At 61.4% G+C, this 56,312-nt stretch carries 37 protein-coding genes; 19 read left to right on the forward strand and 18 right to left on the reverse strand.

The features are described 5' to 3' along the window. Positions 1-157 precede the first annotated feature (157 nt). A complete protein-coding gene (locus JKL48_RS18800; protein ID WP_201985972.1) occupies positions 158-697 on the forward strand; it encodes a hypothetical protein in 540 nt (179 codons plus the stop codon). 6 nt (positions 698-703) lie between these two features. On the opposite strand, the gene JKL48_RS18805 is transcribed toward JKL48_RS18800, so the two are convergent. After that, a complete protein-coding gene (locus JKL48_RS18805) occupies positions 704-1,213 on the reverse strand; it encodes a hypothetical protein (RefSeq protein WP_201985973.1) in 510 nt (169 codons plus the stop codon). A gap of 157 nt (positions 1,214-1,370) precedes the next feature. Between JKL48_RS18805 and JKL48_RS18810 the strand changes: the two genes are divergently transcribed. Continuing rightward, on the forward strand, positions 1,371-2,861 hold the full coding sequence (locus JKL48_RS18810) for an APC family permease (protein WP_201985974.1): 1,491 nt from the start codon (positions 1,371-1,373) through the stop codon (positions 2,859-2,861). A 640-nt stretch (positions 2,862-3,501) separates the two neighbouring features. On the opposite strand, the gene JKL48_RS18815 is transcribed toward JKL48_RS18810, so the two are convergent. Together JKL48_RS18815 and JKL48_RS18820 are read right to left on the reverse strand one after the other, a co-directional pair. Further along, the gene (locus tag JKL48_RS18815) at positions 3,502-4,236 is read right to left on the reverse strand and encodes a carboxypeptidase-like regulatory domain-containing protein (RefSeq protein ID WP_201985975.1); all 735 of its coding nucleotides are present in this window, start codon (positions 4,234-4,236) and stop codon (positions 3,502-3,504) included. Positions 4,237-4,536: 300 nt separating this feature from the next. Beyond that, entirely contained in the window at positions 4,537-4,968 is a 432-nt protein-coding gene (locus JKL48_RS18820) for a hypothetical protein (protein WP_201985976.1), read from the reverse strand. A 335-nt stretch (positions 4,969-5,303) separates the two neighbouring features. Between JKL48_RS18820 and JKL48_RS18825 the strand changes: the two genes are divergently transcribed. The 3 genes from JKL48_RS18825 to JKL48_RS18835 all read left to right on the forward strand — a co-directional run bounded on the left by JKL48_RS18825 (position 5,304) and on the right by JKL48_RS18835 (position 8,370). Then, positions 5,304-6,638 (forward strand): NAD(P)/FAD-dependent oxidoreductase, encoded by a 1,335-nt coding sequence (locus JKL48_RS18825; protein ID WP_201985977.1) that lies wholly within the window; start codon positions 5,304-5,306, stop codon positions 6,636-6,638. 73 nt (positions 6,639-6,711) lie between these two features. Further along, positions 6,712-6,933: a hypothetical protein gene (locus JKL48_RS18830; protein ID WP_201985978.1), complete on the forward strand. Its 222-nt coding sequence runs from the start codon at positions 6,712-6,714 to the stop codon at positions 6,931-6,933. 75 nt (positions 6,934-7,008) lie between these two features. Further along, the gene (locus JKL48_RS18835) at positions 7,009-8,370 is read left to right on the forward strand and encodes a 4Fe-4S binding protein (protein ID WP_201985979.1); all 1,362 of its coding nucleotides are present in this window, start codon (positions 7,009-7,011) and stop codon (positions 8,368-8,370) included. Between the two features lie 11 nt (positions 8,371-8,381). Here the strand turns inward: JKL48_RS18835 and JKL48_RS18840 are convergent, their stop codons facing one another. The 4 genes from JKL48_RS18840 to JKL48_RS18855 all read right to left on the reverse strand — a co-directional run bounded on the left by JKL48_RS18840 (position 8,382) and on the right by JKL48_RS18855 (position 11,068). Then, entirely contained in the window at positions 8,382-8,945 is a 564-nt protein-coding gene (locus JKL48_RS18840; protein ID WP_201985980.1) for a hypothetical protein, read from the reverse strand. Positions 8,946-9,061: 116 nt separating this feature from the next. Next, positions 9,062-10,054 carry an alpha/beta fold hydrolase gene (locus JKL48_RS18845; protein ID WP_201985981.1) on the reverse strand — a complete coding sequence of 331 codons (993 nt, stop codon included), beginning with the start codon at positions 10,052-10,054 and terminating at the stop codon, positions 9,062-9,064. 250 nt (positions 10,055-10,304) lie between these two features. Then, positions 10,305-10,763: a peroxiredoxin gene (locus JKL48_RS18850; RefSeq protein WP_201985982.1), complete on the reverse strand. Its 459-nt coding sequence runs from the start codon at positions 10,761-10,763 to the stop codon at positions 10,305-10,307. 113 nt (positions 10,764-10,876) lie between these two features. Next, positions 10,877-11,068: a hypothetical protein gene (locus JKL48_RS18855; protein WP_201985983.1), complete on the reverse strand. Its 192-nt coding sequence runs from the start codon at positions 11,066-11,068 to the stop codon at positions 10,877-10,879. A gap of 4 nt (positions 11,069-11,072) precedes the next feature. Here JKL48_RS18855 and JKL48_RS18860 point away from each other — a divergent pair, with 4 nt between their 5' ends. From JKL48_RS18860 to JKL48_RS18930, 14 genes are all read left to right on the forward strand, one after another. Next, positions 11,073-13,889: a family 78 glycoside hydrolase catalytic domain gene (locus JKL48_RS18860; protein WP_449555697.1), complete on the forward strand. Its 2,817-nt coding sequence runs from the start codon at positions 11,073-11,075 to the stop codon at positions 13,887-13,889. Positions 13,890-13,893: 4 nt separating this feature from the next. Continuing rightward, a complete protein-coding gene (locus JKL48_RS18865; RefSeq protein WP_201985985.1) occupies positions 13,894-15,027 on the forward strand; it encodes a glycosylase in 1,134 nt (377 codons plus the stop codon). 117 nt (positions 15,028-15,144) lie between these two features. Continuing rightward, positions 15,145-17,556: a beta-galactosidase GalB gene (gene galB / locus JKL48_RS18870; RefSeq protein ID WP_236668910.1), complete on the forward strand. Its 2,412-nt coding sequence runs from the start codon at positions 15,145-15,147 to the stop codon at positions 17,554-17,556. Between the two features lie 245 nt (positions 17,557-17,801). Next, the gene (locus JKL48_RS18875; RefSeq protein ID WP_317191970.1) at positions 17,802-21,053 is read left to right on the forward strand and encodes a glycoside hydrolase family 2 TIM barrel-domain containing protein; all 3,252 of its coding nucleotides are present in this window, start codon (positions 17,802-17,804) and stop codon (positions 21,051-21,053) included. A 183-nt stretch (positions 21,054-21,236) separates the two neighbouring features. Beyond that, positions 21,237-22,397: an ABC transporter substrate-binding protein gene (locus JKL48_RS18880; protein WP_201985988.1), complete on the forward strand. Its 1,161-nt coding sequence runs from the start codon at positions 21,237-21,239 to the stop codon at positions 22,395-22,397. Between the two features lie 204 nt (positions 22,398-22,601). Further along, on the forward strand, positions 22,602-25,109 hold the full coding sequence (locus JKL48_RS23265) for a CaiB/BaiF CoA transferase family protein (RefSeq protein WP_236668911.1): 2,508 nt from the start codon (positions 22,602-22,604) through the stop codon (positions 25,107-25,109). After that, a complete protein-coding gene (locus JKL48_RS18895) occupies positions 25,102-26,340 on the forward strand; it encodes an ABC transporter substrate-binding protein (RefSeq protein WP_201985989.1) in 1,239 nt (412 codons plus the stop codon). Before JKL48_RS23265 ends, JKL48_RS18895 begins: the two co-directional genes overlap by 8 nt. Then, entirely contained in the window at positions 26,333-27,406 is a 1,074-nt protein-coding gene (locus tag JKL48_RS18900; RefSeq protein WP_201985990.1) for a Gfo/Idh/MocA family protein, read from the forward strand. The genes JKL48_RS18895 and JKL48_RS18900 overlap by 8 nt, the downstream gene beginning before the upstream one ends. A gap of 167 nt (positions 27,407-27,573) precedes the next feature. Beyond that, the gene (locus JKL48_RS18905) at positions 27,574-28,017 is read left to right on the forward strand and encodes a MaoC family dehydratase (RefSeq protein ID WP_201985991.1); all 444 of its coding nucleotides are present in this window, start codon (positions 27,574-27,576) and stop codon (positions 28,015-28,017) included. A 32-nt stretch (positions 28,018-28,049) separates the two neighbouring features. Continuing rightward, positions 28,050-29,354, forward strand: a complete 1,305-nt coding sequence (gene fucP / locus JKL48_RS18910; protein WP_201985992.1) for an L-fucose:H+ symporter permease — start codon at positions 28,050-28,052, stop codon at positions 29,352-29,354. Positions 29,355-29,512: 158 nt separating this feature from the next. Then, positions 29,513-32,971, forward strand: coding sequence for a glycosyl hydrolase (locus JKL48_RS18915; protein WP_201985993.1), 3,459 nt, complete (start codon positions 29,513-29,515; stop codon positions 32,969-32,971). 9 nt (positions 32,972-32,980) lie between these two features. Continuing rightward, positions 32,981-35,020 carry an aceric acid hydrolase gene (locus JKL48_RS18920; RefSeq protein ID WP_201985994.1) on the forward strand — a complete coding sequence of 680 codons (2,040 nt, stop codon included), beginning with the start codon at positions 32,981-32,983 and terminating at the stop codon, positions 35,018-35,020. Between the two features lie 162 nt (positions 35,021-35,182). Continuing rightward, complete coding sequence (locus JKL48_RS18925; RefSeq protein WP_201985995.1) at positions 35,183-36,619, forward strand: sialate O-acetylesterase; 1,437 nt, start codon at positions 35,183-35,185, stop codon at positions 36,617-36,619. Between the two features lie 137 nt (positions 36,620-36,756). After that, complete coding sequence (locus JKL48_RS18930; RefSeq protein ID WP_262896012.1) at positions 36,757-39,036, forward strand: DUF5703 domain-containing protein; 2,280 nt, start codon at positions 36,757-36,759, stop codon at positions 39,034-39,036. A gap of 111 nt (positions 39,037-39,147) precedes the next feature. Here the strand turns inward: JKL48_RS18930 and JKL48_RS18935 are convergent, their stop codons facing one another. The 11 genes from JKL48_RS18935 to JKL48_RS18985 form a co-directional block, all read right to left on the reverse strand. Continuing rightward, positions 39,148-40,737 carry a sodium:solute symporter family transporter gene (locus tag JKL48_RS18935; RefSeq protein WP_201985997.1) on the reverse strand — a complete coding sequence of 530 codons (1,590 nt, stop codon included), beginning with the start codon at positions 40,735-40,737 and terminating at the stop codon, positions 39,148-39,150. 165 nt (positions 40,738-40,902) lie between these two features. Then, positions 40,903-41,973 (reverse strand): Gfo/Idh/MocA family protein, encoded by a 1,071-nt coding sequence (locus JKL48_RS18940; RefSeq protein WP_201985998.1) that lies wholly within the window; start codon positions 41,971-41,973, stop codon positions 40,903-40,905. A 59-nt stretch (positions 41,974-42,032) separates the two neighbouring features. Continuing rightward, positions 42,033-42,794 carry an L-rhamnose mutarotase gene (locus tag JKL48_RS18945; RefSeq protein ID WP_201985999.1) on the reverse strand — a complete coding sequence of 254 codons (762 nt, stop codon included), beginning with the start codon at positions 42,792-42,794 and terminating at the stop codon, positions 42,033-42,035. Next, positions 42,794-44,923, reverse strand: a complete 2,130-nt coding sequence (locus JKL48_RS18950; protein ID WP_236668912.1) for an alpha-L-rhamnosidase-related protein — start codon at positions 44,921-44,923, stop codon at positions 42,794-42,796. The genes JKL48_RS18945 and JKL48_RS18950 overlap by 1 nt, the downstream gene beginning before the upstream one ends. A 187-nt stretch (positions 44,924-45,110) precedes the next feature. Next, positions 45,111-46,976, reverse strand: coding sequence for a right-handed parallel beta-helix repeat-containing protein (locus JKL48_RS18955; protein ID WP_201986001.1), 1,866 nt, complete (start codon positions 46,974-46,976; stop codon positions 45,111-45,113). A gap of 143 nt (positions 46,977-47,119) precedes the next feature. After that, on the reverse strand, positions 47,120-48,514 hold the full coding sequence (locus JKL48_RS18960) for an alpha/beta hydrolase family protein (protein WP_201986002.1): 1,395 nt from the start codon (positions 48,512-48,514) through the stop codon (positions 47,120-47,122). Between the two features lie 174 nt (positions 48,515-48,688). After that, entirely contained in the window at positions 48,689-49,819 is a 1,131-nt protein-coding gene (locus tag JKL48_RS18965) for a sialidase family protein (RefSeq protein ID WP_201986003.1), read from the reverse strand. Between the two features lie 26 nt (positions 49,820-49,845). Then, complete coding sequence (locus JKL48_RS18970; protein WP_201986004.1) at positions 49,846-51,075, reverse strand: glycoside hydrolase family 88/105 protein; 1,230 nt, start codon at positions 51,073-51,075, stop codon at positions 49,846-49,848. A gap of 49 nt (positions 51,076-51,124) precedes the next feature. After that, the gene (locus JKL48_RS18975; protein ID WP_236668913.1) at positions 51,125-53,845 is read right to left on the reverse strand and encodes an alpha-L-rhamnosidase; all 2,721 of its coding nucleotides are present in this window, start codon (positions 53,843-53,845) and stop codon (positions 51,125-51,127) included. A 284-nt stretch (positions 53,846-54,129) separates the two neighbouring features. Beyond that, complete coding sequence (locus JKL48_RS18980) at positions 54,130-55,008, reverse strand: hypothetical protein (RefSeq protein WP_201986006.1); 879 nt, start codon at positions 55,006-55,008, stop codon at positions 54,130-54,132. An 87-nt stretch (positions 55,009-55,095) separates the two neighbouring features. Then, positions 55,096-56,199: an acyltransferase family protein gene (locus JKL48_RS18985; RefSeq protein ID WP_201986007.1), complete on the reverse strand. Its 1,104-nt coding sequence runs from the start codon at positions 56,197-56,199 to the stop codon at positions 55,096-55,098. Positions 56,200-56,312 lie beyond the last annotated feature (113 nt).

The raw sequence follows: 56,312 nt of genomic DNA on the forward strand, positions 1-56,312 counted from the left end.
TGAGGAATGAGGAATGAGGAATGAGGAATGAGGAATGAGGAATGAGGAATGAGGAATGAGGAATGAGGAATGAGGAATGAGGAAGTTCCGACCCATCCGCCCACTTTCCAATTCTTCATTCCTCATTCCTCATTCAGCGCAGCGTATATTTCGCCTTATGAACCTGCCGTGGCGTCCATCTTTTCCAACCTTGCTGCTTTCAGGCATTGTGCTGGTTTTGATGGTGCCCGCCTGCAACCCCTTTGCGCCGGCGTTGGATGAAGTACCCGCCGACCAGAATGCGCTGCTGGGCAACCCCGTGACGGTGCGGGGCTTTTTCGACCGGTTTCGGGCGTCTTATCAGTTGCGCGACTCCACGCTCTACGGCCAGCTGCTGCACCCGAAGTTCCGCTTCACCTACCACGATTTCGCCGCCAACGTGGACCGTTCCTGGACGCGCGACGTGGACGCTAATACCACTTACCGGCTGTTTAAAGCTGCGCGCTCCACCAATTTGCAGTGGACGCAGTACCTGCCCAGCTCCGACACGCTGGCCTCCGACACGCTGGTGAACGTGGAACGCTCGTTCCTGCTCACCATTGTGCAGCGCGACGACGAGCGGTTTTCGGGCTCCGGCACGGCCCGGCTGGTGCTGGTGCGCAAAAACCGCAACGACCCCTGGCGCATGCGCAGTTGGTACGACCGCAGCGAGTTTTAGCTGCTGCTAGGGCCGCTTCCGTACGACTTCTACGCTCCCACAGCCGCTACACGAGAAATTTGCGCCATTCCAACTCCCCCCAAAGCCGTAGCGCCCATTGAGCCGACCGTTATAGCGCAGCTCCAGGCCCTTTAACTCGTGGTAAGCGTTGCAATCGGTGTTTACCAGAGGTCCAAACTGCGCTTTCGCCTCCACAGTATCCGTATCGGTTGGCGACAGGTGCAACAGGAGGGTGTGAGTGAGTTCGCCACCGGTAGCAGGCAGGTAATACGCGCCGTCGCTGAGCGAAATTCCCCACAGTACCGGGGTACCCACCGGCTGCTGGCCTCTAGGTGGATTCAACCGACTCAACGAGTCCAGCCCGGCCTGACTGAGCTGCTTAAACCAGTCGGCTCCGGTCCGGTCGTTCACAATTTTGAAGGTGAGATAAAAAGTGGTGAGCCCGTGCCCACAGTTTACTTTCTCCTTCGCGCAGCCGCTTGCGCCTAACCCCAGAACAAACGCGAAGAAGGGCATCGCCCAGCTTGGAAAACGGCAGGCAGATGGATAGCGCATGGCGGTGTTACGGAGAGTCGACTGGAAGAAAACGAACCAATTGGGCCGACTCGAATGTAAGCGGCCGCCTGCACATTCCGGTCATCGCTCTATCTTGTCGGCTTCATAAGCTGAATCTATGACCGAACCTCAACCCGACCAGCCGCAATTCAAGCGCGCCATCAATCTTTTCGACGCCATTATGCTGGTCACGGGCAGCATGATTGGCTCGGGCATCTTCATCGTTTCGGCCAATATTGCCCGGCAAGTGGGCAGCGCGGGCTGGCTGCTGGTGGTGTGGCTGCTCACCGGCTTCATCACCATGGCCGGGGCCATCAGCTACGGCGAGCTGGCCAGCATGTTCCCCAAAGTAGGCGGGCAGTACGTGTACCTGCGCGAGGCCTTTGGCCGGCTCACGGCCTTCCTCTACGGCTGGACGCTGTTTCTCGTCATCCAAACCGGGGTGATTGCGGCCGTGGCCGTGGCGTTTGCCAAGTTCACGGGCGTGCTGCTGCCCTGGTTCAGCGTGAAAAATGTCCTGTTTGAAACCAACTTGTTGGGCTGGAATTTCACTTTCTCATCGGTGCAGCTGCTGGCCATTTTCCTCATCATCGGCATCACGGCGCTCAATGCGCAGGGCGTGCGTACCGGCAAGCTCATCCAGAACGTGCTGGGCAGCACCAAGCTGATTGCGCTGGCGCTGCTCATCGTGCTGGGCGTGGCGCTGGGCATCAACCACGAGGCCATTGCGGCCAATTTTCATAACATCTGGGCGGCCACTCGCTCGGCCGCGCCGGGCACCAGCGCGCCCGAACTGCCCATCAGCGGCGGCACCCTGCTCATTGCCATTGGCATGGCCATGTCGGGCTCGCTGTTTTCGTCCGATTCGTGGAACAACATCGGCTTCGCGGGCGAAGAAATCCAGAACCCGGAGCGGACGCTGGTGCGCAGCATGGCCATCGGCACGGCCATCGTCACGGCGCTCTACATCCTCATCAACGTGGTGTACCTGCTGGTGCTGCCCCTGCACGGCTCGCCCGATGCCACTACGCTAGCCGGCCGGGGCATTCAGTACGCCACCGACGACCGGGTGGCCACCGCCGTAGCCGAATCGGTGCTGGGCAAGGCCGGCGCCTACGTCATGGCCGTGCTCATCATGCTCAGCACGTTCGGGGCCAACAACGGCATCATTCTGAGTGGGGCCCGCGCCTATTTCGCCATGGCCAAAGACGGGCTGTTCTTCCCCGGCCTGGCGCGCCTGAACGGCGCCGGCGTGCCGGCCCGCGCCCTGTGGGCCCAGTGCCTGTGGGCCTGCCTGCTTTGCCTGAGCGGCTCCTACGGCCAGCTGCTCGACTATGTGATGTTTGCGGTGATACTGTTCTACGTCGTCACCATCATCGGCATTTTCGTGCTGCGGCGCACCCGCCCCGATGCGCCCCGCCCCTACCGCGCCTGGGGCTACCCGGTGTTGCCGGGCCTGTATGTTGTGCTGGCCAGCGCGTTTTGCATCATCCTGCTCATTGCCCCCGACACGGCTGAATTCTCGCGCCGGGGCCTGGGCCTGGTGGCGCTGGGGCTGCCGGTGTATTTCCTCTTTGGCCGGCGCTTCGAGAAACATATTCCAGGTTGAGGAATCAAGTAGTCACGCAGAAGTAACCGTACCGTAAAAGGTGGTCCTTCTGAGCTTGTCGAAGCATCTCTACCGCAGCAGTAAATCAAATTACTATTGCAGTAGAGATGCTTCGACTCCGCTCAGCAGGACGGTTAAGCGAATGCGGCTACTGCTGCTCGAGTACTTTACAAATTTTTCTGTCTTACTACTTTAGGACTCACGCAGTTGAAGCCCCAGCGGGGCGGCACATTGGTAGTAAGTTATTCATTATGAAATGGTAAAGCCCCGGCGGGGCGACACTCGCCAAGCACTCAACCGAGTGTCGCCCCGCTGGGGCTTTCTACCCAACATCAGCCAGTTACTATCGAGATGGCGCCCCGCTGGGGCTGCAACTGCGTAAGTCCTATACTTATAACTCAGTTCTGAAAACTTGGAAGTTGTTTAGGCAGTGGGTTCCGCTCGGTCCGACGGCGTAGGCGTCCGACCGGTTGCTGCCTGAACGAGGCACCAATGGCCGTTGGCCGACGACTGGTCGGACGCCTAAGCCGTCGGACCGGCAAGCGAGACCCTTCCGAAACCGCTTCTTGCTTAGGACGGGCAAGGCATAAAAAAGCGACTCCCTCTAGAGAGTCGCTTTTTTATGCCTTACCACGGCAGTTTAGCGCCGACGTTTGCCGGCCTTGGCACGCGGGGTTAGCGTCACATTCAGGGGTTGGCTGCCTTTGGCCCGCACTATTTCGTCGTCGTAGCCACCATAGCCATAAATCAGGGTGTTGTCGTTGTCGTTGGGCACTTCGAGCGAATAATTGCCGTTTGCGTCGGTGCTGGTGCCTTTGCTGCTGCCTTTCAGCAGCACGGTGGCGCCCACCAGGGGCCGCCCGTTCTCGTCCTCTATCTTACCCGAAACGGTCACATTGGCCGGGGCGGCCGCTTCGGGGGCCGGTGCCGGGGCGGGGGCCGGAGCCACTTCTGTAGCTGCCGGGGCGGCCACTGGAGCTGCGGTGCCAGCGGCATCGGCCCCGGTTGCGGCGGCCGGAGCCGGGGCAGTGGTGCGCGTGGCGGCAGGGGCTTTGGCGGGGGCGATATCCTCTTTGGCGTCCGTCGTCTCGGTGGTGGCCGGGGTTGCCTTCAGGCCCGCGGCCATGCTGTCGGCCGCCGTGGGCGCGGTGGCCGTCACGGCAGCGTCGTCGAGCATGAAGGAAGGCGTGACCGAAGCCAACCCATCGCCGTGGCCTTTGGGCAGGGCCACGTAGCCCACCACCAGCGCCACCATTACCCCTCCCAGTAGGTACAAAAGCCGGTTGTTGCCTCCCGATGCTACTTCCTCGTCCTGCGCGTCCAGGTTGGGGTCGTACTGCTCGTTCTGAGGCTTGGGTAAATTGTCGGGACTCATGGATTGAAACGGTTAGCTTAGAAAGTGGGAAAGTGGCTGAGAAGTAGTTGCTTTTAAAAGCCGCTACTCAGGATATACCGCGCAAGTTAAGCGTTTGCCTGTTATCCAACTTCACCTTCCTTTTTTCTATTTATTCGACCCATCCCACCTTTTTTCAATCAAATGGCGCCGCCTGTTCTGCCTGAACCACTTCGCCTTATTGCTTCATCCGTTTCGGCAAAAGGGTGGGCCCGCCAGCAGCCACTGGCTACCGGCGGGCCCACCCCGCTCACAGCAAAAAACAGCACGGGCCGAAGCCGCTTATTGGTCGCTGATGGTCTCGCTGCCACCGGCGGGCGTGGCGGGGCCACCGGGGGCCTTTTCGCCAAAATCCTGGTCGCGGGTGCGCAGGTTGTGGTCCAACTCGTAGCTGCCTTCGGCTTCAAAGCCGGGGCCCTGGGCCTGCTCGCCGGCATTGGTGTGGTCGTTGCCGCCCTGGGGGCTGGTTTCGGAGCCGCCGATGTGGAGGTTTTCCAGCTGGTCCTTTTGGTTGCTACGCTCGGTGTAGCCGTTGGCGCCTACGTAGCGGGCAGCGGTGGGGTCGCCACTGGCCTTGTTGTTGCTTTGGTCCTGCTGGTATTTTTTTTGTTTTTCGAGCTCTTCGTTTTTTGCAAAGTTTTTATTTTCAGTGATGTCGGCGTGTTCGCCTTCATCGGCGTCGGTGCCGTCGCCGGAGAAATTATCGGGAATCATGCGGTCTGGAATATTAAGTGAAGCGGTAACCAAGCTTACGCATCCGCAGGCATTCCGTTACGAAGCAGGGCAGGCAGCGGTAACGGAGGCCCGGGCCGCGACATCAGCCAAAGCAGCCAAAACTTTTGGCGGGCTAAAGCGGATTGTAGGGTCGCAGGCAGGAGCCAGGCTGAAGAAGCGGTATAGAAAGTCGACGGACCTTCATTGCAGCGCCGAAGCATGACGCGCAAGCGAATGATTCCCGCGGCTGAACCTGCACCTGGCCCAACCGTTCTTTTCCCTCCTTCCGCCGGGCTTGCGCTTACATTTGGCCCGGCACTTCTTTTTCCCGCACTATGCACCTGGTAATTATCGGCAATGGCATCACCGGGGTATCGTGCGCGCTGGCCGTTCGCCGCCTGCGGCCCGGTGCGCGCATCACGCTGGTATCGGCCGAAAGTGCGCACCATTACTCGCGCACGGCGCTGATGTACGTGTACATGGGCCATATGCGGCTTTCCGACATCAAGCCCTACGAAGACTGGTTCTGGGATGAAAACCGGCTGGGCCTGGTGTACGCCACCGCCACAGCCCTGAACACCGCCGAGCAGCTCGTCGTCCTCAACAACGGCACCACGCTCCGCTACGATGCCCTGCTGCTGGCCACCGGCTCGGAGAGCAAGCTGGGCGGCTGGCCCGGCCAGCACCTGGCCGGCGTGCAGGGCCTCTACGGCCTGCCCGATTTGGAGGCCATGGCCCGCGACACGCACGGCATCAGCCGCGGGGTGGTGGTGGGCGGCGGCCTCATTGGCGTGGAACTGGCCGAGATGCTGCACAGCCGCGGCATCGAGCCCGTGGTGCTGGTGCGCGAGGCCCGGTACTGGGCCTCGGTGCTGCCCCCGGAAGAAGCCCACCTGGTGGACCGCCAGTTTCAGGAGAACCGCGTGCCGGTGCGCTACCACACCGAATTGCGCGAGGTACTGGGCGACGCCCAGGGCCGGGTGCGCGCCGTGCTCACCACGGCGGGCGAAGAAATTGCGTGCCAGTGGGTGGGCCTGGCCATCGGGGTTACTCCCAACCTCTCGCTGGCCCGCATGGGGGGCATTGATACCGACCGGGGCATTCTGGTTGATGAATTGCTGCGCACCAGCGCCGCCCAGGTGTATGCGGCCGGCGACTGCGCCCAGCACCGCCAGCCCGCCGCGGGCGAGGTCCCCATCGAGCAGCTTTGGTACACCGGAAGGCTGCAGGGCGAAACCGTGGCCCACACCATTTGCGGGCAGCCCACGCGGTACCGGCGCGGCATCTGGTTCAACTCGGCCAAATTCTTCAACCTCGAATACCAGACGTATGGCCGGGCCCCGGCCGGGCCAGTGGCTGGCATGGACCATTTCTACTGGGAACATCCGTCGGGCCGCGCGGCGTTGCGCGTCTACTTCCAGGCCGCCCCCCCCCACGCCGTGGCCGGGTTCAACGCGCTGGGCCTGCGCCTGCGCCAGGATGTGTGCCAGCAGTGGATTCGGAACCACACGCCGGTGGCCGCGGTGATGGCGGAGCTGGGCGCGGCTAATTTTGACCCCGAGTTTTTTCCGCAGCACGAGCAGGCGCTGGTGGCCGCTTTCAATCGGCAGTTTCCGCAGCAGCCCGTGGTGCTGAAACGCCGTAAAGGCCTGCGCGCCCTGTTTGGCTAGCGTTGCACGAGCTGAGCGCCGGCTTGGCAAGTCGTTTCCAATCCAGCGCCGCTGGCGCTTAACCTTTGTTCTCGTGGATTTTTCTAAACTATACCGCCCCTCGGCCCTCAACAGCTTCCAGTTCATTGCCCTCACCGGCTTGCTGATGAGCGCCGGGGCGCATTTGATTCTGCATTTTTTTGTTGGTCGTATGCCAGCCGGCTTCAACTGGCTCTACGCGTGCTGGACCGGCTTCTACTGCGTGGGGACGCTCATTAACCTGTTTGGCAAGCCCGACGAGCCTCATCACCATTAGAAAAAAAGCAATGGAGGCGGGTCGTTCTTTTGCTCGCTGCTCGTTATTAACCCCTCATTGTTCATTGCTATTAAGATGTCCTCAACGCGTACTACGCCTCCATTGCCGGCTTCCTCGCCCGCCGAAAAGCTTGCGCTGAGCGTCGTTGCCGGAGGACTGCTGACGCTGCTCCTTGCGCTGGCTGACGCCGACCCGGCCCGCCAGCAACGCTGGTTTTATTTGGCCCTGGGCCTGCTCGGTAGCGGCATGCTGGCCTGGAGTTGGCTGAAATATGGCCGGCACCCGGCCGGCGTGCAGCAGCACAGCCTGTGGCTGCGGGCCAGCACCAGCCGCGGGGCCGTGGCCTGGGTCACGGGCCTGGTGCTCACGGGCTTCTACGTGGTGCTCTACTGGTTCAGCAACGACGACGGCCACGGCCATTTCGGCCCGCTCAACAACCTGGTACACGCCCTCGACGGGTTCAGCCGCGCCTTGCGCGCCCGGCCGGCCGACCAATGGTTTCTCTACGGCACCTTCTACACCCTGGCCGTGCTGCTGATGGGCGTCCGGGCGCTGTGGAAATACCGCCACTCGCGCTACCAGCTTATCCGCACCGCGTCGGTGATGTTTTTTCAGCTGGGGTTTGCGTTTTTGCTGCCGGGGCTGCTCCAGTTTTTTCAACAGCCGGAGTTTTACTTCACGTATTTCTGGCCGCTGAAGTACGACTACCTGTTTCCGGGCACCGTCACGTCTTTGCTGCAAAAGGGCGGGCTGGGCGTGTTCATGGTATTTTGGGGGGCGGCAATGTCGCTGCTGGCCACCCCGGTGCTCACCTATTTTTTTGGCAAGCGCTGGTACTGCTCCTGGGTGTGCGGCTGCGGCGGCCTGGCCGAAACCGCCGGCGACCCCTACCGCCAGCTGGCCGACAAAAGCCGTGCCGCCTGGCGCTGGGAAGTGCGCATCATCTACCCCGTACTGGTCCTGATTGTCGTTATTACGGTGCTGCTATGGGTGCATTTTGCCACCGGCAGCACCTTGCTGGGCGCAGCCGGCGGCGTGGCCGCCAAATGGTACGGCTTCGTTATCGGCTCGGTGTTTTCGGGCGTCATTGGCGTGGGTTTCTACCCCATCATGGGGGCGCGGGTGTGGTGCCGTTTTGGCTGCCCCATGGCGGCTTACCTGGGCCTGCTGCAAAAGCATTTTTCGCGCTTCCGCATCAGCACCAACGGCGCCCAGTGCATCTCGTGCGGCAACTGCTCCAACGTGTGCGAAATGGGTATCGACGTGAAGCAGTACGCCCAGCGCGGCGAGCCCATCATCCGGGCCTCGTGCGTGGGCTGCGGCATGTGCAGCACGGCCTGCCCCCGCGGCGTGCTCAACCTGGAAAATGGCCCACGCGAGGGCCGCTACCAAGGGTCGCAGCTGATTCACGCGGACTCGCTGCGGATATTAAGCTAGATTTTAGTCAATTACCCGCGTTGTTCCCTACGCTTTAAATGAAGCTCAATCATTCTCGTGTCTTCATCACTCCAAATAAAGCTCTGAATATTTTCCACCTGAATTACTGTCAACCCATCATCCTCGCCGTATTCTGTGTAGCACTCCACAAGTATCTCCTGCTCTGTAAACTGCCGGATGTAGCCATATAAGTCATGCCCAATTTTGGTAGTGAGAAACACTAATTGCTGTGCTTCCTTGGCCCGGCCCAACAATAATGGAATACTCAGGTACTCCTGCTCCATGAAGGATGGCGATTTTAACCCTGCGTATACTTTGTCAAGGTTGTCTTCCTTGAGTTCGATGTTCCGAATGTACCGGTCATCAAAATCAAGTTGGTAGATATCTACCATATCATACGATTGAATGCCCGTTTGCATTCCGTCACGATTTATGACTCGGAGCATCAAGAGCTCATCGCTGAAACTAATAATATAACCTACTGAGAATCTGTCACCAGTTCGGCTAGTACGCACACCAAGCATGCGTTTCTCCTTCTGTGCACGCGTTATGATACCTGAAAACAAATCAGCCATTGAGAGTAGAATCGGTGTTAAGTGATGGATTTGAAATCAATTGCTCATTCTAAATAATTGACAGTCAATAAACCGACTCGCCAAAAGTAAGGATTCTGCCAGTATAGTGTTCCGCTTTACTCCAAAAACCCTAGCAGCGCTTTATAAAACTGCGCCGGCGCTTCCAAATGCGGAATGTGGCCCACGTTCGGAATTTCTACCAGCTTCGCGCCATTTATCTGGGCGGCGATGCGGCGGCCCAGCGCCGGGTACTGGCCCATTTGGGCCAGTGTTTTCGGGTCTTTGATGAGGGCCTTGCCCACCACCGTGCGGTCGGCCTGACCGATGATGAGCAGCGCGGGCACGGCGAGGCGGCCAAATTCATAGCACACCGGCTGCTGGTAAATCATGTCGAAGGTGAGGGCATTGGCGCGGGCTACTTTGGGAAAATCGGGGCTGCGGGTTTGGCCGGCCAGGGGCAGCAGCCACTGGTCGTGGGCCGCCGGGTAGCCATTGGGATAGTAGGTGGCGTGGTATTTCCGCATGCTGGCTTCGGTGCTTTTTAGCTCGGTGGCCTCGGCTTGGTCGACGGATTGGAAGGGCACGCCCACGCGGTAGTCTTCCAGCCCGATGGGGTTTTCGAGCACCAGCTTTTCGGTGGTTTCGGGGTAGAGCAGGGCGAAGCGAGTAGCCAGCATGCCGCCCATACTGTGGCCCACGATGACGGCTTTTTTCATGCCGAGCGTATCGAGCAGCTGCTTGGTATTGCGCGCCAGCTGATGAAACGAGTAATGAATGTCGGCTTTGCCGGACTTGCCAAAGCCAATCTGGTCGGGCACCACCACCCGAAACCCGGCCGCCGTGAGCACCTTAACGGTTTCGCGCCAATACGCGCCGAAGAAATTCTTGCCGTGCAGCAGCACCACTGTGCGGCCGTTGGCTTTGGCAGCAGAAGCCGGGATGTCCATGTAGGCCATGCGCAGCGCCTGCCCTTCCAACTTCAGCGGCAGGTATTTTACTGGAAATGGGTACTCATAGCCATCCAGCGTGGCGTTGAGAACGGTGGGCTGGGCCGAGGCCACGCGGGTGGCCAGCAGCAAAACAAAGAACAACAGCAGGAAACGAAACATTCGGCAACGACTTGGTGCGGTTAGCGCGGTGTCGGGGTTGGTGTAGCGTAGCGCGAACGTTGTCGTTCGCGTCCCCGCGCCGCCAGCTCGTTCTGGCACGCGAACGACAACGTTCGCGCTACTGACCGCACGGACACTGACTTCGAAACGGCTGTAGCTGCTACGCATCCTAACCCCATTCTGCCCACAGCCCACCAGAATTCATGACGTAATTGCCGGTTGAGTGCTAGCCAGCGCTTTCTAGGTGAAGCTACATCGGCAGTCCTTTCAGCACTTCTTTGGCATTGCTCACATGGTCGGTAGCCCCGCTCAACGAGTTGAAGATGTATTGGATAACACCGTTCTTATCAATGACAAACGTAACGCGGCCGGGCAGCAAACCCAGCAGGGCGCGGGGCACTTCGTAAAGCTTGCGCACGTTGCCGTCGGTATCGGCCAGCAGCTCGAAGGGCAGGCGGTGTTTCTGGGCAAATTTCTGGTGCGACTTTTCACTGTCGGAGCTGATGCCGATGACTTCGGCGCCGAGTTCTTTGAAGTCTTCGTATTGGTCGCGAAACGAACAGGCTTCGGCGGTGCAACCAGGGGTATCGTCCTTGGGGTAGAAGTATAGCACGATGGCTTTCTGACCTTTATAGCGGGAAAGGGTAAACGTTTCGCCGTTGGTTGCAACCAACGAAAAGTCCGGGGCCGGCGCTCCAATTTTCAGCATGAGTAGTGGGGGTGATAATTCAAAAAGACGGATATACGCCAAAACGTCTTGTGCAACCACCAACCTCCGCCGTAGTTTCAGCCCCGCCGCCGGCCCAGCCCCATGCTAACATCCTACAACAAGATGCGAAAGGCCCGTACGAGTTCGATGAAGGGCATTTCTACATTTGTCAACAGCCCTGCGCCATGAATAAATACATTGGGACGGGGAATGCACGCATCAGCAGAAATATCGAACATTTTTGCCGCTTTATTCAGCAAAAATCCTGATTCAGAGACCCTAAAAAGGGCAAAGTTGAAATTCAAGGCAATGCAGATACGTCGTTCCCTTTCTTTCAATACCTCCCCATTTTTAGGCTTCTTACTTGTCCATTTTGTACTGATTTATCATCCGGGGGCTGCCCAGAAGCTCGCCGTTGCGGCGCTGAAATGCGAGTACCAACCCCATCCGCTGGGCGTGCAAACCGCCCAGCCAACGCTAAGCTGGGAACTGCGCGCCGACCGCCGCAACGTGCGGCAAACCGCCTACCAGATTTTGGTAGCCGACAGCCGCCAGAGCCTGGACAAGAACGTGGGCAATGCGTGGGATACGGGCAAAATCGCCTCAAATTCCTCCATCCAGGTGCCTTACGCGGGCAAGGCCCTGCAGCCGGCCAAAACCTACTTCTGGAAGGTCAAAACCTGGGACAATCAAGGCACTGCCTCCGAATGGTCGGCCCCGGCCGAGTGGCAGATGGGCCTGCTCGCCCCCGCCGACTGGAAAGGCGCCGCCTGGATAGCCTACGACCAGCTGCCCGCCGACCGGGTAACGGTGCTGCCCGTTGATGGCAAGAAGGATACCTACAACGGCAACAACACGCTGCCGCTGCTGCGCAAGCGCTTTACCGCCAAAAAGCAGCCGTTCAGGGCCACGCTGTTCATCAGCGGCCTGGGACACTTCGAAACCCTGTTGAATGGCCAAAAAATCGGCAACCACTTCCTCGACCCCGGCTGGACGAAGTACGACCAGCAGGCGCAGTACGTCACGTTTGACGTGACCAGCCTAATAAAAACCGGCCCCAATGCGCTGGGCGTCATGCTCGGCAACGGCTTCTACTACGTGCCGCCGGTGAAGGAGCGGTACCGCAAGCTCAAGGCGGCGTTCGGCTACCCGAAGCTGATTTGCCGGCTGGCGCTGGACTACGCCGACGGCTCGCACCAGAACGTGGTGAGCGACCCGACCTGGCGCACCGCTGCCGGCCCCATTGCCTTCAGCAGCATCTACGGCGGCGAGGACTACAATGCCGCGCTGGAGCAAGCCGGCTGGGCCACCACCACTTTTCAGGACAAAGCCTGGCGGCCCGTTGTGGCCGTGGACGGCCCGCCGCAGCTGGTAGCGCAGGAGCAGGAGCCGCTGCAGGTTTTCGATACCTTCAAGGCACAAAGCATCATGCAGGCCCAGCCCGGCAAATGGGTGTACGACTTCGGGCAAAATGCTTCGGGCATCATCGAAATCCAGGTGAAAGGCCAGCGCGGCGACACCGTGCGCATTACACCGGCCGAACTGCTGGGGCCCGATAAAACGGTGACCCAGAAGAATACCGGGCGCGGCTTTTATTTCACATACATCCTGAAAGGCAGCGGTGAGGAAACCTGGCGCCCCCGCTTCACTTACTATGGCTTCCGCTACGCGCAGGTAGAGGGCGGAGTGCCGAAGGGCCAGCCCAATCCGAAGAACAGGCCCGAAATCCTGCGTCTGACGGCGCTGCACACCCGCAATGCGGCGGCCGGCGTAGGCGATTTTTCGTGCTCCAACGACTTGCTTAACCGCACCCATACGCTGATTGACTGGGCCATCAAAAGCAACCTGGCCAGCGTGATGACCGACTGTCCGCACCGCGAAAAGCTGGGCTGGCTGGAACAAACTCACCTCATGGGCGGCTCGCTGCGCTACGGCTACGACATCGCCACGCTCTGCCGCAAGACCCTGGCCGACATGCGCGCTTCGCAAACAGCCGACGGGCTGGTACCTGAAATCGCGCCGGAGTACGTGAAGTTTGAGTGGGGCGGCGACATGTTCCGCGACTCGCCGGAGTGGGGCAGCGCCAGCATCATCCTGCCCTGGTACGTGTACCAATGGTACGGCGACCGCCGGGTGCTGGCCGAGAACTACGACATGATGCGGCGCTACGTGGCCTATCTCGGCACCAAGGCGCAGGACCACATTCTCACGCAGGGCCTGGGCGATTGGTACGACCTCGGCCCCAAGCCGCCGGGCGTGTCGCAGCTCACGCCCATGGGCGTAACCGGCACGGCGACTTATTATTACGACCTCACCATCCTGGCCAGCGTCGCCCGGCTGCTAGGCAAAACCGATGAGGCGGCTGGCTACGAGCAGCTGGGCACGGACGTGAAAGCGGCCTTCAACGCGAAGTTTTTCGACCCCGCCACCCGGCAGTATGCCACCGGCAGCCAGACGACCAACGCCCTGGCCGTGTACATGGGCCTGGTGGCGCCGGCCGATAAAGCGGCCGTGGTGGAAAACATCGTGCAGGAGCTGCGCACCCACGATAACCGCCTCACCGCCGGCGACATCGGCTACCGCTACCTGCTGCGCGTGCTGGAAGACGCGGGCCGCTCCGACGTGATTTTTGCGATGAACAACCGCGCCGACGTGCCCGGCTACGGCTACCAGCTGGCCCACGGCGCCACGGCCCTCACCGAATCGTGGGCCGCGTTGCCCACAGTGTCGAACAACCACCTCATGCTGGGGCATTTGATAGAGTGGCTTTACAGCGGCTTGGGCGGCATCAGGCCAGCCGAGGGGTCGGTGGCGTTCGATAAAATTGACATCCGGCCCGAGCCGGTGGGCGACGTGACCAGCGCCAAGGCCAGCCACCTCTCGCCCTACGGCCTGATTGCGACGAGTTGGAAAAAGTCGGCCAGTGGCTTCGAGCTGACGGTGACCATTCCGGCCAACACCGTGGCTACCATTTATCTGCCCGCCACCGCTTCGGCGCGCATTACCGAAGGCGGACAGCCGCTGGAGAAGCACCCGGAGCTAGAACCGTTGGGCATTGCGGAGGGGCGCGCGCGCATCAAGGCCGGTTCGGGGACTTACCATTTTGAGGTTGGCTCAACCTTGTAATCGCATGAAAATCAAACTCGCTTCTCTTCTGCTACTTGGTGGCCTTTGCCAATCGGCTTGGGGGCAAAAACCGCTGCCTACTACCGTGCCTGCTGCCGAGATGCAGAAGGTGTACGAGGAGGTGAAAACGCCTTACAAATACGGCCTGGTGCTCGTCACCGACGACAACCGAAAGAAGATGGATTGCCCCAGCGTATTCCGCAAAAACGGGCAGTGGTGGATGACCTACATCATCTACGACGGGCGGGGCTACGAAACCTGGCTGGCCCAGAGCAAGGACTTGCTGAAGTGGGAGACGAAAGGTAAAATCCTGCCTTTCAGCGATACGACCGACTGGGACACCAACCAGAAAGCCGGCTACGTGGCCCTGCAGGACCCCAAGTGGGGTGGCAGCTACGAGTGGCAGCCCTACCAGGGCCGGTACTGGCTGTCGTACTTCGGCGGCAACTCGCGGGGCTACGAAAAGGGCCTGCTGTCCATCAGCCTGGCCTCGACGGACAAGGACCCCACCACCCTGCCCACCTGGCAGCGCCTGCCCAAGCCCGTGCTGCGCCCCGACGACAAAGACGTGCGCTGGTGGGAAAACCACACCATCTACAAAAGCTCGGTGGTGTGGGACAAGAGCAAGCTCACCGGCCACCCGTTCGTGATGTACTACAATGCCAACGGCGACAGCCTCAACGCCAAGCGCGGCGCCGAACGCATCGGCATGGCCGTGAGCGACGACATGACGCACTGGCAGCGCTACCTGCGCAACCCTGTGCTGAACCACCACACCGGCATCACCGGCGACGCCTACCTGCAGAAAATGGACAACGGCCTGTGGGTCATGTTCTACTTCGGCGCCTTCTACCCCGGCGTGAAGGGCGCCGTGAACCGCTTCGCCTGCTCCTACGACCTCACCCACTGGACTGACTGGACCGGCGCGAATTTGATTGAGCCCTCCGAGCCTTATGATGAGCTGTTTGCCCACAAGTCCTTCGTGCTGAAATACAAAGGTGTGGTGTACCACTACTACTGCGCCGTGAACAAGGCCGACCAGCGCGGCATCGCCGTGGCCACGTCGACGGATATGGGCAAGAGTACGGTAGCCTTCATTGCGCCGCCGGTGAAGAAACCGAAAGAAGCTAAAAAATGAACGATGTAGAGACGCGACACTTCGCGTCTCCCACCAGAACAACGCCATCAGGCTAAACAACATCAGCAACGACGAGACGCGAAGTGTCGCGTCTCTACATTCCACCCAATGCCTCGCTTGATTCTTCCCCTGCTCCTACTATTACTCGGCTCCCGAAGCATTCTTGGGGCACAGCCGGGCACGCGGGTAGTGGCGGATTTCAATAAAGGCTGGAAATTCTACCTGGGCGACGAGGCCGGCGCGAAAGATGCCACGTTCAACGATGCAGCTTGGCGTAAGCTGACTCTGCCACACGACTGGAGCATCGAGGGCCAGTTTGACGAGAAGAACCCCGCCAAGCCCGAGGGCGGCGGCCTGCCCACCGGCATTGGCTGGTACCGCAAGACGTTTACGATGCCGGCCGCGAAGGGCCGCAACGTATTTGTCGAATTCGATGGTGTGTACAAGCGCAGTGAGGTATGGCTGAACGGGCATTCGCTGGGGCAGCGGCCCAACGGCTACATCTCCTTTCGCTACGAGCTGACACGCTACCTGCAGCCGGCGGGCCAGCCCAACGTGCTGGCCGTGCGGGTCGATAATTCGGCCCAGCCGGATTCGCGCTGGTACACGGGCTCGGGCATCTACCGCAACGTGCGGCTGGTGACCACCCACGCGGTGGCGGTGGATGAGTGGGGCACCTTCGTGAGTACGCCCGCCGTGAGCGCGCAGGCCGCCACGGTGGCCGTGCAAACCCAGTTGCGCAACGCCACCGGCACATCGCGCACTGTGAACCTGCAAACGGTGGTGCTGGACAAAACCGGCCGGGAAGTGGCGCGGCAACTAACCAGCGGCGTGAAACTGAGCAGCGCGGCGACTACGGTATCGCAGAAGCTTATCCTGAAGAACCCGCAGCTTTGGTCGGTAGCCAAAACCTATTTGTATCGAGTGAAAACCACGGTATTGGCTGGCCAGGCAATCGAGGACGAGTACGAAACGCCGCTGGGCGTGCGCACCTGCGTTTTCGACGGCCAGCGGGGCTTTTTGCTGAACGGTCAGCCGCTGCGCATCCAGGGCGTGTGCCAGCACCATGACTTGGGCGCGCTGGGCGCGGCGGTGAACGTGCGCGCCATGGAGCGGCAGCTGGAAATCCTGAAGGCAGTGGGCTGCAACGCCATCCGCACGGCCCACAACCCGCCCGCGCCGGAGCTGCTGGACTTATGCGACCAGATGGGCTTTCTGGTGCTGGACGAGGCGTTTGATATGTGGCAAAAAAAGAAGAACTCGCAGGATTACCACCTCGATTTCAAACAGTGGCACCAGCGCGATTTGGAAGACCAAATCCGGCGCGACCGCAACCACCCGAGCGTGTTTCTGTGGAGCATTGGCAACGAAATTCGGGAGCAGTTCGACAGCACCGGCACCCGCCTCACCCGCGAGCTGACGGCCACTGTGAAGCGCCTCGACCCCACCCGGCCTGTGACCTCGGCCCTCACTGAGCAGGAGCCGGCGAAGAACTTCATCAGCCAGGCCGGTGTGCTGGATGTGCTGAGCTTCAACTACAAGCACGCCGAATATCCCAAGCTGCCCACTAGCTTTCCCGGCCAGAAATTTCTGGCGACTGAAATCGCGGCGGCCTACGAAACGCGGGGCCACTACGACCTGCCATCCGACAGCCTGCGCATCTGGCCTAAGGACGGCAAAACCAAGCTCACCACCGGCAACCCCGATTTCACGGCCTCCAGCTACGACAACGCCGCGCCCTACTGGGGCGCCAGGCACGAAGCCGCTTGGCGCGCCGTCCGCAACAGCCCTTTTATCAGCGGGGCCTTCGTGTGGAGCGGCTTCGACTACCTGGGCGAGCCCCTGCCCTACCCCTGGCCGGCGCGCAGCTCCTATTTCGGCCTCATCGACTTGGCCGGCTTCCCTAAAGACGCCTACTACCTCTACCAAAGCGAGTGGACCAGCCAGCCCGTGCTACACCTGCTGCCCCACTGGAACTGGCGCCCCGGCCAAACCGTGGACGTGTGGGCCTACTACAGCCAGGCCGACGAAGTGGAGCTATTCCTAAACGGCAAGTCACTGGGCATTAAAAAGAAAGGCCCCGACGACCTGCACGTGATGTGGCGCGTGCCCTACGCCCCTGGCACCCTGCAAGCCATCTCGCGCCGCGCCGGCCAAACCGTGCTCACCAGCACCATCAAAACCGCCGGCCCACCTGCCAAAATCGAACTCACCGCCGACCGCAGCAAGCTGCGCGCTGATGCCAAAGACCTGTCCTTCATCACCGTGCGTGTGCTGGACGCCGCCGGCAACCTAGTGCCCGACGCGGCCAATCTGGTGAAGTTTTCGGTGAGCGGGCCGGGCTTTGTGGCGGGTGTTGACAACGGGTATCAGGCTAGCATGGAGTCGTTTAAAAAGCCGGAGCGCAAGGCTTACAATGGCATGGCGCTGGCGATTATTCAGACGACGCAGAAGGCGGGGACTATTACGCTACGGGCAGAAGCGGAGGGACTTGAAGCGACTTCGGTAACGCTAAATAGCAAGCCCTGACGTGGGCGCCTCATGGGCCCCCTATGGGGCCGGCCCCCTCTCCGAAAAGGAGAAGGGGAGCCTGACGATTACAGAATTGATATGACTTTCAAATGAGCAGTTTTCCTCTTCAATTTTCTCTAACTGGCAGAAGCCGCCGTGGCTCCCCCTCTCCTTTTCGGAGAGGGGGCCGGGGGGTGAGGCGCCACGTCTGGGCCATCCTGCTACTCCTGTTACCCTTCGCAGCAAGCGCCCAAGAAGCCAGCGTGTACTTCTTCCCCGGCGTCTCCAACCCACCCAAAATCTACGCCGGTCCCGAAGGCGACGCCTGGGAAATCCCCCAAATCACGGAGCTAAACCGCGACAAATCCCGCGCCACGGCCTATTCCTTCCCCACCGAGAAAGACGCTTTGCTCGGCGACCGCGACAAGACCCCGCGGCTTCTGTCACTCAACGGCTTGTGGGATTTCAACTTTGCGATAAAGCCCGCCGACGCGCCCAGGGATTTCTACAAGAGCCGCGTGAGCGGCTGGAAGCAGCTGGCCGTGCCGTCGAACTGGGAGATGAACGGCTACGACCTGCCCATTTACAAGAGCGCCAAGTACCCGTTCCGGCCCGTAAACCCGCCCTTTGTGCCGCAGGATTACAACGGCGTGGGCTCGTACCAGCGCACATTTACGGTGCCGGCGGGCTGGCAGAATCAGAACGTGACGCTGCATTTTGGCGGCGTCAGTTCGGCGTTTAAGGTGTGGGTGAACGGGAAGTTTCTGGGGTACGGCGAGGACAGCTGCCTGCCCTCGGAGTTCAACGTGACGCCGTATGTGCAGGCGGGCGAAAACGTGGTATCGGTGCAGGTAATGCGCTGGTCGGACGGCAGCTACCTCGAAGACCAGGACCACTGGCGGCTGAGCGGCATCTTCCGCGAGGTGCTACTGCTGGCCGAGCCCAAGCTGCGCATTGCCGACTTCCACTGGCAGGCCAAGCTCGATAAGCAGTACCGGGACGCCGTGCTAAGCATCCGCCCGCGCCTCGAAAACCTGACCGGCAACAACGACATTTCCGGCTACCAGGTGAAAGCGCAGCTTTTCGACAAAACGGGCGCGCCGGTGCTGGAGAAGCCTTTGCAGCGCACCGCCGAAAGCATCATCAACGAGCCCTATCCGCGCCTCGACAACGCCAAATTCGGCCTGCTCGAAACCACCATCCGCAACCCGCTGAAGTGGAGCGACGAGGCCCCCAACCTCTACACGCTGGTGCTCACCCTGACCGACAAAACCGGCGCGGTGCTGGAAGCCAAAAGCTGCCGCGTGGGCTTCCGCAGCATCGAGTTTTCGAAGGACAACGGCAAGATGCTCATCAACGGCAAGCTCACCTACCTCTACGGCGTGAACCGCCACGACCACCACCCCACCAAGGGCATGGCCGTGAGCCGCGACGACATCCGACAGGACGTGCGCACGCTCAAACAGTTCAATTTCAATTGCATCCGCACCAGCCACTACCCGAACGACCCGTACTTCTACGAGCTCTGCGACGAGTACGGCATCCTCGTCATCGACGAAGCCAACCTTGAAACCCACGGCCTGGGCTCGAAATTGAGCAACGACCCGGCCTGGACGGCCGCCTACCAGGAGCGTAGCATGCGCATGGCCCTGCGCGACAAAAACCACCCCAGCATCATCTTCTGGAGCCTCGGCAACGAGAGCGGCCGCGGGCCCAACCACGCCGCGATGGCCGCCTGGCTGCACGATTTCGACATCACCCGGCCCATCCACTACGAGCCCGCCATGGGCGACCCGCACGTGGAAGGCTACATCGACCCCAACGACCCCAACTACCCCAAAAACCACGCCTACCGCATCCAGACGCCCCGCGACCAGGCCTACGTGGACATGGTGAGCCGTATGTACCCCGGCCTGTTCACGGGCGAGCTGTTGGCCAACCAGCCAAACGGCGACAACCGCCCCATTTTCTTCTGCGAATACGCCCACTCCATGGGCAACGCCACCGGCAACATGAAGGAATTCTGGGACGGCTGGCGGGCCACCAGGCGCGTTATCGGCGGCTGCATCTGGGAGTTTAAGGACCAGGGCCTATTGAAGAAAGACTCCACGGGCACTGCGTTTTACGCCTACGGCGGCGACTTTCAGGAGAAGTATTACGATGACTTCACCATCAAGGGCATCGTGGCCTCGGATGGACGGCCGCACGCGGCCATTTACGAGTGCAAGCGCGTGTACCAGCCCGCCGAATGCACGCTCACCGATGCCGGCCGGGGCCTGCTGAAGGTAGAAAACCGCCACGCCGGCAAGTCGCTGGCCGACTACGCCGCAACGCTGGTGGTGCGCGAGGACGGCCGCGTTATTTCGACCAAGCTCCTGCCGCGCCTGCGGCTGGCCGCCGGGCGCGACACGGTTATTTCGCTCAAGCCCTACCTGCCCAACATGAAGGCGGGCGCGGAGTATCTGGCCACCATTTCCTTCACCCTGCCGCAGGCCACGGCCTGGGCCGCGCAGGGCCACGAAGTAGCCAGCAACCAGTTTGCCCTTACCGGCTTGGCTGAAGCGCCGAAAGTGGCCAAAGCCTACCCGGCCGTGGTCGTGCGTGACGACGCCACGGCTTACGTGCTCAGCGGCAAGGACTTTCAGGTGAGTATTGCCAAAGCCACCGGCGCGCTCACCTCCTACCGCAACCAGGGCACCGAGCAGCTGGCCGCTCCGCTCCTGCCCCATTTTACCCGCCCCCTCACCGACAACGACCGCCGCGGCTGGAAGGCCGACAAGAAGCTAAAGGAGTGGTTTACGGCCACGCCCAAGCTCCAAAGCCTGACGCTGGATAAGTCGCAGCCCGGCCGGCCCAGCCTCACGAGTACCTACTCGCTCATCGAGGACAAAACCACCGTGCGCGTGACCTACACCCTGAACGGCGACGGCACCCTGCACGTGGCCTACGCTCTCACACCCGCCGCCGGCCTGCCCAACATCCCGCGGGTGGGCATGCAAATGGGCATTCGGCAGGCCGATACCCGCATCAGCTACTACGGCCGCGGGCCGCTGGAAAACTACATCGACCGCCGCTACGGCTTCGACGTGGGCATTTACACTCAGCCGCTCAGCGAGTTTGCCGATTCATACGTGGTGCCCATGGAGTACGCCAACCGCACCGACGTGCGCTGGATGCAGCTCGCGGATAAGCAAAACGCCGGCCTGCTTGTCGTAGCCGACAGCCTGCTGAGCATGAGCGCCTGGCCCTACACCGAGCAGAACATTCAGACGGCCCGCCACACCAACAAGCTCAAAGCCGCCGGCTTCATCACCCTCAACATCGACCTCGCCCAGATGGGCGTCGGCGGCAACACCAGTTGGGACGCCCAGGCCGCCCCCATCGACAAGTACCAGCTGCCTTCGAAGCCTTATAGTTACAGCTTCTACCTATTACCCGTGAGCGGAAAAAAGGACGCGGCGGCGCTGGCGCGGAGCGTTCGATTTGACAGCCAACCCAAACGCAATGCCCAGTAAAAAGCACGTCATGCTGAACGAAGCCGAAGCGCAGTCGAAGCATCTCTACCGCTTCGTTCGGCACCCCTCTCCGCGGGAGAGGGGCCGGGGGTGAGGTGACCCGTCAGGCGAAGCGGTAGAGATGCTTCGACCACGCTGCGCTTCGCTCAGCATGACGATTATAAATTCAGAAATATCAATAAAATGCCCACCGAACCCATCCACCTCAAAGGCATCACCTGGAACCACAGCCGCGGCTTCGTGCCGATGGCCGCTACCGCCCAGCGCTTTTCGGAATTAAACCCCACCGTGAACATCACTTGGGAAAAACGCTCGTTGCAACAGTTTGCTGATGAGTCGATTCAGCAGCTGGCCGAGCGGTTCGATTTGCTGGTGATTGACCATCCGTGGGCCGGCTTCGCGGCGCGCACCGGCTCCATTTTGCCTTTGGATGAGTACCTGCCGGCCAGTTTCCTGGCCGACCAGCAGGCCAACACCGTGGGCCATTCCTTCGAGAGCTACTCCTTCAACGGCCACCAGTGGGCCCTGCCCATCGATGCCGCCACGCCCGTTGCCGCCAGCCGCCCCGACCTGCTGGCTCAGCACGGCCTCACCCTCCCCGAAACCTTTGCCGACCTACTGGCCCTGGCCGACCGCGGCCTCGTAGCCTTCTCGCTCATCCCCATCGACACGCTGATGAGCTTCTACATGTACTGCTGCTCGCTGGGCGAAGACCCCTGCCAGCGCGAGGACGAGGTGGTGAGCGAAGCCGTGGGCATCCAGGCGCTCCAGCTTTTCCGCGAGCTGGCCAGCAAAGTAGCCCCGGCCTGCTTCCACCGCAACCCCATCCAGACCTACGAGGCCATGACGCAGACCGACGCGCTGGCCTACTGCCCCTTCGCCTACGGCTACTCCAACTACGCCCGGCGCGGCTACGCCCGCCGCCCGCTGCACTTCCACGACATGGTAAGCCTCACGCCGGGCGGCCTGCGCCTGCGCAGCACCCTGGGCGGCACCGGCCTCGCCATTTCGGCCGAGTGCGCCGAAGTCGAAACCGCCGTGCGCTACGCCGAATTCGTGGCCTCGCCCGCCTGCCAGCAAACCCTGTATTTCGACAACGGCGGCCAGCCGGGCCATCTCTCCGCCTGGCAGGATGAGCACGTGAACGCGCAGTCTAGCAACTACTTCACCGCCACGCTCCCGGCCTTGCAGCGGGCATTCCTGCGCCCACGCTACCACGGCCACATGTTCTTCCAGGACCACGCCGGCGAGCCCGTCCGCCAGTACCTGATGAACGGCGGCGATGAGCGGACGCTACTGCGCGAGCTGAACGATTTGTATGTGAAATCCAGAACGATGGCGTGAGGAATGAGCCGCCTAAAAGCACGTCATGCTGAGCGCAGTCGAAGCATCTCTACCGCTTCGTCAGGCTCCCCTCTCTTTTGGCTTCGCGCTTCAAGCGAACCGGGGCTGGAGGTGAGGTTCCCCGCGTCAGGCGAAGCGGTAGAGATGCTTCGACTGCGCTCAGCATGACGTTCTAAAAACCAGAATAACAGCTTTCCAATACCCATGTCCCTCCCCCTATCCGGCCTCCTAGTTATCGAGTTCAGCCAGTTTCTGGCCGCTCCCTCGGCGGGCCTGCGGCTGGCCGACCTCGGCGCGCGCGTCATCAAAATTGAGCGGCCAGACACCGGCGAGGCCGGCCGGCAGATTGCCATTAAAAACCTGTTTGTGGAAGGCAGCAGCCTGGTTTTTCATACCATCAACCGCAACAAGGAGTCTTACGCCGCCGACCTAAAAAACCCGGACGATTTGGCGAAAGTGAAGCAGCTGCTAGCCCGGGCCGACATCATGACCCACAACTTCCGACCGGGCATCATGGAGAAAATCGGCCTCGACTACGACGCTGTGCGGGCCCTCAACCCGCGCATCGTGTACGGCGTGGTGACGGGCTACGGCCCCACCGGCCCCTGGGCCGCCAAGCCGGGGCAGGATTTGCTGATTCAATCCATGTCGGGCCTCACGTATTTGTCGGGCACGAAGGACGACGGGCCGACGCCCTTCGGCATCGCCGTGGCCGACATCATTTGCGGCTCCCATTTCGCGCAGGGGCTGCTGGCGGCCGTGCTCAAGCGCGGCGAAACCGGCCAGAGCGTGCTGGTCGAAGTAAGCCTGCTCGAATCGGTGCTCGACATGCAGTTTGAGCTGCTGACCACCCACCTGAACGACGGCGGCCAGCTGCCCCAGCGCGGCGCGGCCCGCGGCACCGCCCACGCCTACCTCAGCGCGCCCTACGGCATCTACCAAACCCAGGACGGCCACCTAGCCCTCGCCATGGGCAATCTGGATAAGCTCGACGCCACCCTGGAAACGGGCATCCTGGCCGACTACCCCACCGCCGGCTCCTGGTTCGACGGCCGCGACGACATTGCCGCCCGCCTCGCGGCCGCCCTCCGCGAACAGCCCACCGCCGCCTGGCTGCAGCAGCTGGAGCCGCTGGGCATCTGGTGCGCCGAGGTGCTGAACTACCAGCAAGCCACCGCCAGCCCTGGTTATCAAGCACTTGGCATGCAACAGCTTGTGAATTTGACGGATGGCCAGCAATTAGCTACCACACGCTGCCCGATTCGGATTGATGGCGAGAAGCTGTATTCGGCCAAAGCCGCGCCCCGGCCGGGCCAGGATACGGCGGGTATTAATGCGGAATTTGGGCTGGGTTCGGCCCCCGCGTCAACCTCACCCCCTGACCCCCTCTCCAAAAGAGAGGGGGCACCGGATATGCCCGAACGAGAATCGTCAGGCTCCCTCCTCTCCGCGGGAGAGGGGGGCCGGGGTGATGAGGTGACCCGTCCTCGCAAAACCGGTGCCCCCTCTCTTTTGGAGAGGGGGTCAGGGGGTGAGGTTTCGTTAGGCAGACCGCTGGAAAACCTGCTGGTAGTCGATTTCAGTCAGTTCCTCTCCGGCCCTTCGGCGGCGCTGCGGCTGGCCGACCTGGGCGCGCGCGTCATCAAGATTGAGCGGCCCGAAACGGGCGACATCTGCCGGCACCTCTACACCTCGAACGTTATCATGAACGGCGAGTCGTCGGTGTTTCACGCCATCAACCGCAACAAGGAAAGCTTCGCGGCCGACCTCAAAAACGCCGCCGACCGCGCGCAGGTGTGGGAGCTGGTGCGCCGCGCCGATGTGGTGATGCACAACTACCGCCCCGGTGTGATGGAGCGCCTTGGCTTCGACTACGCCCGCGTGAAAGCCCAGAACCCCAACGTGGTATACGGCGAAGTATCCGGCTACGGCCCCGAAGGCCCCTGGCGCGACAAGCCCGGCCAGGACCTGCTGCTGCAATCGGTATCGGGCCTGACCTGGCTGAGCGGCAACGCCGACGCCGGCCCCGTGCCCATGGGCCTGTCCATCGTGGACATGCTGGCCGGCGCGCACCTCGCCCAAGGGGTGCTGGCCTGCCTGGTACGGCGCGGCCGCAGCGGCGCGGGCGGGCTGGTGCAGGTGAGCATGCTGGAATCGGCGTTCGATTTTCAGTTCGAAACCCTCACCACTTTCTTCAACGACGGCGGCGCGCTGCCCGAGCGCACCCGGCACAACAACGCCCACGCCTACCTCGGCGCGCCCTACGGCATCTACCAGACCAGCAACGGGTTCCTGGCGCTGGCGATGGGCTCGATTCCGAAGCTGGGCCAGCTGCTGAACTGCCCCGCACTGCTGAACTACCCCGAACCTGCCCAGGCTTTCACCCAGCGCGACGCCATAAAAGCCACCCTGGCCAAGCATCTGAAAACCGGCACGACCGAAGCCTGGCTGTCCATCCTGGAGCCCGCCGACATCTGGTGCGCCAACGTGCTGACCTGGGATAAATTGCTGGCGCACGAGGGCTTCGCGGCGCTGAATATGGTGCAGGAAGTGACGATGGCCGACGGCTACGCCTACCGCACCACCCGCTGCCCAATCCGCCTCGATGGCAAGCTGCTGACCTCCTCCAAAGGCTCCCCGCAGCTGGGCCAGGACAACGCGGCCCTGCTGCGCGAAATCATTGACCTTCAACCCACTCGCCATAATGCCTGAGCTGCCCCCGTTTCGGATTGCCGTGCGCCAGTTTGGCCCGTTTGAAAGTGCCATGGCGAAGCTGTGGGCCAGCTTCTGTGAGGAAACCGGCTGCGAGCTGGCCGTTGAAATGGTGCCGATGGATTTGCACCAGCTCTACGCCAGCCTGCTCACCGATAAGGGCCTGCAAAACGGCACCTGGGACGTGGCCCACATCAACACCGACTGGCTGCCCGAAGCCGCCAGCACCGGCGCCCTCGAAGACCTGACGCCCTACATCCGGCAGAATCCCCCAATGGATTTCCCCATTGGTTGGAGCCCCTCGCTGCTGGGCATGCAGCAGGTTGGCGATGCCGTGATGGGCCTGCCGTTTCACGACGGACCGGAGTGCCTGATTTATCGCAAAGACCTGTTTGAGAGCCCGCAGGAGCAAGCCCGGTTTCGGGAGCTACACGGCAGCCCGTTGGAGGTACCCGAAACCTGGGAGGACTTCCAGAAGGTGGCGCGCTTCTTCCAGCGGCCCGCCGACAACCTGTTCGGCTTCGTGGCCGCCGGCTTCCCCGACGGCCATAACACGGTGTTCGATTTCTGCCTGCACCTCTGGACGAGCGGCGGCCAGCTGGTCGATGCCCAGGGCCTCGTCCGCATCGACAGCGCGGCGGCGGCTGAGGGCCTCGCGTTCTACCGCCAGTTGCTGCGCGACCAGGCGGCCGGGCACCCGCAGACCATGCAGTACGAGTCGGTGGCGGCCGGCCAGGCCTTTGCGCGGGGCGAAGCGGCCCTGATGGTCAACTGGTTCGGCTTCGCGGCCGTGTGCGACGTGGATGCCGCCTGCCCGGTGCGCGGCTGGGTCGACATTGCGCGCATTCCGCACGGCGCGGGCGGGCAGTCGGCTTCACTAAACGTGTACTGGCTCTACGCCATCGGGGCGGGCAGCCGGCACAAGGCCGTGGCCTACGAGTTTCTGCGCTTCGCCACCCGCCCCGAAAACGATAAGCTCCTGACCTTGGAAGGCGGCATCGGCTGCCGCCTCTCCACCTGGCACGACGCCGAAATCAACGCCCTCGTGCCCTACTACCACAAGCTCGAAATGCTGCACCAGCAGGCCCAAAGCCTGCCGCCCAAAGCCAATTGGGCCCTGATTGCTGGCGTCATCGACGAGGTGGTGCTGCAGGCCATTAATACCGATGTGCCCGTGGCCGAGCTGCTTGCCGCCGGCCAACAAAAAATTAACGCGCTCGACCATGTTTAAGCTGGAAAACACCGAGATTCCCTACCTACCCGTGCTGCCCCGGCGGCCGCTGCCCATCGTCATCATCGGGGCGGGCGGCATTGTGCATGACGCGCATTTGCCGGCCTACCGCAAGGCCGGTTTTGAGGTGGTCGGCATCACCAACCGCACCCGGGCCCGGGCCGAAAAGCTGGCCGACGCCTGGGGAATCCCGCACGTGTACGACTCGGTGGCCGAGGCCGTGGCCCACGCGCCCGCCGACGCTGTGTACGACATCACCATCATGCCCGAGCAGTTCGTGGAAACGCTGGAGCAGCTGCCCGACGGCGCCGGCGTGCTGATTCAGAAGCCGATGGGCGACTACTTCTGGCAGAGCCAGGAAATTCTGGAAGTGTGCCGCCGCAAAAACCTGGTGGCCGCCATCAACTGCCAGCTACGCTTCGCGCCCTACGTGGCAGCCGCCCGCGAGATGTTGCGCCAGGGCCTCATCGGCGAGCTGTACGATATGGAAGTGCGCGTGACGCTGGAAACGCCCTGGGAGCTTTTCCCGCACGTGATGGTGCACCCGCGCCTCGAAATCCAGTACCACAGCATCCACTACATCGACCTGATTCGCAGCTTCCTGGGTGAGCCGCACCGCGTGCTGGCCAAGACGCTGAAGCACCCGGCCAAGGCGCTGTCGTCGTCGCGCTCCACCATTCTGTTTGACTACGGCGACACGATGCACGCCGTCATCAACACCAACCACGACCACTCCTTCGGCCCCGAAAACCAGGAGAGCTTCATTAAATGGGAAGGCACGAAAGGCGCCATCAAAGCCCGCATGGGCTTGCTGATGAACTACCCCCACGGCGTGCCCGACAAGTTCGAGTACTGCCTGCTGCGCGAGGGCGAAGCGCCGGCCTGGCACACGGTGGCGCTGGAAGGCTCGTGGTTTCCGGATGCTTTCATGGGCACGATGGGCAACCTGATGCGCTTCAAAAACGGGGAAACCGACGTGCTGCCAACCAGCGTGGAAGACGTGATAAAAACGATGGCCGTGGTAGAAGCGGCTTACGCATCAAGCGACGGTAATGCCCTAACGTAGCGCCTCACCCCCCGGCCCCCTCTCCGAAAAGGAGAGGGGGTGCCTGCCGATTACAACAACCTTTTAACACACATAGAATCACCCGCCTTTGTGCCGTTCTGGTATCCCCTCTCCTTTTCGGAGAGGGGGCCGGGGGGGTGAGGCGCTACGTTAGAACAACTAGAAATATGTACTTCAAATCCACCTTTTTCGAAGACTACCAACTCGGCGAGAAGCGCGTCACCCTCGGCCGCACCATCACCGAAACCGACTTTGTGGTCCACGCCGGGCACACCGGCGACTTCTTCCCCCATCACCTCGACGCGGAGTGGTGCAAAACCCAGCCCTTCGGCCAGCGCATCGCGCACGGCACCATGATTTTCAGCATCGGCATCGGCCTCACCGCCTCTGAAATCAACCCCGAAGCTTTCTCCAAAGGCTACGACCGGCTGCGGTTTATCAAGCCCGTTTTCATCGGCAGCACCATCCATTCGGAAGTCACGATTTCGGAGAAAGCCGGCCACAAAAACCCCGGCTACGGCACCGTGACCGAGCACGTGGAAGTCATCAACGAACACGGCGAAGTGGTGCTGGCCTGCGACCATTTGCTGGTGGTGAAATTGCGCGCCTAACTCCCTGACTCAACTCTCTAAAATCCCACCCCATGGCCCTTGCTCCTGCTTCTATTCCGCCACCGGTTGCCACTGGCGGCCCCGTTAGTGCACGCACATATCTGCTGCCGTTCAGCCTGGTGGTGGGCGTATTTTTTCTTTGGGGCATGGCGCACAGCCTGGACTCCATTCTGATTCCGCACCTCCAGAAAGCCTGCCAGCTCAACAACCGGCAGTCTACCTTAGTGGATACGGCCGTGTTTCTGGCTTACTTCCTGATGGCCATTCCGGCGGGAATTCTGCTCAAGCGGCTGGGCTACAAAGTCACCATCATTCTGGGCTTGCTGGCGTTTGCGGGCGGGGCCTTCCTGTTCGTGCCCGCCGCCGATGCCCGCTCCTACGGCCTGTTCCTGACGGCGCTGTTCATCATCGGCTGCGGGCTGACCACGCTCGAAACCGCTGCTAACCCCTACGCCGCCGTGCTCGGCCCGCCCGAGTCGGCGACGAGCCGGCTGAACCTGGCGGCCTCATTCAACGGGCTGGCCGTGTTCGTGGCGCCTATCATCGGGGCCAACCTGATTTTGTCGGGCAAAGAATACACGAAGGCCCAGCTGGCCGCCATGTCCGAGGCCGTCCGCACCACCTACCTCAACCACGAAGCCGCGGCCGTGAAGCTGCCCTACATTGTGCTGGGCTGCGTGCTGGTGGCCGTGGCGGTGCTGTTCTTTTTCAGCAAGCTGCCCGAGGTGCGGGCCGCCGAAGCCGAGCCGTCGGAAGGCGGGGGCTTCTTCGCGGTGCTCCGGCACCGGCACCTCACCTGGGCCGTGGTGGCGCAGTTTTTCTACGTGGGGGCGCAGGTGTGCGTCACGAGCTTCTTCATCCGGATGGCCAAGCAGGGGGCAGGCGTTGATGAGAAAACGGCCGGCTACTACCTGGCCGTGTACGGGCTGCTCTTCATGGTGGGGCGCTTCATTGGCACGGCCTTGCTGAAGTACATCGCCTCGCAGCGGCTGCTCTCGATTTATGCCGTGGTCGCCATGGCGCTGTGCGCGGTGGCCGTGTTCGGCGATGGCGCCTACGTCATCTATGCCCTGGGCGGCCTGGGCTTTTTCATGAGCATTATGTTCCCCACCATCTTCGCGCTGGGCATTGCCGGCCTCGGCGACGACACCAAGCCCGGCTCGTCGTGGCTGGTGATGTCCATCGTGGGCGGCGCCATCATGCCTCCCCTCATGGGCACCCTCATCGACCTGCGCGGCGATAATATCCAGATTGGCTACCTCGTCCCAATGGTCTGCTACCTAGTGATTCTGTTGTTTGGAATGTACGGCTACCGGGTGAAGGGACGACTGGTGTAGGCTTCGATTTCACAAACCAGAACGTCATGCTGAGCGGAGCCCAGTCGAAGCATCTCTACTGCTTCGTTGCAGACGGCAAAAATTACTTCTCCGGTAGAGATGCTTCGACTGCGCTCCGCTCAGCATGACGGTTAATATTAAAGCTCAATAACCACCCTATGAAAACCCGCTTGCTCCTCAAGGCGCTCCTGCTGCTCGCGCTGCCGACGCTCGGCCTGCTGCCAGCCCCGGTGCGTGCCCAGCAAGCGCCCGATTTGGAAGCCGCCTTCAAAAACCCACCTGAGGCGGCCCGGCCCTGGGTGTTCTGGTACTGGATGAACGGAGCCGTGACCCCGGCCGGCCTCACCGCCGACCTGGAGGCCATGAAGGAAGCCGGCATCGGCGGGGCGTACCTGATGCCGATTAAGGACGTAGAAAACCCACCGGCCATCTCGCCGCCGGCCCGGCAGCTCTCGCCGCAGTGGTGGGCCATGGTGAAGCACTCCATGCAGGAAGCCGACCGGCTGGGCTTGAAGCTGGCCATGCACGTCAGCGACGGCTTTGCGCTGGCCGGCGGGCCGTGGATTACGCCGGAGCTGTCGATGCAGCACGTCGTATCGGCCCAAACGCAGGTGACGGGTGGCCAAAAGCTGAGTCTGATGCTGCCCCAGCCGCCCCGGGTGCAGGGCTATTACCGCGACATTGCCGTGTACGCCTACCCTACGCCCACGGGCAGCGGCGCTTCAACGGCTACTGTTAAGCCGGTTATTACCAGCAGCCTCACCGGCGAAAACCTGGAGCTATTGGCCACGCCCGGCAACAAAAAGGGCTTCAAAACCAGCGAAACGGGCTGGATTCAGTACGCCTTCGACCAGCCGTTTACCTGCCGCAGCCTGCGCATTCGCTCCAACGGCTATAACTACCAGGCCAACCGCCTGCTGGTATCCGTGAGCGATGACGGCCGCAGCTTCCGGCCCCTCACGCGCCTGCACCCGCCCCGCAGCGGCTGGCAGGACAGCAGCGCCGTGACCCACGCGCTGCCCGCCACCACGGCCCGGTTTTTCCGCTTCGCCTACGACCCCGCCGGCTCGGAGCCGGGCGCCGAAGACCTCGACGCGGCCAAGTGGAAGCAGTCGCTGAAGGTGTCGGAAATCCAGCTCTCGGGCGCGGCGCGCATTCACCAGTTCGAGGGCAAAAACGGCGACGTGTGGCGCGTAAGCCAGCGCACCACGCCCGCCCAACTACCCGACGCGCAATGCGTGCCGTTGGGCAAAGTCATCAACCTCACCGACCAGTTCGACGCCACCGGCCGCCTGACCTGGACCGCGCCGCCCGGCCGCTGGACCATCCTGCGCATGGGCCATACCAGCACCGGCCAAATCAATACCACCGGCGGCGGCGGGCGCGGGCTGGAATGCGACAAGTTCAACCCCGTCGCCGTCAGCCTCCAGTTTGATAAGTGGTTTGGTGAGGCCGTGCGGCAGGGCGGGCCGGAGCTGGCGGCGCGGGTGCTCAAGGTCTTTCACGTCGATAGTTGGGAGTGCGGCTCACAAAACTGGTCGGCCAACTTTCCGGCCGAGTTTAAGGCGCGGCGCGGCTACGACCTGCTGCCCTGGCTGCCCGTGATGGCCGGCGTGCCGCTGGCCAGCGCCGACCAGTCAGAGCGGGTGCTTGCTGATGTGCGCCAGACCATTGCGGAGCTGGTGAACGACAAGTTCTACGTAACGTTGCGCGACCTGGCGCACGCCAAAGGCTGCACATTTTCGGCCGAGGCCATCGCGCCCACCATGGTGAGCGACGGCCTGCTGCACTACCAGCACGCCGACGTGCCGATGGGCGAATTCTGGCTGCGCAGCCCTACCCACGACAAGCCAAACGACATGCTCGACGCCATTTCCGGCGCGCACATCTACGGCAAAAACATCGTGCAGGCTGAAGCCTTCACGGAGCTAAAACTGGCCTGGGACGAGCACCCCGGCATGCTCAAAGCCTTGCAGGACCGCAACTACGCGCTGGGCGCCAACCGCCTGGTGTACCACGTGTTCGTGCACAACCCCTGGCTCGACCGCAAGCCGGGTATGACGCTGAGCGGCATCGGCCTCTTCTTCCAGCGCGACCAAACCTGGTGGAAACCCGGCCGCGCCTGGGTCGACTACGCCCGCCGCTGCCAGGCGCTGCTGCAGCTTGGTCGCCCGGTAGTGGACGTGGCCGTGTTCACGGGCGAGGAAACGCCGCGCCGGGCTATTCTGCCCAATCATTTGGTGAATGACCTGCCCGGCATTTTCGGCCCGCAAGCCGTGGCCGCCGAGCAAAAGCGCCTCGCCAACGCGGGCCTGCCCATGCGCGAGCAGCCGGAAAAAGTATCCGCCTCGGCCAACATGGAAACCGCCGACATGCTGGTAGACCCACTGCACGGCTACCAGTACGATTCATTCAACAAAGACGCGCTGCTGCGGCTGGCGAAGGTCGAAAACGGCCGCATCGTGCTGCCGGGCGGGGCCAGCTACGGCCTGCTGGTGGTGCCGGGGGCATTGAAAATGAGCCCCGACAGCAGCGCTATGTCGCCAGAAGTAGCGCAGCGACTGCGGGAGCTGGTGCAAGACGGGGCTGTTTTGTTACTAAATCGCCAGCCTACCCACTCACCTTCGCTTACTGGTTACCCAGGCGCTGATTTAGCGGTTCAACAAGGTGTATCGGGGTTACCTGATACGCTTGACTTTCATCCTCGCCCCGAATGGAAAGGCTACGTCATGCATAGCCCTTACAACCGTGCATCTTTCGCATCGTTGGGGCTTGCGCCCGACGTAGTTGCTACCATACCCAGTGGCCAGCGCGCCCGCAGTATCGCCTGGACGCACCGCGCCGCACCGGAGGTCGACATCTACTTCATTTCCAACCAACTCGATACGGCCCGCACCATCGACTTATCGCTGCGCGTGGCCGGGCGGCAGCCGGAGCTATGGGATGCGGTGACGGGCGAAACCCGCCCGGCTACCGATTGGAAGCTCGAAAACGGCCGCACCCTGCTACCGCTTCGCCTGGACCGCAACGGCTCCGTTTTCGTGGTATTTCGGGCGCCGGCCGCGCAGCCCAGCGCCCACGCCGGCCCCAACTGGCGAGAGGTACAGCCCGTGCAAACGCTTACCGGCGCGTGGCAAGTCCGTTTCGATACGAAGGCAGGCGGGCCGGCCGAGCCCGTCCTCTTCTCCCAACTGACCGATTGGAGCAAAAACGCTGACGCTAAAATCAGCCATTATTCCGGCACCGCCGAATACCGCCAGTCCTTCAAGTGGAAGCCCGCGAAAGGCCCGCAGCAACGCGTTTTCCTCGACTTAGGACAAGTCGCCAACCTCGCCGAAGTGCAGCTCAACGGCCAGCCCATCGGCATTGCCTGGACGGCTCCCTACCGCCTCGACATCAGCGAGGCCGTGAAAAAAGGCGCCAACCAACTCAGCATTCGCGTCACCAACACCTGGGCCAACCGCCTCATTGGCGACCAGGCCCTGCCCGCCGCCCAGCGCCAGACGTGGACGCCCGCGCCCTCCCCGGCCACGGGCAAGCCGCTGCTGCCAGCCGGGCTGCTCGGGCCGGTGATGCTTGGCATCGGCGGCAACCCCACCATTCCCATCCAAAACTGATGAACGACTATGCAGGTATTTCTTAAAAAACTTGGCCTTGGACTGATGGCGGTGGCTTTGGCCGGCCCCGTTTTCGCCCAGCAAAAGGCCCTCGTCAACACCTCCGCCAGCTCGCACGCCAAGCTGAGCAGCGTGGACATGGGCAGCGTGCAGTGGACCAACGGCTTCTGGGCTGAGCGGTTCGACGTGTGCCAGAAGTCGATGATTCCGACCATGTGGGCGCTCTACCACTCCGACCGCAACCACGCCTACAAGAACTTCGAGATTGCCGCCGGCCTGGCGAAAGGCGAACACAAAGGCCCGCCCTTCCACGACGGCGACTTCTTCAAATTGCTGGAAGCGCTGTCGGCCACCTATGCGGTGAACCACGACCCTAAGCTGGACCAGCAGCTTGACGAAGCCATTGCCTTGATTGTGAAGGTACAGCGGCCCGATGGCTACCTGAGCACCCAGAGCACCATCGCGGAGCTCAACAATCCGGGCCAGAAGGCGGCATTCAAGAACCGGCTGAATTTCGAGACCTACAACCTCGGCCACCTCATGACGGCCGGCTGCGTGCACTACCGCGCCACCGGCAAAACCACCCTGCTCAATGCCGCGAAGAAAGCCACTGATTACCTGTACAATTTCTACAAAACGGCCTCGCCCGAGCTGGCGCGCAACGCCATCTGCCCGGCGCACTACATGGGCGTGGTGGAAATGTACCGCACCACCCGCGACCCGCGCTACCTGGAGCTGGCCGAAAGCCTCATCAACATCCGCGGGCTGGCGGCCGACATCGGCACCGACGACAACCAGGACCGCCTGCCGTTCCGCCAGATGCAGAAGGCCGGGGGCCACGCCGTGCGGGCCAACTACCTCTTCGCTGGCGCGGCCGATGTGTACGCCGAAACCGGCGACCAGACCCTGCTCACGACCCTGAACAAGATGTGGGACGACGTGACCCAGCACAAAATGTACGTCACCGGCGCCTGCGGGGCCCTTTACGATGGCGTGTCGCCCGACGGCACGGCCTACAAGCCCGACACGGTGCAGAAAATCCACCAGGCCTATGGGCGCGACTACCAGCTGCCCAACCTCACGGCCCACGGCGAAACCTGCGCCAACATCGGCAACGTGCTCTGGAACTGGCGGATGCTGCAAATCACGGGCGATGCCAAGTACGCCGACGTGATGGAAACGGCGCTCTACAACAGCGTGTTGTCCGGCATCAGCCTCGACGGGCAGCGCTTCCTCTACACCAATCCGCTGGCGTACTCGGCCGATTTGCCCTTCGCCCAGCGCTGGTCGAAGGAGCGGGTCGACTACATCAGCCTCTCCAACTGCTGCCCGCCCAACGTGGTGCGCACCATCGCGGAGGTGAACAATTATATGTACAACACATCGGATAAAGGCCTGTGGCTGAACCTCTACGGCGGCAATAACCTGAATACGAAGCTCAAAGACGGCTCGCCCCTCAAGCTGACCCAGGAAACCAACTACCCCTGGGATGGCAGCGTGAAAGTGACCCTGCAAACCGCCCCGAAAAAGCCGTTTTCGTTGTTTTTCCGGGTGCCCGGCTGGAGCGAAGGCGCGGCGCTGGTCGTGAATGGCCAGCCCGTGGCCGCCACCCTCACGCCCGGCAAATACGCCGAAATCAACCGCCGCTGGAAGGCCGGCGACAAGGTGGAGCTGCAACTCCCGATGCCCGCGCAGCTGCTGGAAGCCAACGCCCTGGTCGAGGAAACCCGCAACCAGGTGGCCGTGCGGCGCGGACCGGTGGTCTATTGCCTCGAAGCCAGCGACCTGCCCGCCGGCGAGCCTCTCAGCGGCCTGATTGTGGACGCCAACACCGTTTTCACGCCGCGCCACACCACCATTGCCGGCGCTGATGTGGTGTGGCTGGAAGGCCAGACCACCATGGCCGACAACTCGGCCTGGAAGGGCCAGCTCTACCACCCGATTTCGAAGGAGAAACCCGCCTCCGTGCCGTTTAAGCTGGTGCCGTACTACGCCTGGGGCAACCGGGGGCTGCACGATATGGAGGTGTGGCTGCCGGTGAGCCGGTAGCAATTGATTTGTCACCCACACCTTTTACTGTCATGCAGAGCGCAGCGAAGCATCTCGCGTGCTTTGATTACCCCATGTCGTCCGCACAACTGAATTACTATCACCCGCGAGATGCTTCGCTGCTCTCTGCATGACCGACGCGACTTTAACCTGGTTTTCTCTATGAAGCTCAAGCCTCTTTTTCTTTTCTGTCTCACGCTGTTTCTCCCGCTGCTGAGCCACGCCCAGCTGCGCTTGGCCTCGCTCTTCACCGACAACATGGTGCTGCAGCAGCAGGCCGAGTGCGCGGTGTGGGGCTGGGCCAAAGCCGGCAGCACCATTGCCGTCAATCCCTCGTGGAGCAAGCAGAAATACACGGCCCAAGCCGACGCGGCCGGCAAGTGGCGGCTGAAGGTGAAAACGCCGGCCGCCAGCTATACTCCCTATACCCTGAGCATAAGCGGCGACGGCCCGGCCGTGCAACTCAAAAACGTGCTGGTGGGCGAGGTCTGGCTCTGCGGCGGGCAGTCGAACATGGAAATGCCCATGAAGGGCTTCAAAGGCCAACCCGTACTGGGCTCGAACGAAGCTATTCTGCATTCGAAGAACGACCAGCTGCGGCTCTACACCGTGCCTCGCTCGTCCGTCACGGAGCCGCAGGACAACAGCAAACCCTCGCCCTGGCGCCTGGCCGAGCCCGAAGCCGTGAGCAATTTCAGCGCCACGGCCTACTACTTTGGGCGGCTGCTGCAGGAGCAGCTTGGGGTGCCGGTGGGCCTGCTGCATTGCAGCTACAGCGGCTCCTTCATCGAAGCGTGGATGGACGCCGAGACGGTGCGGCAGTTTGCCGGGGTGAAGATTCCGGCCAAGGGCGACACCATCAAGCTGGTGAGCCGGACGGCGACCACGCTCTACAACGGCATGCTGCATCCCATTGAAGGCTATGGCATTAAGGGTGCTATCTGGTACCAGGGCGAATCAAACTACGACCGGCCCGACGAATACGAGAAGCTATTCGCGGCCATGGTGAAGCAGTGGCGCACGAAGTGGGGCATGGGCGACTTCCCCTTCTATTACGCCCAGATTGCGCCCTTCGACTACACCCGCACCTCCAAAAACAAGGGCGGCAAGTACAACTCCGCCTTCCTGCGCGACGCCCAGCGCAAGCTACAGGACCAGGTGCCTAACACCGGCATGGCCGTGCTGCTCGACGTGGGCGAGGAAACTAGCATCCACCCCATGCGCAAGGAGCCCGGCGGCACCCGCCTGGCCCTGCTGGCCCTGGCCCAGACCTACGGCCTGAAAGGCGTCGGCGCGCTGAGCCCGACCTACGAGTCGATGACGGTGAAGGACAACACGGTGGCCGTGCGCTTCAGGAACTCGCCCATGGGCATGACGACGTTTGGGCAGGAGCTCACGGGCTTCGAAGTCGCCGGGGCCGACCAGAAGTGGTACCCCGCTAAAGCGGCTATTGCGGGCAGCGTCATCAACGTTTCGGCCGAGGCGGTGAAGGTGCCCGTGGCGGTGCGCTACGCGTTCCAGGACTTCACCAAGGCTACTTTGTTCAGCAATGAAGGGCTGCCGGTGTCGTCGTTCCGGACCGATGATTGGGCGCAATGATTCTTTTTCCCAACGCCGTTTCCCGCAGAGGTGCGCAGTGTGTCCGCAGAGGTACGCTGAGCGGTTCTGGAACGACCTCTGCGTACCTCTGCGAAATCCTCCGCGCACCTCTGCGGGAACCTTACTTCTGGGCTTGTCTGCTTGCATTCCTTAGCCTCCAGGCCCACGCCCAACCCGAGCTCGCCACCAACAACATCACCTGGACCACGCCCAGCCGAAACGCCGGCGAATCGATGCCCTGCGGCGGCGGCGACATTGGCCTGAACGTGTGGGCCGAAAACGGCGACGTGCTGTTTTACATCGCCCGCAGCGGCACGTTTGATGAGAATAACTCGCTGCTGAAACTTGGCCGCGTACGCCTGCACCTCACGCCCAACCCGTTCGATAAAGGCACGTTCAAACAGCAGCTCACGCTGCAAACCGGCGACGTGACGCTGACGGGTACCGGGGGCAAAACCACGGCGCAAGTGCACATCTGGGTCGATGTTTTCCAACCCGTGGTGCACGTTGAAATTAGCAGCACTGCCAAGCTCTCTGCCGAAGCTACTTACGAAAGCTGGCGCTTCGCCGACCGCCGCCTCAAGGGCAAGGAAATCAACCAGAACTCCTACAAATGGGCCCCGCAGGGCGAGGTCAAGACCCGCCGCGACAGCATCGGTTTCCGCAGCCAGGGCATCGAATTTTTCCACCAGAACCAGGCCAAAACCGTGTTCGACGTGGCGGTGCAGCAGCAAGGGTTGGCGGGCATTAAAGACCGGCTCTACAACCCGCTCAACCAGCTGATTTTTGGCGGCGCGATGCAGGGACCGAATATGCTACCGGCCGGGGCCACCACCGGTCATTACCTCAACACCCCCTACCACGGTTGGAAGTTGAAAAGCCGCACCCCGGCCCGCACGCACGCTTTCGTGGTGGCGCTGCACACGGCCACGGCGCCCAGCGCGCAGCAGTGGCAACAAGGGCTGCAGCAGACCCTAGCCGCTGCCCAGACAAATCCCAAAGCCGCCCGCCAGCGCACCGTGGCCTGGTGGCGCAACTACTGGCAGCGCAGCTTCATCTACATTCAGCCGGATAAAGCCTTGGGGGACACCCCGGAATGGCAAGCGGGCCGCAACTACCAGCTCATGCGCTACCTGCTGGGCTGCAATGCCTTCGGCCAGTGGCCCACCAAGTTCAACGGCGGCCTGTTCACCTATGACCCTGTCCTGACCGACTCCGCGCTCAAGTTCACGCCCGATTTCCGCAATTGGGGCGGCGGCACCCACACCGCCCAAAACCAGCGCCTCGTGTACTGGCCGATGCTGAAAAGCGGCGATGCGGCACTTATGAAGCCGCAGTTCGACTTCTATCTGCGACTGCTGCGCAACGCCGAGCTGCGCAGCCAAACCTACTGGCAGCACCCCGGCGCCTGCTTTACCGAGCAACTCGAAAACTTCGGCCTGCCCAACCCTGCCGAATACAACTGGAAGCGCCCCGCCAACTTCGACAAGGGCTTGGAATACAACGCCTGGCTGGAATACGAGTGGGACACGGTGCTGGAATTCTGCCTGATGATGCTGGAAACCGAGCGCTACGCCGGCCACGACCCCAGCGCCTACCTGCCCTTCGTGGAAAGCTGCCTCACCTTCTTCGACGAGCATTATCAATACCTGGCCCGGCAGCGCGGCGCCAAGGCCCTCGACGGCGCGGGCCGCCTGGTGCTCTACCCCGGCTCGGGAGCCGAGACCTACAAGATGGCCTACAACTCCACCGCTACCATTGCCGGCCTGCGCACCGTGCTTACGCGCCTGCTTGCCCTGCCGCCGCGCTACGGCACGCCCGAGCAGCGCCAGAAGTGGACGGCCATGCTGAGCCGCATTCCGGCCATCAGCTTCCGCGAAAGCCAGGGACACCCCACCATCGCGCCCGCCAAAACCTGGGAGCGCCTCAACAACACCGAGAGCCCGCAGCTCTACCCGGTTTTTCCCTGGGGCCTCTATGGGGTGGGCAAGGCAGGCCTCGACACGGCCCGCAACACCTACCTGTACGATGCCGACGTGCAGAAATTCCGCTCCCACGTGGGCTGGAAGCAGCACAACATCTTCGCCGCCCGCCTCGGCCTCACCGCCGAAGCCGCCGAACTGACGGTGAAGAAGCTGCAGGATTCCGGCCGCCGCTTTCCGGCCTTCTGGGGCCCCGGCTACGACTGGGCCCCCGACCACAACTGGGGCGGCTCGGGCATGATTGGCTTGCAGGAAATGCTGCTGCAAACCGACGGGCGAAAGATTATTCTGCTGCCCGCCTGGCCCAGAAATTGGGACGTGCATTTCAAGCTCCACGCCCCGTATCAAACGACGGTAGAAGCCGTGGTAAAGGATGGGAAAGTGCAGGTGCTGAAGGTGTGGCCGGAGGCACGGCGGGCGGATGTGGTGATGTAGAACGTCATGTAGAGACGCGACACTTCGCGTCTCCCCGTTGAACGATTGGAACCGCGCGGCATAAATAACATCCGCGACGATTGAGACGCGAAGTGTCGCGTCTCTACAGCCTTAATGCCCGTTGAACACTACGTACAGCCCCACCATCACCACGGCCAGTGCCGCCCACAAAATTTGCACGCGCCGCGTGGGCCGGGCCAGCACGCCGTAGTCCACCGCCTGGCGCCTGGCCTGGCCCGCCGGGTCGGTGAGGGAGAGTAGCATGGCGGCCACGAACAGCACGGCGAAAATGAGAAACGACAGCACTAGGTAGTGCGGCCAGAAGCTGTATTTCGCCGAAGGCAGCACCCACAAATACACCACGCCCACCCCCAGGCTAAAGGCCGAGCCCAGGGACAAAATGCCATTCACTGCCCGCTGCGTGGTGCGCCGCCAGAACACCGATAGCAAAAACACCACCGCCAGCGGCGGCGCGATGAAGCCGAGCACGGCCTGAAAAATATCGAACAGGTTCAGCCCTTTCACGCTATCAATAGCCAGCGCTACCAGCACCGCAAACCCGCAGCCGACCAGAATGGTGAGCCGGCCCACGGCCTTGATTTGCTGGTTGCTGGCGTGGGGGTTGATGTTGCGGGCGTACACGTCCATCGTAAACACGGTGCTCAGCGAGTTGAGCGAGGAGCTGATGGTGCCCACCAGCACGGCTATCAATACCACGATGACGAGGCCTTTCATACCAGCCGGAAACAGGCTGGTTACCATCGTCATGTAGGCCTCGCTGGGGTCTTTGAGGTGTGGGAATAGAATGAAGCACAAAATGCCGGTGCCGATGAACAGCGGCAGCGACAGGATTTTCAGCCAGCCGATGAAGTTCACGCCCAGCTGGCCCTGCTCCAGGTTGCGGGCCCCGAGCACCGATTGCACCATGGCCTGGTCGGTGCAGAAAAACGCCACCGCCGATACCGGGTAGCCCAGCAGAATGGCGTACCACGGATATTTGGGGTCGGAGGCCGGGTGCAGCAGGTTCCAGTAATGGCTGGGCACGCCGTGGTATACCTGGCTCAGCCCGCCCACTTTCAGCACACCGATAACGGTGAGCGTGAGCGACACGGCAATGAGCAGAATCATCTGAAAAACGTTGACTTTGGCAATGGCCTTGAGGCCGCCCACGAAGGCGAAAAACCCCGCAAACAGCACCAGCACAATCACCGACTGCCACATGGGAATTCCCAGAATCTGGCGCACCAGAAAACCGCCCGCGAACAAGCCCAGCGACAGCCACGAAATCAGGATTTTAATCAGCGCGTACCAGGCCAGAATGTTCTGCGTGGAATCGCCGTACTGCCGGCCCATGAAGCCCGGCATGGTGCTCACATTGGCCGCCAGGTAGCGCGGCGCAAACACCACCGCCAGCAGAAACAAAAACACGAAAGCGTACCACTCAAAATTCACCGCCACGATGCCCGTGCTGTACCCAATGCTGGCAAACGCCAGCAGCATCGACGGCCCCACATTGGTGCCCCACATGTTGAACCCGATGCTGGCCCAGCCCAACGATTTATTGGCCAGAAAGATAGATTCTTCGGGCTTTTCGCGCTGCGAAGCACTGGCCCGGAAGCCAATGATAACCAGAATGATGACGTAAGCCACGACGATGGCGTAGTCCCAGGCAGTAAGATGGCCGAGCAGGTTGTTGCCCATGTGAGTGAAAGGGTGGTTTTTGGGTGGGAATTGGAAAAGAATTTTGGCCGAAGAAACGGTCATGCTGAGCGCAGTCGAAGCATCTCTACCGCGCAACGCCACTCATTCACTATTGCGGTAGAGATGCTTCGACTGCACTCAGCATGACGGCCTTTTTTGGTCGTTCTAGCCCAGCGTAATCCCGTGCTCCGCCAGCAAGTCGCGCACTTTCACCGGCTGGCCGGTGCTCAGCGAGCGGTCCATGGCCTGCAGCAGCGCAATGGTGCCGATGCCTTCTTTCAAATCCGGATAAGCGGTGAAATTCTGCTCGATGGAATCGGCGAAGTACTCCAGGTAGTTCTGGTATTCGCCGGCGTGGTGGCTCTTGCCCTCGAAGCGGAAATAGTGCTTGAGCTTGTGCTCCCAGGTGATGAGGCGCTCCTCGCCGGTGCGGTCGGTGATGGCGTAGCGCAGGTCCATGTAGTCGCCCTGGCTGGCGCCCTCGGTGCCGCGCAGGATGCAGCTCATCTCCGAGTCGCGCGTCACGGGCTGCACGGGGCCGGTGTAGCAGCCGCTCACGCGAGCCACCCGGCCGTCGGTGCTTTTGAAGATGAAGTGCATGGTGTCCTGGTGCTTGAGGCCGCCTTTGGCGCCGTTGCTGCTCAGCATGCCGTAGCCCATCACCTCCTCGATATCGGGCAGGTACCAGCGAATGAAATCGACTGGGTGGCTGAGGCCGCCGTAGAGCCACTTGAAGGCGTTTTCCAAGGACCAGCCTTTTTCCAGAAACCAGCGGTGGTCGGCGTGGTAGTAGGCTTCGATGGTGATGAGCTCACCGATGAGGCCGGCTTCGTAATCGGCCCGCTGCCGCTTCATGGGCTCAAAAAAGCGGGAACTTTGGCCCACGAACAGCTTTTTTCCTGAAGTCCGACTTAATTCCAGCAGCTCATTGGCTTTGGAAAGGTCGTCGATAAACGGCTTGGTGCAGACCACATGCTTGCCGGCCCGCAGCGCCTGGGCCACGTGCGCGGCGTGGAGGTGGTCGGGCGTATAGATGGCCACGGCGTCGATTTCCGGGTCATCGAGCAGGTCCTGGTACTGCGTGGTATAGTGCGGGAAGTTGAATTCCTCGGCGCGGTGGCGGCACAGGTCTTCGTTGCGGTCGCAGATGGTTTTGAGTTTCCATTTCGGGCTGTTCAGAGCGGCCGACATGGTGCTGCGGCCTTCGCCGAGGCCGAGGATTCCTAGGGTGAGCATAGTGTTTAAGAAATGTAGGGGCGGGGCCTGTCCCCGCCCGTCGTTGAACAGAATCGTTTTTATGGGCGCGCCCGATGGGCGGGGGCAGGCCCCGCCCCTACCGCTACCGGTTTCAGGAACACCCAAACCTCTCCTGCCTTGGTGCCAGCAATGCCTTCCTGATACTGCTTCATCAGGGCATTCCAGGCGTCCACGCGCGGGTTATTCAGCGAAGTTTTCGGGTTCAATTCATCCAAGCTGGCGCCGTGCGGAATGCTGATAACCAACATCAGCTGCCGCCCCTGCCGAAACACCAGCAGCTGCTGAAAGCTGGCGTTGCAGAATCCTTGGGCAACTTCCGGCCACTTTTGAAACTGGGTAGCGTGGTAGTTCAGGTACTCTTGCTGCTTGGCGGGGTCTTTGACCAGATTGGCTGTGAGGATGATGTTGTCCCACTGTTTTGCCGTGGTTTTATTCGAGCAATAATGCCGGTCGAATTTGTAGAAGGGCGCGGCGTAGAATTTCACCTCCTTGCCCGCATAAACGGCGGCCAGATTCTTTTGCAACCCCTGCATGCCGGCGGCTTTTCCGTAGGCAATCAGGTGATTTTGCCAACGGTATACACCTGTGGTTGATATCTGGTATTTCTGACATAGTTTCAGCAGGTTTTCGGCAGCAATAGGTGCTTGACCGGGGCCAATGATTTCAACCAAAGCCATTTTTTCACCAGCCTGCGCCGTGGCGGCCAGCGGCAACAGCAGCCAAAGCAGCAAGCTGAGCAGGCGTCGGTTCCCGCAGAGGGGCGCAGAGGTTTTCGCAGAGGTGCGCAGAGGGCGTTCCATTACAAGGCCTGATAAGTCACCACGTACTCACGGCCTTTTTCCAGCGTCAGCTCGTACTGCCCACTGCCCTTCGACACGATTTTGCCGCCTTTGCAGCTGGGTTTCGACTTGCTTTTGAAGCGTAGCGTGCCGGTACCACTGGCCCCTTTCACTTTCAGCTGCTTGGGGCTGGCGGCCACCGTGATGTCGCCCTGCGGCGTGGGTACGGTGCCTTCCATCCATTGCAGGCCGCCGAGGTTAGGCACGATTTCATAAGTGGCGTAGCCCGGCGTGAGCGGCTTCACGCCGAGGTAGTATTTGCCCAGCAAGTAAATCGGGCTGGCGCCCCAGGCGTGGCACAGGCTCTTGCCGAAGGGCCGGCCGTACATGGCCAGGTGCTCAGTTCCTTTTTTAGCAGGGTCGTATTCTTCCCAAAAAGAAGTGGCGCCTTCGTTCAGCATGCCGCCCCAGTACGACTTCATTTCTTTCAGCACATAGGGCTGCTCGCCCAGCGCGCACAGCGCTTCCAGCTCGTAGAAGCGCATGTAGGGCGTCGTGATTTTGGGCACCTGCGGGTTCAGCAGTACCGATTTCTTCACCTGCTGCTCCTGCTCGGGGCTGAGGTAGTCGAAGAAGATGGCAAACATGTTGGCGTAGCGCGTCACGTTCTCGGTGGGCTGGCCAGCCACGCGGCTGTGCACCAGCGCGCCTTTGTTGGCATTCCAGTAGGTGGCGAAGATTTTGGCCTTGAGGTTGGTGGCCAGCTGCTGGTATTTCTGCGCGCCGGCTTGGTCGCCCACCAGATTGGCGCACAGGGCCATGCTTTCGAGGCTGCGGCACAGCAGCAGCTGCTCGAAGCTCACTTCGCCCTTCTTGCTCAGGCCGTCGGCCCAGTCGATGAATACCCAGTCGCCGGCCAGGCCTTCCATCAGCCCGTCCTTGTTGCGGCGGCCAAGGCAGTAGTCCATCAGGCTCTGCATGCGGGGGTAGAGCTGCTGCACCTGCGCCTTATCGCCCGTGTATTGGTAGGCATCGTACACGCTGATGAACCAGTAGAAACTGTAGTCCATGATGGTGTTGATGTGGCTGGTCACCGGGTCCTTGCCACGCAGCGCAAACTGGGTGCGGTTCACCGTCGGCGTGTCGAAGTAGAGGTAGTAATTCATCAGGTAGCTCTGGTAGGCGTCGCCCGACCACACCCACCGGTCGCGCTTGATGCCGTCGATGAAAAATTCCCGCGTATTGAGGTGCATGGTGTAGGCCGCCACGTCCCAGATTTTATTCAGCTGCGCATCGGAGCTGCGGAACTTGCCCCGCTCCGCCACCGGCGCATATTCATATAGCAGCGACACCGAATCGAGGCTCACGCCCGCCTCGGGCCGGATGTTCACGTAGCGAAACGCTTTTGACAGGCTCGTTACCCGGTCGACCTTCTGTGGCTGGTCTATGGTCAGGTATTCCAGCGTTTCGCCGGTTTCGGTGGCTATGGCTTCTTCCTTCGATTCGCCAAAATACACCGCCACTTGCCCCTTACCCTTCAAGCCGTGCAGCTTGATGTAGCCGAAGGTTTCGCGCCCAAAATCGGCCACTAAGCCCTGCGACGTACGCTCTACACGAGCGGCCCGGCGCACCTCCGTCGGCAGCTTAAAAGCCGAGGGTAAAGCCTCAGGTGAATCGAAATTCCAGGCGCCCGCCTGCAGCCAGGTTGTGCCCGATTGGTCGGAGGTTTTGCCCGAGGCGTCAATCCATTCCTTGTCCTCGTAGGTCACCAGCCACGAGGCATCGGAGGCAATGGTTTTGCCGCGCACGAACACGGCCGGCGGCGTGGCCTGATTATATACTTTGATATTAATCCGGTGCTTGCCGGCCGGCACGGTCAGGCGGGTGGGCGCGCCGGTCAGCGGCTTGCCGTCGAGCTTCACGTTGTACTGGCCCTCGGCGCGCAGCTCCACATCTTCGGGCTGCGCGAGGTCAAAGTCCTTGTGAAAGTCGATGAGGACGTAGTGGCTGTCCATGCGCCAGAACACCGGGAAGAACGTGCCGCGCTCGGTGCGGCGGTTCTGCATCTGGTTGCCCAGCCAGATTTCATAGTCGCCGGGGTACCAAATCCAGGTGGCTTTTTGGGCGAAGCTGGGGAGGGTTGAAAGCAAGAGCAGAACTGCCCAGACGGTGCGCCTCACCCCCCGGCCCCCTCTCCGAAAAGGAGAGGGGAAGCCAAGCGACTTTCTTGTGGCGGCTTCGGTATTTTCCTTCATAAAAATCAATTACTCATTCATCTTATTCGTCAGGCTCCCCCTCTCCTTTTTGGAGAGGGGGCCGGGGGGTGAGGCGCCCACGTCAGGGCCTTGGCAAATCCTGATACCCCGCTTCCAACCCCGCCGCCTGCTTAATGGCCTCGCTCACCATCGGGCCGTTGTTCTTCCACACGTTGCCCGGCCCGTTGGCATTGGCCAAAAATTTCTCGGCCGGGCACCAGTTGTCCTGCACGGTGATGTTGGACGAGCCCTCATCCAGATAGAGGTAAAACCAGTGGTCGGGGTCGTGCACGTAGGGCGCGCGGCCGATTTCATCGACGCGGTTTTCGGTGATGACCGTGCCCGGCTGGGCCGAAAGCGTGTACACGCCGGCCACGTCGTAGGTATGCTGGGCGTAGTGGTGGATGTAATTGGCCTGCACGCGGTTGTCGCGCATGGCGTTGGCGGTTTTGGTCCAGCCCCAGCCCAGGCTGATGCCGGTGTAGGGCACTTGCGCCACTTCGTTGTGCCGGATGGTGACGCCGCGCACGAAGCCCGCGGCGATGCCCACCGCGCCCCAGTCCTCGTTGCCGCAGTCGGTGACGAGGTTGTTTTCCAGCAGCTCATTGATGCAGATTTCGCGCTCGTCTTTCGGGTTGTAGGGCAGGTGCGTTTCCACGCTTTCGTCGGAGAATTTGCCCAGCTGCACTCCGTTCACGGCCGCGTCGCGCACGATGCAGCCGCTGATGACGTCGTCGTGGGTTCCGCTTTGATAGTCCAGCGCCGTCGCGCCCATGTGCCGAAATTGGCAGCGCTCGAAGCGCGTGTGGTGCGCGTTCTGTACCTCCACCCCAGCCGGTGGCCGACCAATCCAAGCCTGGTTTTCGAGGCCGGCTTTGTCGGGCGTGCCGGGCTTGGCTAGCGAGTAGCCATCCAGTAGGTACATGCCGGCTTGCAGGGGCACGTGGCCCTGCTCCGAGGGCCGCAGCCACGTCGTGTAAGCAAACGTCAGCCCCTTAAACTGCACGTGGCTTATGGGCTGGTCGAGAGTGCCGGCTACCCGCACCACCGTTTCCAGGGCCGGCGCTACCACCTGGGCGGTGGCCAGGTTTTCGCCGGAGCGGGGCCAGTAATACACCTGCCCGCGCGGCGCGTCATAAAACCACTCGCCGGGCTGGTCGAGCAGCTCGATGGCATTGGTCAGGTAGAAGGCCGAGCTGCCGTTTTTGCCGTTGATGATGGGCCGCGGCCAGGGGTGCTCAAACTGGATGCGGCTTTCGGGCTCCTGAAACGTCACGCGGGCTTTATCACCTTGCACGGTCAGGGTTTTCACGCGCAGCATGTTCACGGCCCACATCTGGTGCAGCACCATTTCCAGTTGCCCGGGTTGCTTTATGCCACCCAGGGCAGCGGCTGGCACAGTGGTTTCGCGCTTGTCGGTGTCCCAGATGAGCAGGCGGGGCAGGTTGTCGTGGTTGGGGGTGCGGGCGCGGGTGGCTTTGCGGCCATTCACCCACAGCTGGCGAAAATTGATGGCGCGGCCCGCCCACTGCGGCGCGACGGCCACCCATACTTGGCCCTGCGCGGCAGCCGGCAGGCCGGCAATCTTACCAGTCGCTTTGTGCCAGCCCGTTACCGACATGCCGCCACTCAGCACTGGCTGCTCGCCGGGCGCGGCGGCTACCACGGTGGGGCTGGCGGCCGTGCCTGCATCCTCGGGGCGAAAAAACCACGGCTCCGTCAGCCGGTACTCGCCGCCCTTCAGCCAGATGTGCACGCCATCGGCCACCGAGGCATCGTGCAGGCGGCGCAGGTCGCGGGCTTGGCGCAGGGCGGCATTTGGGGTGGCCAGCGGCTGGGCCTGCGTGCCCGGGTTGCGGTCGGAGCCGGTGGGCGACACCCAGATGTCGGCGGCGCGGGCGGGCGCAGCGGCTAGCAGGCTGAGGGCGATGAGTAACGTTCGAGTCATGCTTAAGTAGCGCGGACTCTGCGAGTCCGCGTAACGAGCGCAGCGAGTAGTGGCGGCTGCACTTGAATTATGTTTGATATCAACCGGCGCAGACGCGGATACTTGCTGCGCTCGTTGCACGGACTCGCAGAGTCCACGCTACATCACGGTGCCACCGCCTTCGCAAAAACCGCCTGCAAGTCCTCGAAGCTGTGCAGCGCATTGGCCGGCAGCCCCTCCCCTTTCGGCCCGAAAACGTGTTGCGCCTCCTCCTTCTCAACTGTCACTTTCGATTCGTCCAGCTTGCCGGATTTATCCTCCGCAGCAGCCAAATTGAGGCCCAGGTTTTTGGCCATGAACTCGTACATGGCCTGCCGTTTTGAAGGGCCGTAGTCGTGGACTTCCTTGGGCAGATGCACGTTTTGCACGAGGTCGGACTGTCCGTAGTAGCCGTAGATTTTTTGCAGGTAGGGATAGGCCACTTCAGGTGTTTGGGCGGTCCAGTCGCCGCCGTCGGTGATGGCGAGCTGGGGGCGCGGGGCGGCCATGGCGGCGATTTCGGCGTTGTTGGTGCCGTTGCCGCAGAGGTGCACGGGCTGGCCGCTTTCGCAGGGGCAGCCGCCACTATGGTAAGTCGAGAGCATCACCACCGGCACACTCACCTTAATTCTGTCATCCAGGGCGGTGAGTAGCATGGTCTGGCTGCCGCCGCCCGAGCCGCCGGTGATGGCCACGCGGGATTTATCGGCCTCTTTCAGCGACAATAAATAATCCAGCGCCCGCTCGCCGTTCAGGGCCTGCACCGTCATGGCGAGGCTGCGGCGGTGGTCCTCGCCCTTGAATTGCAGCAGCGACTCGCCCCAGGCAAACAGGTCGTAGCTATACACCATCGCGCCCATGCGGGCCAGCGTAGCGCAGCGCAATTGCGCATCGGCCCGGTAGCGGCCGTCGCCGAAGTGCCCGTCAGGACTGATGATAACCGGGATTTTGCCCTTTGCTTTGAGCGGCTTGTAAATTGAGCCCGTCATGTAATAGCCCGGCAGCGTCTCGATGGCCACATTCTCCACGGTGTAGCCGTCAAATTGCCGCTTGTTAGTAATAATGGGTTTACTGGCCGGTTTGGCGGGCATGGGCGACAGCCGGAGCGCCGACCACATGCAGCTGCGCAGCTCGGCTTTGCGCTTCTCCCAGGTGGCCGCGTCGTGGTACTGGCTGGCGAGCTGCGCCAGTTGGGCCGCGCCTTCGTCGGGCGTTTTGAGGTGGTATTGAAAGGTCTTGAGCTTGTAAGTTTTATCGCCGGTTTTCGACGCCTGGTAGTCAAACGGGGCCAGCACGCTGCGCAAGGTTTCGTCCACGTCGGGGCGAAAGCGCCACTCGGCGTAGGTCACATACTTGTCCTTCACCATGGCCGCGTCGGGCCGGATTTTCACCCTGTAGCGCTGCTGAATCTCCTCCAGCACCTGCTGTAACGGCTCGCGGTACTGGTCGTCGGAGTTTTGCGCTTGGGTAGCGGTAGTGAGGAATAGCGAACCTAGGAGCAGGCGGAAGATTCTGGACATGGGTGGGAATGTGGTTTGGACCGACAGAAAACGGTCAAGAAACCGTCATGCTGAGCGGAGCCGAAGCATCTCTACCGCTTCGTTGAAACTATTGAGATTAGTGTTGAGGTAGAGATGCTTCGACTTCGCTCAGCATGACGGTCTTTTTGGTTGACGTTCCGGCTTATCGGACAGTTAATCCTTCGTAATCTCTGCCTCACCCACCGGCGCTTTATAGCCTTTCATGGCCGGCCACACGCCGTTTTCAATCTTCACCAGCTTCATCTTTTTGGGGTCGAGCACGGCGTGTTTGATGCGTTGGCGGCGCCAGGTGTACACAAAATGCACCAGCCCGTCCCTGGTCTGAATCACCGAGGGGTACGAGTACTGGCTGATGGGCGAGTCTTCCAGGATAGCCACGGCGTACCACTCTTTGCCGTCTTTTGACACGGCCACATTGAGGGGGGTGCGGGGGCCTTTGGCCAGGGTGCCGGGCGGCAGCACGTGGTTGTACACCAGCAGCTGGCGGCCGTCTTTCAGGGTCACGGCGTCGGTGCCGGAGTTGTTGTTGGGCAAGGTGGTTTTGGCGAGGGGCGACCAGGTTTTGCCCTGGTCCGTGGACCACGTTTCGAGGATGGCGCGGTCGCGGCTGCGGCAGAGGGCTTGCAGGCGGCCGTCCTTGTAGGTGAGGATGCTGGGCTGAATCGCGCCCTGAGTTGCACCGTTGGGCACAGACGCGGTTTTGGTCCAGGTCTTGCCAAAATCCGGGGTGGCTTCGAAGTGCACCAGCCAGCCGCCGCTGCCCTCGGTGCTAGTGGGCGAGAGCAACGTGCCGTTTTTGAGCAGTACGGGCTTGTTTTTCACCGGCCCGATGTAGCCTTCCGGCAGCGCCTGGGCGGCCGACCATGTCAGGCCGTTGTCTTTGGAGGTGCGCAGCCAGCCCTTCCACTCCGAGGGTTTCGGGCCGATTTTGTAGAATAGCAGCAGCTCGCCGCCGGGCGCCTGGTAGAGTACCGGGTTCCAGGTGGGGTAGCGCAGAGTTTCGTTTTGGATGCCGTTGGCGACCTCCACGGGGGCAGTCCAGTGGCCGTTTTCCTGGCGGCTCACCCAGATGCCGACGTCGGGGTTGCGCTCCTTGGTGCCGCCAAACCACGCGGCTACGAGGCCCTTCGGCGTCTCGGCGATGGTAGCAGCGTGGCTCTCGGGAAAAGGCGCTTTTTCGAAGATGAATTCGTCGGTGACGATGCCCTGTTTCCACGGCTGCGTTTGGGCCGATGCGCCGTGCGCAAGCAGCCCGAGGGCCAGTAGCAAAATGGGGTTTCTCATGGCGGTACGTTGGATGGCCGGAGCCGCTATTTATTGAGTTCGAGGCTGGCCAGAATGAACGGCCCTACCCCCTTCAAATCGTTAATTTTGATGCGCTCGCCCACGTAGTATTCGTAGGAGCCGTTACGCTCGGTGCCGGGGCCGAGGCCGGCTACCTCGCACACTTGCAGTAGGTTGAGCTCGCCGTCGGGCTTCACTTCGATGAGCTTGGACGTGATGCCGTCGAAGCCTTTTTGGGCCACCGGGCGGTACTTCTTGTTGAGGTAGCCCTTGTTCACGCCCTTGGCCAGCGTGTACACGAACATGCCCGAGGCCGATGCCTCCAGGTAGTTGCCGGGCTGGCCGCCCTTGTCTACCACTTGGTACCAGAGGCCGCTGGCGGGGTCCTGGTATTTCTGAATGGCGACGGCCAGTTGGTCGAGCACCTGCACCAGCTTGGGGCGGTCAGGGTGCTTGGCAGGCAGGTAGTCGAGCACATCCACCAGGGCCATGCCGTACCAGCCGATGGCGCGGCCCCAGAAGTTGGGCGACTGGCCGGTTTGGGGGTTGGCCCAGGCTTGCACGTGCTTCTCGTCCCAGCCGTGGTAGAGTAGGCCGGTTTTGGGGTCGCGCAGGTGCTTTTCCAGCAAGAGCAGCTGCTTGGCCGCCTCGTCAAACCCGGCCGGCTCTTTGAAATACGCCGCGTACTGAGCCACGAACGGGCTGGCCATGTAGGCCCCATCGAGCCACATCTGGCTGGGGTATTTCTTCTTGTGCCAGTAGCCGCCGTCGCTGGTTTTGGGCTGCTGCTGAAGCTCGGCGTGCAGCTTTTGCAGGGCAATTTTATACTTCTCCTGCTTGGTTTCGGTGTAGAGCTGGAACAGGAGCTTGCCCGAATTGATGTTGTCGAGGCTGTTGTCCAGCGGCTTGTAGTCTTTGTTGTGAATCTCGCCCTGGGCATCCACCATTTTGTCGCTGTACTGCTGCAAAGCGGTACGCAGGCGCGGGTCGTGATTCTGATGCTCCAACGCTTCCAGCGAGTGCATCAGCAGCCCCTGCGTGTAACCCCAGGAGTCGCCTAGGTTAGGGTCTTGCAGCCACGGGCTTCGCTTTAGCACCGACTGCGCCATGCGCTCCGACCACTTAGCGGTGGTGGGGATTTGCGGGCTGGTGGGCGTTGGAGTTTGGGCGTAGGCGGCTGGGACGCTGGCTAACAGGGCCAGCCCGATGGTTAGGCCGCAGGCTTTTAGCTTATTTATAGCGAGTGCTTTATTCATTAGGAGTAAGTCAAATAATACTGTACAGGAGGCTTTCCTGCGGGTCACCTCACAGTCCAGAAACAAACGCATACTCTCCTGACCCAATTTCCACCACGGCCCTACCCCCTTCCATGCGCAAAAACCGCACGCCGGGCGCGCCCGCCAGCTTCTTGCCGCCCTCCTTCACGTCCTTCTCGTCTTTGGCCGGGATGTAGACGACGGCCTTCGTATTGCCCGGCACGGTGATGTTCCAGGTGAAGCGCTTGCCCTCCGTTTTCCAGCTGCTGCGCACCAGGCCGCGCACCGACTTGTAGGAAGCCTGCACTGATGTTAGCCCGGCTATCATGGCGGGCTTCATCTCCAGCTGCGAGAAGCCCGGCGCGGCCGATTTGATACCGGCCAAATCCTCGTAGTACCAAATGAGCAGGTCGCCGAGCAGCATCACGTGGTTTTGGGAGTTCATGGCGGGGTCGGCGGTGTTGCCGTTCCAGAGCTCCCAGATGGTGGTGGCACCGTTGGCGGCCATGTAGCCCCAGCTCGGGTAGTCGCGGTTGGTGGCCAGCTTATAGGCAATGTCGGGGCGGCCCTCGGCGGTGAGGCCGCGCATGAGCCACTGCGTGCCGATGACGCCGGTGCTGATGTGGCCCTTGTTTTCGACCAATATTTTATCGGCAATGTTCTGGAACACCTTGCCGCGCTCGGCGTCCGGCGTCATGCCGTAGGCCAGGGGTAGCAGGTTGGCCGTCACGGTATTATTAGCGTACTGCTGGTTTTGGGCGTTCAGGAACTTCTGGTTGAAGGCGTCCTTGATTTTGGCCCCTAGGGCAGCGTATTCCTGCGCATCGGCGGGCTTGCCGAGCACGGTGGCGAAGCGTTGCATCAGCGTCAGCATATGGTAGTAGGTGCTGGTGGCGATGACCTCGCCGCTGGTGTTGCGGGCGGGGTCTTGCGAGTGGATGAGCTTCTCCGATTCGGGCGGCACGCACCAATCGCCGTACTTGTCCTTGGTTACGATGTTATTGTCGGTCATGTAGTTGGCGCGCATGTAGGTGAGCCAGCGGCGCATCGAGTCGTAGTGCTTGGCGATGGGCTGGGCGTCGCCGTACTGCGCGTACAGCATGTCGGCGATGGTGAGGTAGGTGCCGGGCCAGGTCACGTTGTCGCCGTAGTAGCGCCAGAACGCGGGGGCCACGTCGGGGATGCTGCCGTCGGCTTTTTGGGCCTGCGCGATGTCGTCGAGCCATTTCGCGTACAGCCGCGAGTTGTCGAATACGAAGCTCTCGCCATACGCGCCAGTGGTGCGGTCGCCGAGCCAGGGCTGCCGCTCGTTGCGCTGCGGGCAGTCGATGGGCATCCCTTTGTAGTTGCTCCGAATGCCCCAGTAGGCATTCTTATAAATCTGGTTGATAGTGGCGTTGGATGTCACAAACTCGCCCGTCGTGGCCAGGTCGTCGTACACCACGCGGCCGTCGAAATCGGCCAGCGTGGGCGTGCCGGGGTAGCCACTGATTTCGACGTAGCGGAAGCCGTGGTACACAAACGTGGGCTCCCAGGTTTCGCGGGTGCCGCCGCGCAGCGTGTACACGTCGGTCACGCGGGCATCGCGCAGGTTGGCCACGTACAGCTCGCCGGTTTTTTGCAGCGTCTCGGCAAAGCGCAGCGTGATTTTGTCGCCCCGCTTGCCAGTGGCGCGCAGCCGCAGCCAGCCGGCCATGTTCTGGCCCATGTCGAGGATGAATTTGCCGCCCGCCAGCGGCTTGAGGGCCACCGGTTTCAGGGTTTCCATCACCTTCATGTTCTCGTTCATCTGGGCCTCGAAGGCGCCGCCGGGCTCCTGCACCAGCTCGGTTTTCAGCCACTTTTTGGCGTCGAAGCCGGCGGTGGCCCAGCCCGGCATTTCCTTGGTGGCGTCGTATTCCTCGCCGTCGTACTCGTTGTTGGCCCGAATGGGGCCGTCGGCGGTGGCCTGCCAGCTTTCGTCGGTTTTGATGACTTCGTGGCTGCCGTCGGCGTAAGTCACGTCCAGCTGCATCAGCAGCTTGGGGTAGCCGAAGGTCTTGATTTTGTACGGCTTATAGTTTTGCCGCATGGCGTAGAATCGGCCGTTGCCGAGCACCGTGCCGAGAGCGTTGGCGCCGGGCCGCAGCAGCGCGGTCACGTCGAAGGTGTTGTACTTCACGCCCTGGGTGTAGTCGGTGGGGCCGGGCGCCAGCACCTGGTCGCCCACGCGCTGGCCGTTGAGGTACAGCTCGTAGAGCCCCAGCCCGATGATGGACGCGGTGGCCTGCGTCACCGCCTTATCGGCCTTGAACTCCTTGCGGAAATAGCGGGCCGACAGCCGGGCGTGGGTCGATTCATCGTCCCAGGGAAAGGCGCGGTCCAGCCCAATCCAGCGGCCTTTCCAGTCGAGGTAGTTGAGCAGGCCCATGCTCCAGCGGGCGGGCGGGCTCCAGGCGGTTTCGCCCTGGTCGGTCCAGGTGCGCACCTTCCAGTAGCAGCGGGCGCGGCTGCGGAGCGGCGCCCCGGCGTAGGCCACGTGCACCGATTGGCCCGACGCCACCTTGCCCGAGTTCCAGAGGTCGCCTTCGTCGGCGGCCAGCTTTTCGGGGGTCGAGGCCACCAGCACCTGGTAGGCGGTTTGGGTGAGGCCGCGCGCGGCACTGCGCAGCTCCCAGCTCAGGCGCGGGGCGGTGGCGTCGATGCCTTCGGGGTTGGTCAGCAGCTCGCAGCGCAGCCGCTGAAGCTGCACAGCGGCGGGCGGCGCGGCCCCCAACGCTGTGAGCGACAAACAAGTAAGCAGAAGAAACAGAAGTCGGGCAGTCATAGTCGGAGCCTCCCCCCTGCGCCCGCCCCAACGTAGAGCAAGCGCTTCGGCCACCGGGCCGGCTGGGGGGTGCGCGGGGCGCAGTTCGGCACCCACATAGTTCGGACTTTTTTGCTTCCCGTTATTCTAGGATGTTAGCACGAATCTGGTCGATTTGTGCATGGTGTGGGGAGGATGGTGGAATGGATAGAGTTTGTTTAGAACTACTATCAACCAAATCACCGTCCAGGATAAATCAGAAGTAATTTTTAATTAACTAGTTTATCTATGGCCACGAGTCGTCCACGTGCATTTAACTCGCTGAAAACGGGATTAGATTCAGCAGTAACAAAAATATAATCATTCAATTTATTAAAATACACATTGAAGTGAAAATCATTATAATCGTTCTTTTTCTTTATGCTAGGAATATAACCATTTTCAAGTATCCTACGCAGTAAATATTCATATGATTTTTTTAAAAACTCTATTTTTGCAAACACTAAATTCAACTTTGCTTCCTCAACAGGTAGGGGCAACTGAGTTCTATTGACTAACATAATTTTCATTAAGTTTATCCAGCTATCAGAAACTAAGAACTTATCAAATTCCTCAAACTCACTCTTTGATAATTTCGGAATTTTTCCTTTAGAAATCTTAGCTTCATATCCTTTCACCACAGTGACAAGGGATTCTTTCATATCATTCACATACTGCGACTCATATTCTTGCCTAAAGGAATGTATCTTAGCAAGACTAACTTGTCGCCTCTTAAGCGAAGCGTGGTCATCGAATCCTATTTCTAGCGCAGTCACGCTAGGCGCAGCAGAAATTGATTCAAATACATCCTTCCAATGAACGTATTGACTATCCTCAACCTTTGCACCTGATATATACTCTATCAATTGCTGTTCAGGGTCAGGTAAAAATATAGGATTCAAGGCCATAAGCTTTTTAATCGCATTTTGCACCTTTATAAAATCAAGAGGATTCTCCTTTAATCTTGAAGTCATTTCAATTACGGTTATCGGCGACACGAATACCTTCAGCTCACCTGTACCGACCTTAGCAGAAACTTTACTATATTCTTCAGCAGAAAGTTTACTATCTAAGTAATAAACTGTGTTAGTATCTAAAATTGCGTTCATGGCTTTCAAATTTCAGATTTGTTTTTCAGCAACAAAATAAGAGGTTTTCTAACTTCAAAAGTCTTTGATTACATACAAAGTTTTTATTTAACTAACCCTCAGCCATCCCCGCACCGGCTCATCGTAGAACTTCAAGCACCCATACGCCAGCGCCACCGCCGCCAGATAGACCAGCGCCGCCACGGGCAAACCCTCGCGCAAGGACACTTTATGGGTAGCGACCCAGGCCGTGTAGGTGTAGATGAGCGGGTAGTGCGTGATGTAAATCGGATACGAAATATCGCCCAGGAAGCGGCACAGCCGCTGGGCCGCGCCCGAGCGCACCGCCCCGCTGGCCCCGAAGAAAATGATACCGGGGAAGACGAAAATGATGCAGAGCGCATCGTAGAGCCCATTTTGCCACAGCTGCGCGGGGCTGCCGATGCGGGGCATGGCCAGCACCGCCACCACCGCCAGGCTGCACCACCCAAAGGCCTGCGGCACCGGCCGCAGCCGCGCCAGCCGAAACAGCAGCAGCCCCGCAAAAAACGGGTACGTCATGCGGGCAAAGCCGATGTGCAGCTGCTCGGGCTCCAGCGACCAGCCCCCAATGACATCGCCCTGGGGACTGGTGAGGCCCAGGTGCAGCAGCAGTGCCGCCGCCAGCACCACCAAGATGCCCAGCGCCACGTTGGAGAAGCGGCGCACCACCTTCGCGTACAGCACGTTGGCCACGTACTCGAAAAAGAGCGACCAGCCCGGCCCGTTGAGCGGAAAGGTTTCGTGCCAGCCCCGCACGTCGAGCGACACCGGCACCGGCACCATCAAGCAGCCGAGGAGCATCACGAGCAGCATCTTCCACACCGGCGTCTGGCCGATGAGGGGGAACAGCGCCGACGCCTGGAAGTAGTACATCCCCGCCCCTATCACCATGCCCAGCACCACCAGGGGTTGCAGCCGCACCAGCCGCCGCTTGAAGAACCCACCCACCGTGAGGCGGCCCCACCGGTCGTCGTAGGCGTAACCAATCACGAACCCCGACAGCAAAAAGAAGAAATCCACCGCCAGATAGCCGTGGTTAATCACCTGGTCGAGGTGGCTGGTGGCGTGGGCCTCGCACAGGTGAAAGGCCACCACCAGTAGCGCCGCCACGCCCCGCAGGCCGTCGAGGATGGGGTAATGGGGTTTGGTGGGTAGCGGGGTGGGCTGCATGCGGGTGGGAAAGATTGAGCTACTTCAAGACTTCGCTGTACGCTTCCCCGTCAGGTAGGCCAGCGAAAAGTAGAGGTTAGGCGGCTTGACGGAACTCGGTTGGGGTCATGAAG

The organism is Hymenobacter rubidus (assembly GCF_016734815.1).
Classification (GTDB): domain Bacteria; phylum Bacteroidota; class Bacteroidia; order Cytophagales; family Hymenobacteraceae; genus Hymenobacter; species Hymenobacter rubidus.

What these genes read in the sequence shown, in the direction of transcription:
- JKL48_RS18800 (WP_201985972.1), top strand. Translation starts at nt 158, where the DNA reads ATGAACCTGCCGTGGCGTCCATCTTTTCCAACCTTGCTGCTTTCAGGC.
- JKL48_RS18805 (WP_201985973.1), bottom strand. Translation starts at nt 1,213, where the DNA reads ATGCCCTTCTTCGCGTTTGTTCTGGGGTTAGGCGCAAGCGGCTGCGCG.
- JKL48_RS18810 (WP_201985974.1), top strand. Translation starts at nt 1,371, where the DNA reads ATGACCGAACCTCAACCCGACCAGCCGCAATTCAAGCGCGCCATCAAT.
- JKL48_RS18815 (WP_201985975.1), bottom strand. Translation starts at nt 4,236, where the DNA reads ATGAGTCCCGACAATTTACCCAAGCCTCAGAACGAGCAGTACGACCCC.
- JKL48_RS18820 (WP_201985976.1), bottom strand. Translation starts at nt 4,968, where the DNA reads ATGATTCCCGATAATTTCTCCGGCGACGGCACCGACGCCGATGAAGGC.
- JKL48_RS18825 (WP_201985977.1), top strand. Translation starts at nt 5,304, where the DNA reads ATGCACCTGGTAATTATCGGCAATGGCATCACCGGGGTATCGTGCGCG.
- JKL48_RS18835 (WP_201985979.1), top strand. Translation starts at nt 7,009, where the DNA reads ATGTCCTCAACGCGTACTACGCCTCCATTGCCGGCTTCCTCGCCCGCC.
- JKL48_RS18840 (WP_201985980.1), bottom strand. Translation starts at nt 8,945, where the DNA reads ATGGCTGATTTGTTTTCAGGTATCATAACGCGTGCACAGAAGGAGAAA.
- JKL48_RS18845 (WP_201985981.1), bottom strand. Translation starts at nt 10,054, where the DNA reads ATGTTTCGTTTCCTGCTGTTGTTCTTTGTTTTGCTGCTGGCCACCCGC.
- JKL48_RS18850 (WP_201985982.1), bottom strand. Translation starts at nt 10,763, where the DNA reads ATGCTGAAAATTGGAGCGCCGGCCCCGGACTTTTCGTTGGTTGCAACC.
- JKL48_RS18860 (WP_449555697.1), top strand. Translation starts at nt 11,073, where the DNA reads ATGCAGATACGTCGTTCCCTTTCTTTCAATACCTCCCCATTTTTAGGC.
- JKL48_RS18865 (WP_201985985.1), top strand. Translation starts at nt 13,894, where the DNA reads ATGAAAATCAAACTCGCTTCTCTTCTGCTACTTGGTGGCCTTTGCCAA.
- JKL48_RS18880 (WP_201985988.1), top strand. Translation starts at nt 21,237, where the DNA reads ATGCCCACCGAACCCATCCACCTCAAAGGCATCACCTGGAACCACAGC.
- JKL48_RS23265 (WP_236668911.1), top strand. Translation starts at nt 22,602, where the DNA reads ATGTCCCTCCCCCTATCCGGCCTCCTAGTTATCGAGTTCAGCCAGTTT.
- JKL48_RS18895 (WP_201985989.1), top strand. Translation starts at nt 25,102, where the DNA reads ATGCCTGAGCTGCCCCCGTTTCGGATTGCCGTGCGCCAGTTTGGCCCG.
- JKL48_RS18900 (WP_201985990.1), top strand. Translation starts at nt 26,333, where the DNA reads ATGTTTAAGCTGGAAAACACCGAGATTCCCTACCTACCCGTGCTGCCC.
- JKL48_RS18905 (WP_201985991.1), top strand. Translation starts at nt 27,574, where the DNA reads ATGTACTTCAAATCCACCTTTTTCGAAGACTACCAACTCGGCGAGAAG.
- fucP (WP_201985992.1), top strand. Translation starts at nt 28,050, where the DNA reads ATGGCCCTTGCTCCTGCTTCTATTCCGCCACCGGTTGCCACTGGCGGC.
- JKL48_RS18915 (WP_201985993.1), top strand. Translation starts at nt 29,513, where the DNA reads ATGAAAACCCGCTTGCTCCTCAAGGCGCTCCTGCTGCTCGCGCTGCCG.
- JKL48_RS18920 (WP_201985994.1), top strand. Translation starts at nt 32,981, where the DNA reads ATGCAGGTATTTCTTAAAAAACTTGGCCTTGGACTGATGGCGGTGGCT.
- JKL48_RS18925 (WP_201985995.1), top strand. Translation starts at nt 35,183, where the DNA reads ATGAAGCTCAAGCCTCTTTTTCTTTTCTGTCTCACGCTGTTTCTCCCG.
- JKL48_RS18935 (WP_201985997.1), bottom strand. Translation starts at nt 40,737, where the DNA reads ATGGGCAACAACCTGCTCGGCCATCTTACTGCCTGGGACTACGCCATC.
- JKL48_RS18940 (WP_201985998.1), bottom strand. Translation starts at nt 41,973, where the DNA reads ATGCTCACCCTAGGAATCCTCGGCCTCGGCGAAGGCCGCAGCACCATG.
- JKL48_RS18945 (WP_201985999.1), bottom strand. Translation starts at nt 42,794, where the DNA reads ATGGAACGCCCTCTGCGCACCTCTGCGAAAACCTCTGCGCCCCTCTGC.
- JKL48_RS18955 (WP_201986001.1), bottom strand. Translation starts at nt 46,976, where the DNA reads ATGACTCGAACGTTACTCATCGCCCTCAGCCTGCTAGCCGCTGCGCCC.
- JKL48_RS18960 (WP_201986002.1), bottom strand. Translation starts at nt 48,514, where the DNA reads ATGTCCAGAATCTTCCGCCTGCTCCTAGGTTCGCTATTCCTCACTACC.
- JKL48_RS18965 (WP_201986003.1), bottom strand. Translation starts at nt 49,819, where the DNA reads ATGAGAAACCCCATTTTGCTACTGGCCCTCGGGCTGCTTGCGCACGGC.
- JKL48_RS18970 (WP_201986004.1), bottom strand. Translation starts at nt 51,075, where the DNA reads ATGAATAAAGCACTCGCTATAAATAAGCTAAAAGCCTGCGGCCTAACC.
- JKL48_RS18980 (WP_201986006.1), bottom strand. Translation starts at nt 55,008, where the DNA reads ATGAACGCAATTTTAGATACTAACACAGTTTATTACTTAGATAGTAAA.
- JKL48_RS18985 (WP_201986007.1), bottom strand. Translation starts at nt 56,199, where the DNA reads ATGCAGCCCACCCCGCTACCCACCAAACCCCATTACCCCATCCTCGAC.